General features: G+C 39.8%; 58 protein-coding genes (1 of these 58 running past the window's edge). 37 read left to right on the top strand and 21 right to left on the bottom strand.

Annotated elements, in window-relative coordinates:
- The 6 genes in view from pth to FIM66_RS00265 are tightly spaced (at most 54 nt apart) and all read right to left on the bottom strand, a layout consistent with a single transcriptional unit that may run on beyond the window.
- Window positions 1–26: the 5' portion of an aminoacyl-tRNA hydrolase gene (gene pth / locus FIM66_RS00290; RefSeq protein ID WP_140489682.1), read on the bottom strand. Its footprint begins 535 nt before the window's first position; only the first 26 of its 561 coding nucleotides appear in the window; it begins with the start codon at window positions 24–26; its stop codon lies off the left edge, out of view.
- Between the two features lie 9 nt (window positions 27–35).
- On the bottom strand, window positions 36–572 hold the full coding sequence (locus FIM66_RS00285) for a 50S ribosomal protein L25/general stress protein Ctc (protein WP_000889347.1): 537 nt from the start codon (window positions 570–572) through the stop codon (window positions 36–38).
- Between the two features lie 54 nt (window positions 573–626).
- Window positions 627–1,577: a transaldolase gene (gene tal / locus FIM66_RS00280; RefSeq protein WP_140599767.1), complete on the bottom strand. Its 951-nt coding sequence runs from the start codon at window positions 1,575–1,577 to the stop codon at window positions 627–629.
- A gap of 3 nt (window positions 1,578–1,580) precedes the next feature.
- The gene (locus FIM66_RS00275) at window positions 1,581–2,924 is read right to left on the bottom strand and encodes a UDP-N-acetylmuramoyl-L-alanyl-D-glutamate--2,6-diaminopimelate ligase (RefSeq protein WP_140547824.1); all 1,344 of its coding nucleotides are present in this window, start codon (window positions 2,922–2,924) and stop codon (window positions 1,581–1,583) included.
- A 3-nt stretch (window positions 2,925–2,927) separates the two neighbouring features.
- Window positions 2,928–3,539: a hypothetical protein gene (locus FIM66_RS00270; RefSeq protein ID WP_001168590.1), complete on the bottom strand. Its 612-nt coding sequence runs from the start codon at window positions 3,537–3,539 to the stop codon at window positions 2,928–2,930.
- A gap of 11 nt (window positions 3,540–3,550) precedes the next feature.
- The gene (locus FIM66_RS00265) at window positions 3,551–3,820 is read right to left on the bottom strand and encodes a NifU family protein (protein ID WP_000569296.1); all 270 of its coding nucleotides are present in this window, start codon (window positions 3,818–3,820) and stop codon (window positions 3,551–3,553) included.
- 140 nt (window positions 3,821–3,960) lie between these two features.
- Here FIM66_RS00265 and FIM66_RS00260 point away from each other — a divergent pair, with 140 nt between their 5' ends.
- From FIM66_RS00260 to ilvE, 24 genes are all read left to right on the top strand, one after another.
- On the top strand, window positions 3,961–5,562 hold the full coding sequence (locus FIM66_RS00260; protein WP_140599766.1) for an inorganic phosphate transporter: 1,602 nt from the start codon (window positions 3,961–3,963) through the stop codon (window positions 5,560–5,562).
- A 107-nt stretch (window positions 5,563–5,669) separates the two neighbouring features.
- Entirely contained in the window at window positions 5,670–7,007 is a 1,338-nt protein-coding gene (locus tag FIM66_RS00255) for a hemolysin family protein (protein ID WP_121037521.1), read from the top strand.
- A gap of 15 nt (window positions 7,008–7,022) precedes the next feature.
- On the top strand, window positions 7,023–8,555 hold the full coding sequence (locus tag FIM66_RS00250; protein ID WP_140477904.1) for a TolC family protein: 1,533 nt from the start codon (window positions 7,023–7,025) through the stop codon (window positions 8,553–8,555).
- A gap of 11 nt (window positions 8,556–8,566) precedes the next feature.
- A complete protein-coding gene (locus FIM66_RS00245) occupies window positions 8,567–9,556 on the top strand; it encodes an HlyD family secretion protein (protein ID WP_140501635.1) in 990 nt (329 codons plus the stop codon).
- Between the two features lie 11 nt (window positions 9,557–9,567).
- The gene (locus FIM66_RS00240) at window positions 9,568–10,665 is read left to right on the top strand and encodes an ABC transporter permease (protein ID WP_140599765.1); all 1,098 of its coding nucleotides are present in this window, start codon (window positions 9,568–9,570) and stop codon (window positions 10,663–10,665) included.
- The gene (locus FIM66_RS00235; RefSeq protein WP_140489479.1) at window positions 10,662–11,792 is read left to right on the top strand and encodes an ABC transporter permease; all 1,131 of its coding nucleotides are present in this window, start codon (window positions 10,662–10,664) and stop codon (window positions 11,790–11,792) included. Before FIM66_RS00240 ends, FIM66_RS00235 begins: the two co-directional genes overlap by 4 nt.
- On the top strand, window positions 11,779–12,348 hold the full coding sequence (locus FIM66_RS00230; RefSeq protein WP_140489477.1) for a YigZ family protein: 570 nt from the start codon (window positions 11,779–11,781) through the stop codon (window positions 12,346–12,348). The genes FIM66_RS00235 and FIM66_RS00230 overlap by 14 nt, the downstream gene beginning before the upstream one ends.
- Window positions 12,349–12,361: 13 nt before the next feature.
- Complete coding sequence (gene hemJ / locus FIM66_RS00225; RefSeq protein ID WP_140499078.1) at window positions 12,362–12,808, top strand: protoporphyrinogen oxidase HemJ; 447 nt, start codon at window positions 12,362–12,364, stop codon at window positions 12,806–12,808.
- A 26-nt stretch (window positions 12,809–12,834) separates the two neighbouring features.
- Complete coding sequence (ubiE, locus tag FIM66_RS00220) at window positions 12,835–13,575, top strand: bifunctional demethylmenaquinone methyltransferase/2-methoxy-6-polyprenyl-1,4-benzoquinol methylase UbiE (protein ID WP_000711712.1); 741 nt, start codon at window positions 12,835–12,837, stop codon at window positions 13,573–13,575.
- Window positions 13,576–13,584: 9 nt separating this feature from the next.
- Entirely contained in the window at window positions 13,585–13,845 is a 261-nt protein-coding gene (locus FIM66_RS00215; RefSeq protein WP_108539747.1) for an exodeoxyribonuclease VII small subunit, read from the top strand.
- A 3-nt stretch (window positions 13,846–13,848) separates the two neighbouring features.
- Window positions 13,849–14,646: a carbon-nitrogen hydrolase family protein gene (locus tag FIM66_RS00210; protein ID WP_140599764.1), complete on the top strand. Its 798-nt coding sequence runs from the start codon at window positions 13,849–13,851 to the stop codon at window positions 14,644–14,646.
- A complete protein-coding gene (serS, locus tag FIM66_RS00205) occupies window positions 14,647–15,894 on the top strand; it encodes a serine--tRNA ligase (RefSeq protein ID WP_140499084.1) in 1,248 nt (415 codons plus the stop codon).
- A 9-nt stretch (window positions 15,895–15,903) separates the two neighbouring features.
- Window positions 15,904–18,438, top strand: coding sequence for a tetratricopeptide repeat protein (locus tag FIM66_RS00200; RefSeq protein ID WP_140599763.1), 2,535 nt, complete (start codon window positions 15,904–15,906; stop codon window positions 18,436–18,438).
- Entirely contained in the window at window positions 18,438–20,483 is a 2,046-nt protein-coding gene (uvrD, locus tag FIM66_RS00195; RefSeq protein ID WP_194148970.1) for a DNA helicase UvrD, read from the top strand. Before FIM66_RS00200 ends, uvrD begins: the two co-directional genes overlap by 1 nt.
- Complete coding sequence (gene flgA / locus FIM66_RS00190) at window positions 20,480–21,136, top strand: flagellar basal body P-ring formation chaperone FlgA (protein ID WP_120927419.1); 657 nt, start codon at window positions 20,480–20,482, stop codon at window positions 21,134–21,136. The genes uvrD and flgA overlap by 4 nt, the downstream gene beginning before the upstream one ends.
- Window positions 21,137–21,145: 9 nt before the next feature.
- On the top strand, window positions 21,146–21,709 hold the full coding sequence (locus FIM66_RS00185) for a UbiX family flavin prenyltransferase (RefSeq protein ID WP_000780097.1): 564 nt from the start codon (window positions 21,146–21,148) through the stop codon (window positions 21,707–21,709).
- Entirely contained in the window at window positions 21,709–22,182 is a 474-nt protein-coding gene (gene coaD, locus FIM66_RS00180) for a pantetheine-phosphate adenylyltransferase (RefSeq protein WP_120927494.1), read from the top strand. Before FIM66_RS00185 ends, coaD begins: the two co-directional genes overlap by 1 nt.
- Before the next feature lies 1 nt (window position 22,183).
- Window positions 22,184–22,759, top strand: coding sequence for a dTMP kinase (tmk, locus tag FIM66_RS00175; protein WP_140547832.1), 576 nt, complete (start codon window positions 22,184–22,186; stop codon window positions 22,757–22,759).
- Window positions 22,747–23,322 (top strand): ComF family protein, encoded by a 576-nt coding sequence (locus FIM66_RS00170; RefSeq protein WP_140547833.1) that lies wholly within the window; start codon window positions 22,747–22,749, stop codon window positions 23,320–23,322. The genes tmk and FIM66_RS00170 overlap by 13 nt, the downstream gene beginning before the upstream one ends.
- Before the next feature lie 33 nt (window positions 23,323–23,355).
- A complete protein-coding gene (locus tag FIM66_RS00165; protein WP_140599762.1) occupies window positions 23,356–25,392 on the top strand; it encodes an N-6 DNA methylase in 2,037 nt (678 codons plus the stop codon).
- Window positions 25,389–26,612, top strand: a complete 1,224-nt coding sequence (locus tag FIM66_RS00160; protein ID WP_140599761.1) for a restriction endonuclease subunit S — start codon at window positions 25,389–25,391, stop codon at window positions 26,610–26,612. Before FIM66_RS00165 ends, FIM66_RS00160 begins: the two co-directional genes overlap by 4 nt.
- A gap of 66 nt (window positions 26,613–26,678) precedes the next feature.
- Window positions 26,679–29,360 carry a DNA polymerase I gene (gene polA, locus FIM66_RS00155; protein ID WP_140599760.1) on the top strand — a complete coding sequence of 894 codons (2,682 nt, stop codon included), beginning with the start codon at window positions 26,679–26,681 and terminating at the stop codon, window positions 29,358–29,360.
- A gap of 114 nt (window positions 29,361–29,474) precedes the next feature.
- Complete coding sequence (locus FIM66_RS00150) at window positions 29,475–30,221, top strand: outer membrane protein (protein WP_140477872.1); 747 nt, start codon at window positions 29,475–29,477, stop codon at window positions 30,219–30,221.
- Window positions 30,222–30,269: 48 nt separating this feature from the next.
- Entirely contained in the window at window positions 30,270–31,292 is a 1,023-nt protein-coding gene (ilvE, locus tag FIM66_RS00145; RefSeq protein ID WP_140547835.1) for a branched-chain-amino-acid transaminase, read from the top strand.
- A gap of 4 nt (window positions 31,293–31,296) precedes the next feature.
- Here the strand turns inward: ilvE and FIM66_RS00140 are convergent, their stop codons facing one another.
- Window positions 31,297–31,992: an outer membrane protein gene (locus FIM66_RS00140; protein WP_121104299.1), complete on the bottom strand. Its 696-nt coding sequence runs from the start codon at window positions 31,990–31,992 to the stop codon at window positions 31,297–31,299.
- Window positions 31,993–32,125: 133 nt separating this feature from the next.
- Between FIM66_RS00140 and FIM66_RS00135 the strand changes: the two genes are divergently transcribed.
- The 5 genes from FIM66_RS00135 to FIM66_RS00115 are packed head-to-tail and all read left to right on the top strand — an operon-like array spanning window position 32,126 to window position 36,129.
- Window positions 32,126–33,259 (top strand): ABC transporter permease, encoded by a 1,134-nt coding sequence (locus tag FIM66_RS00135; RefSeq protein WP_140477866.1) that lies wholly within the window; start codon window positions 32,126–32,128, stop codon window positions 33,257–33,259.
- Entirely contained in the window at window positions 33,259–34,044 is a 786-nt protein-coding gene (locus FIM66_RS00130; RefSeq protein WP_000991537.1) for an ABC transporter ATP-binding protein, read from the top strand. Before FIM66_RS00135 ends, FIM66_RS00130 begins: the two co-directional genes overlap by 1 nt.
- On the top strand, window positions 34,029–34,844 hold the full coding sequence (locus FIM66_RS00125; RefSeq protein ID WP_121294203.1) for an MlaD family protein: 816 nt from the start codon (window positions 34,029–34,031) through the stop codon (window positions 34,842–34,844). The genes FIM66_RS00130 and FIM66_RS00125 overlap by 16 nt, the downstream gene beginning before the upstream one ends.
- Window positions 34,845–34,846: 2 nt before the next feature.
- The gene (locus FIM66_RS00120; RefSeq protein ID WP_140547836.1) at window positions 34,847–35,524 is read left to right on the top strand and encodes a hypothetical protein; all 678 of its coding nucleotides are present in this window, start codon (window positions 34,847–34,849) and stop codon (window positions 35,522–35,524) included.
- 17 nt (window positions 35,525–35,541) lie between these two features.
- Window positions 35,542–36,129 (top strand): META domain-containing protein, encoded by a 588-nt coding sequence (locus FIM66_RS00115; protein WP_001053525.1) that lies wholly within the window; start codon window positions 35,542–35,544, stop codon window positions 36,127–36,129.
- A 176-nt stretch (window positions 36,130–36,305) separates the two neighbouring features.
- Here the strand turns inward: FIM66_RS00115 and FIM66_RS00110 are convergent, their stop codons facing one another.
- Window positions 36,306–37,358, bottom strand: coding sequence for a cytochrome-c peroxidase (locus tag FIM66_RS00110; RefSeq protein WP_140547837.1), 1,053 nt, complete (start codon window positions 37,356–37,358; stop codon window positions 36,306–36,308).
- A gap of 147 nt (window positions 37,359–37,505) precedes the next feature.
- Between FIM66_RS00110 and dnaE the strand changes: the two genes are divergently transcribed.
- The 7 genes from dnaE to FIM66_RS00075 all read left to right on the top strand — a co-directional run bounded on the left by dnaE (window position 37,506) and on the right by FIM66_RS00075 (window position 45,106).
- Window positions 37,506–41,141 (top strand): DNA polymerase III subunit alpha, encoded by a 3,636-nt coding sequence (dnaE, locus tag FIM66_RS00105; protein ID WP_140599759.1) that lies wholly within the window; start codon window positions 37,506–37,508, stop codon window positions 41,139–41,141.
- On the top strand, window positions 41,123–41,911 hold the full coding sequence (locus tag FIM66_RS00100) for a pseudouridine synthase (protein ID WP_140547839.1): 789 nt from the start codon (window positions 41,123–41,125) through the stop codon (window positions 41,909–41,911). The genes dnaE and FIM66_RS00100 overlap by 19 nt, the downstream gene beginning before the upstream one ends.
- A 53-nt stretch (window positions 41,912–41,964) precedes the next feature.
- Window positions 41,965–42,279 carry a thioredoxin family protein gene (locus FIM66_RS00095; RefSeq protein ID WP_000895155.1) on the top strand — a complete coding sequence of 105 codons (315 nt, stop codon included), beginning with the start codon at window positions 41,965–41,967 and terminating at the stop codon, window positions 42,277–42,279.
- Between the two features lie 373 nt (window positions 42,280–42,652).
- Complete coding sequence (lpoB, locus tag FIM66_RS00090) at window positions 42,653–43,285, top strand: penicillin-binding protein activator LpoB (RefSeq protein WP_140499115.1); 633 nt, start codon at window positions 42,653–42,655, stop codon at window positions 43,283–43,285.
- Window positions 43,286–43,308: 23 nt separating this feature from the next.
- The gene (locus FIM66_RS00085; RefSeq protein WP_000795976.1) at window positions 43,309–43,836 is read left to right on the top strand and encodes an LPP20 family lipoprotein; all 528 of its coding nucleotides are present in this window, start codon (window positions 43,309–43,311) and stop codon (window positions 43,834–43,836) included.
- A gap of 7 nt (window positions 43,837–43,843) precedes the next feature.
- Entirely contained in the window at window positions 43,844–44,185 is a 342-nt protein-coding gene (locus FIM66_RS00080; protein WP_140499117.1) for a hypothetical protein, read from the top strand.
- 9 nt (window positions 44,186–44,194) lie between these two features.
- On the top strand, window positions 44,195–45,106 hold the full coding sequence (locus FIM66_RS00075; RefSeq protein ID WP_001917067.1) for an LPP20 family lipoprotein: 912 nt from the start codon (window positions 44,195–44,197) through the stop codon (window positions 45,104–45,106).
- Window positions 45,107–45,684: 578 nt separating this feature from the next.
- Here FIM66_RS00075 and FIM66_RS00070 read toward each other — a convergent pair.
- The 13 genes from FIM66_RS00070 to FIM66_RS00010 all read right to left on the bottom strand — a co-directional run bounded on the left by FIM66_RS00070 (window position 45,685) and on the right by FIM66_RS00010 (window position 55,768).
- Window positions 45,685–47,925: an outer membrane beta-barrel protein gene (locus FIM66_RS00070; protein WP_140547841.1), complete on the bottom strand. Its 2,241-nt coding sequence runs from the start codon at window positions 47,923–47,925 to the stop codon at window positions 45,685–45,687.
- A gap of 211 nt (window positions 47,926–48,136) precedes the next feature.
- Window positions 48,137–49,489, bottom strand: a complete 1,353-nt coding sequence (gene mnmE, locus FIM66_RS00065) for a tRNA uridine-5-carboxymethylaminomethyl(34) synthesis GTPase MnmE (RefSeq protein WP_194149224.1) — start codon at window positions 49,487–49,489, stop codon at window positions 48,137–48,139.
- Entirely contained in the window at window positions 49,482–50,276 is a 795-nt protein-coding gene (locus FIM66_RS00060) for a Jag N-terminal domain-containing protein (protein ID WP_140599758.1), read from the bottom strand. The genes mnmE and FIM66_RS00060 overlap by 8 nt, the downstream gene beginning before the upstream one ends.
- On the bottom strand, window positions 50,276–51,910 hold the full coding sequence (yidC, locus tag FIM66_RS00055) for a membrane protein insertase YidC (RefSeq protein ID WP_140547844.1): 1,635 nt from the start codon (window positions 51,908–51,910) through the stop codon (window positions 50,276–50,278). Before yidC ends, FIM66_RS00060 begins: the two co-directional genes overlap by 1 nt.
- Before the next feature lie 5 nt (window positions 51,911–51,915).
- Window positions 51,916–52,269 carry a membrane protein insertion efficiency factor YidD gene (yidD, locus tag FIM66_RS00050; RefSeq protein WP_140547845.1) on the bottom strand — a complete coding sequence of 118 codons (354 nt, stop codon included), beginning with the start codon at window positions 52,267–52,269 and terminating at the stop codon, window positions 51,916–51,918.
- Window positions 52,256–52,741, bottom strand: coding sequence for a ribonuclease P protein component (gene rnpA, locus FIM66_RS00045; protein WP_140547846.1), 486 nt, complete (start codon window positions 52,739–52,741; stop codon window positions 52,256–52,258). Before rnpA ends, yidD begins: the two co-directional genes overlap by 14 nt.
- Window positions 52,701–52,835, bottom strand: coding sequence for a 50S ribosomal protein L34 (gene rpmH / locus FIM66_RS00040; protein ID WP_001847286.1), 135 nt, complete (start codon window positions 52,833–52,835; stop codon window positions 52,701–52,703). The genes rnpA and rpmH overlap by 41 nt, the downstream gene beginning before the upstream one ends.
- A 71-nt stretch (window positions 52,836–52,906) precedes the next feature.
- Window positions 52,907–53,308 (bottom strand): ExbD/TolR family protein, encoded by a 402-nt coding sequence (locus FIM66_RS00035; protein ID WP_000755086.1) that lies wholly within the window; start codon window positions 53,306–53,308, stop codon window positions 52,907–52,909.
- A 10-nt stretch (window positions 53,309–53,318) separates the two neighbouring features.
- Complete coding sequence (gene exbB, locus FIM66_RS00030) at window positions 53,319–53,771, bottom strand: TonB-system energizer ExbB (RefSeq protein ID WP_000659259.1); 453 nt, start codon at window positions 53,769–53,771, stop codon at window positions 53,319–53,321.
- 2 nt (window positions 53,772–53,773) lie between these two features.
- Window positions 53,774–54,232 carry an SsrA-binding protein gene (gene smpB, locus FIM66_RS00025; RefSeq protein WP_120807318.1) on the bottom strand — a complete coding sequence of 153 codons (459 nt, stop codon included), beginning with the start codon at window positions 54,230–54,232 and terminating at the stop codon, window positions 53,774–53,776.
- Window positions 54,229–55,032: a 4-(cytidine 5'-diphospho)-2-C-methyl-D-erythritol kinase gene (locus FIM66_RS00020; RefSeq protein WP_194149223.1), complete on the bottom strand. Its 804-nt coding sequence runs from the start codon at window positions 55,030–55,032 to the stop codon at window positions 54,229–54,231. Before FIM66_RS00020 ends, smpB begins: the two co-directional genes overlap by 4 nt.
- The gene (locus tag FIM66_RS00015; RefSeq protein WP_000906450.1) at window positions 55,032–55,262 is read right to left on the bottom strand and encodes a carbon storage regulator; all 231 of its coding nucleotides are present in this window, start codon (window positions 55,260–55,262) and stop codon (window positions 55,032–55,034) included. Before FIM66_RS00015 ends, FIM66_RS00020 begins: the two co-directional genes overlap by 1 nt.
- 17 nt (window positions 55,263–55,279) lie before the next feature.
- On the bottom strand, window positions 55,280–55,768 hold the full coding sequence (locus FIM66_RS00010) for a peptidylprolyl isomerase (protein ID WP_187940862.1): 489 nt from the start codon (window positions 55,766–55,768) through the stop codon (window positions 55,280–55,282).
- Between the two features lie 121 nt (window positions 55,769–55,889).
- Here FIM66_RS00010 and FIM66_RS00005 point away from each other — a divergent pair, with 121 nt between their 5' ends.
- Entirely contained in the window at window positions 55,890–56,678 is a 789-nt protein-coding gene (locus FIM66_RS00005; protein WP_140547849.1) for a hypothetical protein, read from the top strand.
- Window positions 56,679–56,801: the final 123 nt, after the last annotated feature.

The raw sequence follows: 56,801 nt of genomic DNA, 5'->3' as shown, positions 1-56,801 counted from the left end.
TTGCCTAAACCCACTAAAAGCGTCATCACCTGAAATCACTTCGCTTTAATCACACCGATCACAGCGATAGAATCATGATCTAAGATCTTAACATTCTCGTGTTTTTCTAAATCGCGCACCAAAATAGACTCATTCACATCTAAAGGGGCCACATCCACTAAATAGTGATCGGGCAAATGCTCTGGAGCGCATTCCACACTAATACGCTTTTTAGAGAGCATTAAAATCCCTTTATTTTTCAAGCCCACTGGAGTGCCTTGGTGTTTAACAGGGACTTTAAACTTAGACTTCACGCCTTTAGTAACAGCGAGTAAATCCACATGGATAAGCTCGTTAGTAACAGGGTTTTTTTGGTATTCTTGAACCACGACTTCAAAAGTCTTATCCCCTAATTTCACCGGAAAAATCAAATGCTTTTTTTCCTTAAGGTATTTAATGAAAGGGTTTAATTTGAACGCACAATTCACATTCTCAACGCCCTTTCCATAAACATTTGCGATTAGATAGCCATCTTTTTTTAAAGCTTTAGCGTTCGCTTTAGTAATACTCTCTCTAATAACGCCTTCTAACATGTCAATCCTTTAAAATAAAATAAGGGCTTATTCTATCCAAAAAACCCTTAAAAATCAAAAACTGCTTAAAAGCTTTTCAAAGGATTGTTTGAACGCTATCAAGCCTTCTTTAAGGAGTTTTTGAGCGGTGTTTTCTAAATCAATGTTGCACGCTTTTAATTCTTTTTTAAACGCTTCAATTTCTGTAACGCTTGAAGGGGTTTGATACTCGGTGTTTGGGTCAAGCAAATAAGCGTTTAAAGCCTCTAGAGGGGCTGTATTGATAGAGTTTTTAAAACACAGCGCTTTAATGTAATAATCTTTAACTAAAGCGTTGGATTTAACGCCGGTGGACGCAAAAAGGGTGCTTGTTAGCTTATTGGCATGCTGATTGATTTGATAATAGCACTCGGTAGCGTTGATAATCCCGCTTTGAGCTTGCAAATTTTGTGGTGCTAAAGGGTCTATTTCTTTGTCAAATCGTGAGACAAACACGCTAATGACCGCTCTTTTTTGCGCTTCTTTGGCTAAGATTTGAGCGATTTCACCGGCAATTTTAGGCGAAAAGACTAAAGTTACATTAACAGGAATAGAGGCTTTAGTTAAAGCGCTAATTACTTCAAGCCCGCTCTCGCTCGCCGGGACTTTAATCATCACATTAGGGCGGTTTAATGTTTTGAATAAGCGCTTGGCTTCATCAATGCTTTTAGGGGCATCATCTTCTAAAAAAGGGTCAATTTCTAGGCTAATGTAGCCATTGTTAGGGTCTTTTTCGTATAAAGGCATCAACGCGCTAGAGGCTTGTAAAATATCCTTTAGTGCTAAAGTTTCATAAATTTCTTTAGTTTTTTTGCCTTTGAGTTTAGCGATTTCATCTTTATAAAACGCGCTTTTTGTGATCGCTTCGCAAAACAAACTAGGGTTACTCGTCGCCCCGCAAATAGCCCCCTTATTAATGAGCTTTAAAAAGCTGTTTTCTAAAAAATCCCTTTCTATAAAATCGCACCACAAACTGAATTCTTGCATGTTTTATCCTTGTTTTAAATTGAGATAATAATCTCTAACGACTTCCTGGTCGCTAAAAAAAATCGTTTTGTCTTTAAAGATTTGAGTGTTTTCATCGCCCTTGCCTAAAATCAATAACACCTCATCGTCTTTTAAATTTTCTAAAGCGTTTAAAATGGCTTTTTTTCGGTCTTTTTCTACAATGACTTTAGAAGAATCATTGATGCCTTTTAAAATATCCTTGATAATGTCTTCTTCGTTTTCGCTTCTGGGGTTGTCTGAAGTTAAGATGATTTGATGCGCGTAACAACTCGCTATCGCTCCCATTCTAGGGCGCTTGGTTTTATCCCTATCGCCCCCTGCTCCAAAAAGAGCGGTGATTTTTTGATTTTTAAAGCTTTCAAAGACTTGTTGCATGCCGTCTGTGGTGTGGGCAAAATCCACGATGACCAAGGGTTTGGCATGCACCACTTCCAAACGCCCTTTCACCCCATAAAAGTTTTCTAATAACGGTGCGATCGCTTCTAGCGGTAATTGAGTGAGTAATTTGACCCCTAAAACGCCTGCTAAGATATTATAAAGGTTGTAACGCCCTAAAAGGGGGGAATGCATAAGGGCGATTTCTTTGAGATTAGGATCTCTTAAATCTTGTTGGTAGCATAAAGACGCGCTAATAGAGGGGGTGAGCGAAAAGGCTTGAATGTTCAAATGCGCTTTTTTATCCAGCGCGTAAGTGTGCGCATTAATGGGGTTAAAAAGGGCGTTTGTTTCATCTCTGTTGATCACTTTCAAGCCCTCATCTTTAAAAAAGCTGTTTTTAGCGTCCCTGTAATTTTCTATATTTTGATGGAAATCTAAATGATCGCTTGTGATATTAGTTAAGATTTTAAGGGCAAAATCAAGCCCAGCAACGCGCTTTTGGACAATCGCATGGGAACTCACTTCCATAATAAAGTATTCGCATTTTAAACGCACCGCTTCTTCTAAATCGCTATAAAGCTCTAAAAGAGTGGGCGTGGTCAAGCCCTTTTCTTTGATTCGTTTGTCGTTGATAAAAAACCCTCTTGTGCCTAAAAGAGCGGTCTTTTTATTCAAATCTAAGAGCAAGGAATACATCAAACTCGCTGTGGTCGTTTTACCATTAGTGCCAGTAATCCCTACAATTTTAATCTTAAAATCAAAGTAGTTTTTAAGCTCGTTAGAATCTAAAATAGCCAGGTTTTTTTCTGCAATTAAAGGAGAGTATTTTTCATTTAAAGGCGTTTTGACAAAAAGGATTTCTTTGGGGTTTTCTAAAACTTCATTCGTGTTATCGCTTAAAAAAGAATAGGCACGGTTGCGATAAGTCAGGGTTTTTTTAAGCTTCATTCTTTAAGCCTTATTGGATTTGAGAGCGTCTTCTAAAAGAGAACGCAAAAATTTATCGTAAATAAAAGAATCTTCATGCATGTTTTCAATGTAATTTATCGCTAATTCATAATAGCCATAATGGTTCAATTCTTTCAAAAATTCATAAAAATCCTCTTTATTGTCAAAAATCACCCTAGAGCTGAACATCAAATCTTCAAACGCTTCCTTAAAACCGCGCTCCAAGCTCAAGCGTTTGAAATCCGCATACAAAATGCCGTTCAACTCCTCGCCTTTTTGAGAAATTTGCGCATCAATCTTTTCAGTCATTTGGTTCAATCCCTCATCAAAAGAAGCGATCAAATTGATGATTTGCTCTTCAGCCTGGTTTTTCAAACTCCGTTTTTGCATAGCGATCAAGCTTTGATACAATTCATAAAAGCTATGGGCTTCTTTAGGGAAATCTTTAGCGATGTCGCTTAATAACGCCCCCACTTTGGCTTTTTGGTTGTCTTTATCCAAAAACAACACTTCAGAAAAAAGGCGTAACGCTTCAGCGTAATGGGCTTGCTTGAACGCTAAAAAGCCATCTTTAATCAACGCGCGCTTTTTAAATTCATAATCAAACTTTTGCATGCCTATAATCCTTAAAGCTTATCAAACTCCTTAGCGTTTTCTAAGCACACCACTTCTAAATTGGGGTGGATATCCATTTTAAGCTGCCTTTCAATGACATTTTTTAAAGTGATTTTACTGCTAGAGCAAGTCTTACACGCTCCCTCTAAAGCCACATAAATTTTCATGCTTTTCACCCCTAGCACTTCAATATTGCCGCCATCTTTGAGCAAGTAAGGGCGGATCTTTTCTATCACAATACGCACCGGTTTTTGTAAATCTTCATCGCTAAATTCTATCATTTTTAAAAACCTTATTTTTAAAATTTTACTTTAAGATACCATATAATGAGCCATTTTTATCAAACAACGCTTTTTAAGAGTGGCTCAAGGGCTAATTGGATAGAATAGAGCCACTATTAGAATAAGGTTTTGATGACGATATGGAAATTAAAAACATCAAAGAGTTTGAAAAAGCTTCCAAAAAACTCCAAAAAGACACTTTAAAGATCGCTCTCGCTCTTTTGTTTCTCATTGGCGCTGCTTTGCTCGCTCTCATTTTTGGGCAGGCTAATTCTAAGGGATTGTTGCTTATTTTTGCGGCTGTGATTGGGGGGTATATGGCGATGAATATTGGCGCGAACGATGTGTCTAATAATGTCGGCCCTGCCGTAGGCTCTAAAGCCATTAGCATGGGCGGGGCGATTTTGATCGCTGCAATTTGCGAAATGCTTGGAGCGATCATTGCCGGGGGGGAAGTGGTTTCTACGATTAAGGGCCGTATCGTTTCGCCTGAATTTATTAATGATGCGCATGTTTTCATTAATGTCATGTTAGCTAGCCTTTTGAGTGGGGCGTTGTGGTTGCATGTAGCGACTTTAATAGGCGCTCCCGTTTCCACTTCACACTCTGTAGTGGGGGGGATTATGGGGGCTGGAATGGCGGCAGCTGGAATGGCAGCTGTCAATTGGCATTTTTTATCAGGTATTGTGGCCAGTTGGGTGGTTTCGCCTTTAATGGGGGCTTTGATAGCCATGTTTTTTTTAATGCTCATTAAAAAGACTATCGCTTATAAAGAAGATAAAAAGAGCGCGGCTTTAAAGGTCGTGCCTTATTTGGTAGCGTTGATGAGCTTAACATTCAGCTGGTATTTGATTATTAAGGTTTTAAAACGCCTCTATGCACTGAATTTTGAAATCCAACTGGCTTGCGGCTGTATCCTTGCGCTTTTAATCTTTATCCTTTTTAAAAGATTTGTGTTAAAAAAAGCCCCACAATTAGAAAACAGCCATGAAAGCATTAATGAGCTTTTCAATGTCCCTTTGATTTTTGCCGCTGCGCTTTTAAGCTTTGCGCATGGGGCTAATGATGTGGCTAACGCTATAGGCCCCTTAGCGGCTATCAGTCAAACTTTAGAAGATGCAAATAGCCCCATAGGGAATACTTTAAGCTCTGTGCCGTTGTGGATTATGGTAGTAGGGGCAGCTGGGATTGCTTTAGGCTTGAGTTTGTATGGGCCAAAGCTCATTAAAACGGTGGGGTCAGAAATCACAGAATTAGACAAAATGCAAGCCTTTTGCATCGCGCTTTCTGCAGTCATCACCGTGCTTTTAGCCTCTCAATTAGGCTTGCCCGTAAGCTCTACGCATATTGTGGTGGGCGCGGTGTTTGGGGTGGGCTTTTTAAGAGAGCGCTTAAGAGAGCAATCAAGAAGGCGTTTTGCTAGGATCAGAGACAACATTGTAGCGGCGCACTTTGGGGAAGATTTAGAAGAAATTGAAGGCTTTTTAGAGCGCTTTGATAAAGCCAATTTGAAAGAAAAATCGCTCATGCTAGAGAGCTTGAAAAAAAGCAAAAACACCGCCATCGCTTTGGAGTTGAAAAAGAAAGAAAAAAAGTCGCTCAAAAAAGTGTATAAAGAAGAGGTGATCAAGCGTTCCATTTTAAAAAAGATTGTTACCGCTTGGCTTGTAACCGTGCCGGTTTCTGTGCTTTTGGGGGCGCTTCTGTTTGTGGCTCTTAGTTTTATAGAAAAGTATTTCTAGGGTTTTTAAAGGCTTGATTTTTAAAGTTAAGCTTAATCTTTTATGTTAAAATTCTGAGGTTTTATATTTATATTTTATCTTTATCGTTAGGTTTTAGGTTTAAAGTCATGGGGAGGAATCAAGGAGCTTATTTGGATCCGTCTGAATCGATTTTGATGTTGATGGTTGCTTTTTTATTGGTGCTGTTGAACGCTTTTTTTGTGCTTTCAGAGTTTGCCCTTGTGAAAGTGCGTAAAACCCGCTTAGAAGAGCTGGTTAAAATCGGTAATTCCAACGCTAAACTCGCTTTAAAGATGAGTCAAAGACTAGACACTTATTTGAGCGCAACGCAGTTAGGCATCACCCTTTCTTCATTAGCTTTAGGCTGGGTGGGTGAGCCCGCTATCGCAAAATTGTTAGCCGCGCTGTTTGAGTCTATGGATTTGAGAGAAAATCCTATTTTTATCCATTCAATGAGCGTGGTTATAGCGTTTTTAAGCATCACTTTTTTGCATGTCGTGCTAGGCGAGATTGTGCCAAAATCTTTAGCGATCGCTAAATCTGAAAAAGCCGCTCTTTTTGCCGCGCGCCCTTTGCATGTGTTTTGGGTGGTGTTTTACCCGGTGGTGCGCCTGTTTGATGTGATCGCTCATTTCTTTTTAAAAAAAGTGGGCATCAATCCTAAAGAACATGACGGCACGCATTCTGAAGAAGAGTTGAAAATCATTGTGGGCGAGAGTTTAAGAGAGGGCATTATTGATTCGGTGGAGGGCGAAATCATTAAAAACGCGGTGGATTTTTCTGACACGAGTGCTAAAGAAATCATGACCCCACGAAAAGACATGGTGTGTTTGGACGAAGAAAACAGCTATGAAGAAAATATAGACATTGTTTTAAAAAGCCGCTTCACGCGCTACCCTTATTGTAAGGGTTCTAAGGATAATATTATCGGCATGGTGCATATTAGAGACTTGCTTTCGCGCTCCATTTTCACCCCTAAAATGCATGATTTCAAGCAAATCGTTAGGAAAATGATCATCGTTCCTGAAAGCGCTTCCATTTCTCAAATCCTTATTAAAATGAAAAAAGAGCAGATCCATACCGCTTTGGTGATTGATGAATACGGCGGCACAGCCGGGTTGCTCACTATGGAAGACATTATTGAAGAGATCATGGGCGAGATTAGCGACGAATACGACTTAAAACAAGAGGGCGTGAACAAGCTTGAAGAGGGCGTGTTTGAATTAGAGGGCATGCTGGATTTAGAGAGCGTAGAAGAAGTGCTTCACATTGAGTTTGACAAAGAATGCGAGCAGGTAACGCTGGGGGGCTATGTTTTTAGCTTGTTAGAACGCATGCCTATGGAGGGCGATATAATCATTTCGCATGGGTATGCCTTTGAAGTTTTAAGCGTGGATGGGGCTAGGATAAAACGCTTAAAAGCGAGTAAAGAAAATAAGGATTAGGATAAAGGAATGAGCATGAAAAAAACAACCCTCTTTGTATTTAGCCTGTTATTCAATAGCTCTTTAAGTGCTGTTGATGGAGTTTCTAAAACCGATCTTTCTTCTTTGAGTATGGCTGAAGATAGCGCGCCTTTGGACCATCCTAACGCTCAAAAACTCTCTTTAAAAAACGCATGGACTAGAGTATTGTCTAACCATGAAGGCTTGCATGCGCAAGAATACGCCATTAAGCGAGCGAGCAAGATGAAATTAGCGGCTAAACTTTCTTTTTTGCCTCAAATTGATTTGAGCGCTTTTTATGTGTATCTCTCTAACCCTATTAAAATGGATTTTGCCAGCCAAAAACAACCGGGCGTTCAAAAAGCCACCAACCAGATCCATCAAGGCTTGCAAAACATTCAGCAAAATATCCCCCCTCAAGTATTAACCCCTCAAATCCAAGCAGGTATACAAGGGGTGATGCAAGGCTTTGGGGCTTTGAGCAGCACTTTAGAAGCCCCCTTATTGTTTTCTAAGCAAAATGTGGTGATTGGGGCTTTGAGCATTATTTATCCCCTTTATATGGGTGGGGCAAGATTCACGATGGTGCGCATTGCGGATTTGATGCAAAAAGACGCCAATGAAGTGTATCGTTTGAAAAAGCTTTCCACCTTTCAAGAGCTTGTGAGCGTGTATTATGGCATGGTGTTAAACGCAGAAGTGGCTGAAACTTTAGAAGAGGTGGAAAAAGGCCATTATAAGCATTTCCAAAACGCTTTGAAAATGCAAAAAGTAGGGCAAATCGCTAGGGTAGAAACCTTAGGCGCTCAAGTGGCTTATGATAAGGCCCATATCGCTAGCGTTAAGGCTAAAGATGTGTTAGAAGTTTCGCAGCTCTCGTTCAATTCCATTTTATCTAGCAAGGACGATCTAGCGCCTTCAAGCAAATTAGAGATCCACACCGAGAAAGATCTGCCCGATTTGAGCTTTTTTGTTTCTTCCACAATCAATTCCTACCCGGCTTTAAAGACTTTAGAAAATCAGGTTCAAATTTCTAAAGAAAACACGAAACTACAGATCGCTAAATTCTTGCCCCAAGTGAGTTTTTTTGGCTCTTATCTCATGAAACAAAACAATTCGGTGTTTGAAGACATGATCCCTAGTTGGTTTGTGGGCGTGGCCGGGCGTATGCCCATACTCTCCCCCACAGGGCGTATCCAAAAATACCAAGCGAGCAAATTAGCGGAGTTGCAAGCTAGTAGCGAGCAAATCCAAGCTAAAAAAAACATGGAATTGTTAGTGAATAAGACTTATAAAGAGACGCTTTCTTATTTGAAAGAATACAAAAGCTTGCTTTCTAGCGTGGAATTAGCCAAGGAAAACTTAAAACTCCAAGAGCAGGCTTTTTTACAAGGCTTAAGCACGAACGCTCAAGTCATTGATGCGAGGAACACGCTTTCTTCTATTATCGTGGAGCAAAAAAGCGTGGCTTATAAATACATTGTTTCATTAGCGAATTTAATGGCGTTAAGCGATCATATTGATTTATTTTATGAATTTGTTTATTAAAGGAAAAAACCATGTCAAATAGCATGTTGGATAAAAATAAAGCGATTCTTACAGGGGGTGGGGCTTTATTGTTAGGGCTAATCGTGCTTTTTTATTTAGCTTATCGCCCTAAAGCTGAAGTGCTGCAAGGGTTTTTGGAAGCCAGAGAATACAGCGTGAGCTCCAAAGTCCCTGGCCGCATTGAAAAGGTGTTTGTTAAAAAAGGCGATCACATTAAAAAGGGCGATTTGGTTTTTAGCATTTCTAGCCCTGAATTAGAAGCCAAGCTCGCTCAAGCTGAAGCCGGGCATAAAGCCGCTAAAGCGCTTAGCGATGAAGTCAAAAGAGGCTCAAGAGATGAAACGATTAATTCTGCAAGAGACATTTGGCAAGCGGCAAAATCTCAAGCGACTTTAGCCAAAGAGACTTATAAGCGCGTTCAAGATTTGTATGATAATGGCGTGGCGAGTTTGCAAAAGCGCGATGAAGCCTATGCGGCTTATGAAAGCACCAAATACAACGAGAGCGCGGCTTACCAAAAGTATAAAATGGCTTTAGGGGGGGCGAGCTCTGAAAGCAAGATTGCCGCTAAGGCTAAAGAGAGCGCGGCTTTAGGGCAAGTGAATGAAGTGGAGTCTTATTTAAAAGACGTCAAAGCCCTAGCCCCTATTGATGGGGAAGTGAGTAATGTGCTTTTAAGCGGTGGCGAGCTTAGCCCTAAGGGTTTTCCTGTGGTTTTAATGATAGATTTAAAGGATAGTTGGTTAAAAATCAGCGTGCCTGAAAAGTATTTGAACGAGTTTAAAGTGGGCAAGGAATTTGAAGGTTATATCCCGGCGTTGAAAAAAAGCGCGAAATTCAGGGTCAAATATTTGAGCGTGATGGGGGATTTTGCGACCTGGAAAGCGACGAATAATTCCAACACTTATGATATGAAAAGCTATGAAGTGGAAGCCATACCCTTAGAAGAGTTGGAAAATTTTAGGGTAGGGATGAGCGTGTTAGTTACCATTAAACCTTAAAAAGGATTGTTTTGTTCCGATTGATAAGCGCATGGGTTTTACAAGACAAGTTCTTGTTTGTCGTGTGTTTTATATTGCCTTTTTGTTTAGGGGTTTTAGGCACGCAAATCTTTAAGCAAGAAATTCCAAGACAGCTCCCTATCGTGGTGGTGGATTTGGATAAGACCACGACAAGCCATCAGGTAGCGTTTGAATTAGGCGCAACGAGCGCGCTTGAAATCAAATACCAAGTGGCTAGCCTTTTAGAAGCCAAACGCTTTTTAAACTCCGCTGAAGCGTATGGGGCGTTGGTTTTGCCTAGAGATTTAGAGAAAAAAATTAAAATGGGGCGAAAGGTGGATTTGCCCTTTTATTATAACGCTGAGTATGTTTTAGTGGGGAAAACGCTCAAAAACGCCTTCTTGCAAACCGCTTTAACTTTAGATGCTAAAACCTTAGCCACCAAAGCTTTAGTGCGAGATTCCAATTTGATTTCTGCTAAAGCCCAAGCGGTGCCTATTGTTTTGCAATTGCATGCTCTATATAATGAAGAAAACAATTACACGCAATACCTTTTAAGCGTGATGCTGCCTTGCATGTGGCTTATTTTGATTGCGATTGGCATGCTCAATTTCATTCAAAAAGCCTCTGACATGCACGAGCTTTTAATCAGTATTGTAGCGAATGTGTGCGTGTTTAGCTTTTGGGGGATGGGCATGGCGTTTTATTTTAATTTCATTGGCATGCAGGGGAATTATGCGCATTTGTTGTTGGTCTTTTTGGCGGTAGTTTTAATGGCGCTCGTTATGAGCGGGTTTGTGGTGCTAGTTTATGGCGTTTCAAAAAGCGTTGTTGAAACCGCTGGTGCGATTGGGGTCTATACCGCTCCAAGCTTTGCGTTTGCTGGGGTTACTTACCCGCAAAACAACATGGAAATTTTTGGGGATTTTTGGAGCCATTGCTTGCCTATTAGCCATTTTATGAAGTTTTTTTTACAAGAGGCCTATTATAAGACGGATTTTACAGAATCTTTAAATTCGTTAATGCCGCTTGCGTTCTTTTTAATCTTTCTAGTTTTAGGGCTTTTGATTTTTTATTTTTCTTTTAAAAAAGGCAAGGCTAGCGCATGAATTTTTTTAAAATCCTTTTAATGGAATTAAGGGCTATTGTTTCTCATAAGGGCGTTTTGTTAATCCTTATAGGCGCTCCTTTAATCTATGGCTTATTATACCCTTTGCCTTATTTAAGAGACATCGTAACGCAGCAAAAAATCGCCCTTGTAGATGAAGACAATTCCTTTCTTTCCAGGCAACTAGCCTTCATGGCGCAAAGCTCCAACGAGTTAGAAATCGCTTTTTTTAGCCCTTCTATGCTGGAAGCCAAAAAGCTTTTAAAAGAAGAAAAAATTTATGGGATCTTGCATATCCCTTCGCATTTTGAAGCCAATATCCATAAGCAAGTGCCTGTAACGATAGATTTTTATGCGAATTCCAATTACTTTTTGATTTATGGCGCGTTAGCGAATGCGGTGGTGGAGAGCATCAACGCTTTAAATGATGAGATAAGATTCAAACGCAACGCCCAAATAGAAGAAGCTGAATTAGGGACAGACGGGATCAAAATCAGGCCTATCGCTTTGTATAACCCTAGTGAGGGGTATTTGAATTACGCGCTCTCTAGCGTGTTTATTTTCATTTTGCACCAGGTGATGCTCATTGCAAGCAGCATGTTTGTCAGCTCCAGGCGTTTGGAATTAGCCTTTTTAGACAAGAAACAAATCGCTTTAAGGCTGTGCGCAAGACTCTTGGTGTTTATGGGAGCGTTTAGTGTTTTTGTTTTGTTGTATTTTGGGGCGCTGTTTTCTTTTTATGGGATCGAACGGCATGGAAGCGCTTTAATGGTGTTTTTGAATAGCTCCATCTTCATGCTTGCAACCTTGAGTTTGGGGTCGTTTTTAGGCGCATGGATCAAAAATGAAGCCCACACCACTCAAATCGTTTTAATTTCTTCTTTGCCCTTGATTTTTATGATGGGTTTTGTGTGGCCTTTTGAATCCTTGCCCTCTTATTTACAAGTTTTCGTTCAAATAGTGCCTGCTTATCATGGGATCAGTTTATTAGGGCGATTGAATCAAATGCATGCGGAATTTATAGATGTTTCTGTGCATTTTTATGCGCTTATTGCGATTTTTATCGTGAGTTTTATAGGGAGTGTGTTCAAACTCAGCTCTTTAAAGAAAGCTTGTGAAAACGCTTAAAAACCTCATCGCTTCCAAGCACCAGATTAAAGCGTCTCGCTTTTTAGGGTATCTTATGCCTTTTAGCGATTTTGAAAAAACCCTTTTACAATTAAAAAAAGAGCATTTTAAAGCCGCGCATTTTGTAACGGCGTTCCGCTATTCTTTAGAGGGCAAAATCACGGAGGGTTTTAGCGATGATGGCGAGCCTAAAGGGAGTTCAGGAATGCCTGTGCTTAGCGTTTTGAGGCGAGAGGATTTGATCAATATAGGATTAGTGAGCGTGCGTTATTTTGGAGGCACGCTTTTAGGGGTGGGGGGCTTGATGAAAGCTTATGCCACTAGCGCGTTATTGTGCGTAGAAAACGCTCAAAAAGAAAACGCTTTGAAGGATTTTGTGGAGTTGGAAACTTTAAGCGCTCATTATTCTTACAAAGAATTAGACGCTCTTCAGCGTGAAATTAAGAAATTTAGCTTACAATTAAGCAAAAAGAATTTTTCAAACCAAAGCGTGGAAGTGGAAATCAGCGGCGCAAGAGAAAATTTGCAAGCGTTTTTAAAGCAAAACAATATTTGATTAGGGAGAGTGAATGGAATTTTTGAGTGGGTATTTTTTATGGGTTAAGGCTTTCCATGTGATAGCGGTCATTTCGTGGATGGCAGCGTTATTTTATTTGCCGCGCCTTTTTGTCTATCATGCAGAAAACGCGTATAAAAAAGAGTTTGTAGGCGTGGTTAAAATCCAAGAGAAAAAGCTCTATTCCTTTATCGCTTCGCCGGCCATGGGTTTTACGCTTATTACAGGGATTTTAATGTTGTTGATAGAGCCAACGCTCTTTAGAAGTGGAGGGTGGTTGCATGCTAAATTGGCTTTAGTGGTTTTACTTTTAGCCTATCATTTTTATTGCAAAAAATGCATGCGCGAGCTGGAAAAAGACCCCACAAGAAGAAACGCAAGGTTCTATCGTGTGTTTAATGAAATACCCACGATTTTAATGATCCTCATTGTGATCTTAGTGGTTGTCAAGCCTTTTTAAAGACAAGCCATGAAAAAAGAAAAGTCATGAAAAAAGAAAAGCACCTCAAGCAAGAAAAAATCATCAACATGTTTGATGATATAGCCAGCTCTTACGATCAAGCCAACCGCTTGATGAGTTTTGGCTTAGACGTTAAATGGCGCCAAAGGGCTTGCGAGCATGCGTTTTTGTTTTTGGAAAACAAGAAAGCGTTAAGGCTTGTGGATGTGGCATGCGGGACGGGGGATATGCTTGTGGCTTGGCAAAAAAGCGCTCTCAATTGCGGCATAGAGTTTAAGGAATGCTTGGGGATTGACCCCTCTAATAACATGCTTGAATTGGCTATCAAAAAATGTGAAGAGCTTGAAAACAAAGCTTCTTTCATTCAGGCTCAAGCCAAAGATTTAAAAGGCGTTGAAAACAACAGCGTGGATATCCTTTCCATTGCGTATGGCTTGCGTAATGTCGTGGAAAGACAAGAGGCTTTAAAAGAGTTTTTTAGGGTGTTAAAGCCTAGGGGCGTTTTAGTGATTTTAGAATTTTTAAAAAAAGACAACCCCACATGGCTGGATAAAATCTCAGGGTTTTACACGAATAAGGTTTTGCCTTTAGTGGGAGGGGCTATCAGTAAGAATTATGGTGCTTATTCTTATTTACCGCAATCCATTGAGGGGTTTTTGAGTTTAGAGGGTTTGAAGCATGAATTAAAAAACGCAGGGTTTGAGATTTTAAGGACTGAAGATTCTATCGCTCAAATTTCAACGACCATGCTTGTTAAAAAAAGCTAAAGGAATGTTATGCAAGATGAATTATTTGAAACCGAAAAAGCCCCCCAAAAAAACACTAAAAACACTAAAAACGCCCCTAAAAAAAGCTTTGAAGAGCATGTTCATTCCCTAGAGCGAGCCATAGATCGCTTGAATGATCCTAACTTGTCCTTAAAAGACGGGATGGATTTGTATAAAACGGCCATGCAAGAGTTGGTTTTGGCTCAAAAGCTTTTAGAAAACGCTTATTTGGAGTATGAAAAACTCCAAACGCCAGACAAAAAGGCTTAAAGGATGCGAGTGTTTGCTTTACAGCTAGAGTCTTTTAAAGAAACCCTCATGCAATCCTTATTCAACTCCATACCTAAGCAAAGCGTAATCGTGTTGCCTGAATACGTGATCAACCCCTTTTTCCACCATAACATGGGATTGGATGTGAATGAAATCAGCACGCAGTCTGCACGAGCGGTTGAGTTTTTATCGCAAAAATGCGAAGAACTAGACTTGATCATTTCAGCCCCGGTGCTTTTAGAAGAACATTCTAAAATCTATAAAAAAATCGCTCTCATTTCTAAAGAAAGCGTGAAATATTACACGCAACAACGCTTAATCCCCTATCCTCACTGGGATGAAGAGAGCTTTTTTGACAACGAGAAAAGCGCTTTTAAAGAATTGCTCGTCTTTGAAAGAGACGGCTTAAGAATCGCCCCTTTGTTTGGCTTTGAAGCGCATTTTGATGAAATATGGGTTCAGGCTAAAAATCAGGGCGTGGATGTGGTGCTTTTAAGCAGCGTGGCCACCTTTGAATCCAATGAAAGGTGGCGGCTTTTGTGCCAGATGCGCGCTTTTTGCGCTTCTTGCGTGGTGGTTAGGGCTAATAGAATCGGATCGTATCGCCAAATCATTGTAGAAGAAAATCAAAAAAACGAATTTTTGTGGAAATTTTATGGGGATAGTTTTGTAGCTTTGCCTAATGGCACCATTGAGGATTCTTTAGAGGGTAAAATGGGGGCTTTGAGCGCTCAAATGGATAAAAACGATATAGATGAATGGGCTAAATTGTGGCATTTTAGAACGATTAAAGAGGGTTGAATGATTGATAAAAAACTTTTATTGCAAGATTTTGAGATGGTGGCTCTTTCTTTAAAAAAGCGTAATAATGCGATGGATGATGAATTGGAGCGTTTGCGCGAAGTCATCACGCATTATAAAAAGCAGCTCATTGAATTGGAAGGCTTGCAAGCCTTTCAAAACAAGGTTTCTAAAGAATTTGGTATCAAAATGGCTCAAAAAGTGGACACAAGCGATCTCAAAAAAGAGCTAGAAAACAATAAAATCAAACTGAATGAGCTTTCCAAAAGCGTGGGCGAATTGGAGCAACAAATTGATTTGAAGCTTTCCATAATCCCTAATTTAGTGGATGAAAAAACCCCTTTAGGCGCAAGCGAAGAAGACAATATAGAAATTAAAAAAATCTTAACTCCTAGAAATTTCACTTTCAAACCCAAAGAGCATTTTGAACTCGCCCAAAAAAATGGCTGGATTGATTTTGAAAGCGGCGTGAAACTTGCCAAAAGCCGTTTTTCTGTCATCAGGGGTTTTGGGGCTAAAATTTATCGTGCACTCATTCATTTAATGCTGGATTTTAATGAAAAAAATGGCTTTGAAATCATCTACACGCCGGCGTTAGTGAATGAAAAAATGCTTTTTGGGACCGGGCAATTACCCAAATTCAAAGAAGATGTTTTCAAAATAGAAAATGAAAATCTGTATCTGATCCCCACCGCTGAAGTAACGCTCACTAATCTATACAACGACACCATTATTAGCGTTGAAAAACTCCCTATTAAAATGACCGCGCACACGCCTTGTTTTAGGAGCGAAGCAGGGAGCGCGGGCAAGGACACAAGGGGGATGATAAGACAGCACCAGTTTGATAAAGTGGAGCTAGTGGCTATCACGCACCCTAAAGAAAGCGATGCCATGCAAGAGCATATGCTAGAGAGTGCGAGCGCGATTTTAAAGGCTTTGGAATTACCGCACCGGTTTGTGCAATTGTGCAGCGCGGATTTAGGCTTTAGCGCGAGCAACACAATAGATATTGAAGTGTGGCTGCCTGGGCAAAATTGCTACAGAGAAATCAGCTCCGTGTCTAACACGAGGGATTTTCAAGCCAGGCGCGCGAAAATCCGCTTCAAAGAAAATCAAAAAAACCAATTAGCGCACACCTTAAACGGCTCTTCTTTAGCGGTGGGCAGGACGATGGTCGCTTTAATGGAAAACCACCAGCAAGCGGATGGGAGTATCCATATTCCTAAGGCGTTAGAAAAATACCTTTAAGGCTAGTTCGTGCTGAATGAAGAGCAAAATTCATTAGAAGAAAAAGGGGGCGAAAACAGAAACGAAAAAGAAACCCCTTTAAAGGGCATTCATTCTAAAATCCCCTCTTTTAAGCAGGCTTTAGAGCAGACACTCAATAAAATCAAAAGCTCTAAAGAGTTTTTTAAACAAATTTTACACAATAAAAAAAAGCTTTATATTGCGCTTGGAATATTGCTTTTTCTCATCGCGCTCATTGTAGCTTTGAGTTTGTTGCTAGGGCATAAAAAAGAAAATAAACAAACTTCTTTACAAACTAATAGCGCCACCACCAATAACGAAACGCCTAACGACACCAACAACGCTAACAACACACAAGCCGAGGGGCAAATAGAGAATTTAGACTTACCCGATTTAATCGGCAAGGATTCTCTCAAACGAAACGATGAGAATCAGGTGGATGAGATGATGAAAAAAGCGAGCCTTCTGTATGAGCAAGGGCAAAAAGATGAAGCCTTACACCTGTTTGACAAAGCCGCTTCTTTTTCGCAAGGGATTGCGAGCCATAATTTGGGGGTGATTAAGTTTAAAGAAAAGGATTTTAATGGGGCGCTGGATCTGTTTGATTCTAGCATCGCTTCTAAAGAAAACGCGAGCGTGAGCGCGATTGATGCGTTAGTGAGCGCTTATCATTTGCAAGATGAGGATTTGTATTATCATTATCTAAAAATTGTGAGAGACACTTTGTATAAAGACTATAAAAAGTCTTTTTATTCCTACGCTTACGCGCTCAAATCCTATTACGCTGGAGAGTATTTTGAAGCCCTTTCGCCTTTAATGCACCCTAATTCCAACGCCTTTTTAAAGCCTAACGCGCGCTTAGCGTCTAAATTGTTTTTGATGTTTAAAGATGAAACGAACGCTTACAAGCAATTACAAAAAAGCGCGAACGCCCAAGATGAGCTTGCTTTAGGGCTTTTGCAAGCCCGTTTAGGCCATTACAAGCAGGCTTTGGAGCATTTGCAGCATTATTTGCACAACTACCCTAAAGATTTAAACGCTTTGATGGCTTTGGAATTGGTGAGTTTGAAAAAAGGCGACACCCTTAAAGCGAGCGAAGCCTTAAAATTAGCCAGCCACACAAAAGAAGATAGTGCGCTAGCCAACTCTTTTTACCCCATCAAGCCCACTATCAACCCTGTTTTTTTGGACAAAGAAAGAGCCAAAGAGCGTTTTTGGAACACGCGATGTTTTGAAAGCAAAAGGGATTTTATTTACCGCTTGCTATTTTATTACGCTCCTTTTAAGGTTTTAGACTCTAAAGAAACCTTAGGCGTGATTGAAGAGGGGCTGTTTCTTTTGGATTCTGAAGCGCAAAAGGATTTAGAGGGGGCAAGCCTTGCTTTTAAAAGGGGGCGTTTGATGGCGATAGCGGATAAAAACGCACTCAAAGGGTTGAAAGCGTTAGAAAACAAGCAGTTAAAAAAAGCCCTTTCTTTTTTTGATTTGTCTTTAAAAAATAGCCCCAATAACGCGCTCCTCCATTATAATACGGGCTTGATTTATGCGCAATTAGAAAATTACCACAAAGCCTATTTCCATTTTTTAAGGGCTTTTCATTTGAACTCTGCGGATTATTTGAGCGCAGTTTTTGCGATTTTAGCCTCGCATTTCACCCATGAAGACACCACGGAGTTTTTAAGAGAAATCACCGAGAATTTTTATAGTCATGATTTTTCTAGTCCCACGCAAAAAGCCTTACTATCTTCACTCATCGCTTATTTGAATTACCGCACCAATTGGGATATGGACTGGCTCAAAAACGCCCCTAAAAAGCTCCCTTTTTATTACGCGCTAGAAGCGGTGTTCGCTAAAGAGAGCAAGGATAAAAAATTGATGGTGCAATCCTTTGGGAATTTAAAAAAAATGCTCCCTAAAGATCTCATCTCTAATATTTTTTATGAAATCGTCTCGTATTACGATGCGAGTATCCGCCACACTTTAAGCATTTACACCCTTTTGGATTCGCATAAAATCAGTTGGGATCAAACCATGCAAGGACCAATTTTAGGGCGTCATTTCTACACCTACATGGGATTTATGGTCAATGATTTAGATCATCAAGAAAAATTATTAGAGCAAAAAATCGCCAGTTTAGAAGAGGGCGAAGCCCCTAACGATTGGTTAGAAAATTTAGCGCTAGTGAGTTTGTTTCAAGGCCAGTATGAAAAAGCGAGCGCGTTGTATCAAAACTTAATTAGCGATCTTAAGGACAATGAGACGCGTTTAAAAATCCTAGCGGGTTTAACCTACATCGCGCAGAATAATTACAATAACGCCGCTTTATGGCTAGAGCTTGGGAAATTAGACGATCCCAATAATGAAAATATCCGTTACGCTTTGGGGTTGTTGTATCAAAGAAAGGGGGATTTGAAATCAGCGCTAAACCATTTTTTAGCCATTAAAATCTCTGATTTTTCTTCGCCTTATTTTGATTTTGAAATTGATGCGAACCTTTTAAAAGAGCGTTTGGACCAAGAAAAAAAGGGCGAGTTTTTAGAATGATGGATTTTGAAAAAAGCATTTTAGGCAATTTGAACGGAGCGCAAAAAATCGCCGCAAGCCACATTCAAGGGCCATTGCTCATTTTAGCGGGAGCTGGGAGCGGTAAGACTAAGACTTTAACGAGCCGTTTGGCGTATTTGATTGGCGCTTGTGGCGTGCCTAGCGAGAACACTTTAACGCTCACTTTCACCAATAAAGCGAGTAAAGAAATGCAAGAAAGGGCTTTGAAATTGTTGAAAAATCAAGCCCTTATCCCCCCCTTGCTTTGCACTTTCCATCGTTTTGGTTTGCTGTTTTTAAGGCAACACATGAACCTTTTAAAAAGAGCGTGCGATTTTTCGGTGCTAGATAGCGATGAAGTCAAAACGCTGTGTAAACAGCTCAAAATTTCAAGCTTTAGAGCCAGTATTTCTCAAATCAAAAACGGCATGATAGATTTGAGCATGCAAGATAGTGAATGTTATAAAGCGTATGAGCTTTATCAAAACGCGCTTAAAAAAGACAATTTAGTGGATTTTGACGATTTGCTTTTGTTAAGCCTTAAGATTTTACAAGATAATGAAAAACTCGCCAAAGAGATTAGCGAGCGCTATTATTACATTATGGTAGATGAGTATCAAGACACCAACGCCCTGCAATTAGAATTTTTAAAACAATTGAGTTGCGCGCACCATAATTTGTGCGTGGTGGGCGATGACGATCAGAGCATTTATGGTTTTAGGGGGGCTGATATTTCTAACATTTTAAATTTTTCCAAGCATTTTAAAGGGGCTAAGGTGGTGAAATTAGAGACCAACTACCGCTCTAGCGCTGAAATTTTAGCGTGCGCTAATTCTTTGATTAGCCATAACCAACACCGCCACATTAAAACGCTTCAAAGTTTCAAAGGCTCGCATAAAAGCGTGGTTTGTAAGGAATATTTGACGCAAAAAGAAGAGAGCCTGGATGTGGCTTATCAAATCAAAGCCCTTTTAAAGAAGGGCGAAAATTTAGAAAATATCGCTATTTTGTACCGCTTAAACGGGCTTAGCCGCAGCATTGAAGAGAGCTTGAACGCTTTGAATATCCCTTATAGGCTTATTGGGGCGGTGAGTTTCTATGAAAGAGCCGAGATTAAAGACGCTTTGGCGTTCATGCATGTAGTGGCGAAAAAAGACGATCGCTTTTTTATTAAGCGCGTTTTAAACAAGCCCCCAAGAGGCCTTGGCAAGATCACTCAAGAATGGATTTTTTCTCTTTTAGATGAAGAGGGTTTGAATTTAGAAGAGGCGTTAAAACTTGGGGCGTTTAAAGACAAACTCAACCCCAAAAACGAATACGCTTTAAAGAAATTCACCGCCATGATAGGGCGTTTGAGGGAGGCTTTTGAAATTTCAGTAGAGAAGTTTTGCGAGCGGTTTTTAGAAGAAACCAACCTTTTAAAAAGCTATGAAAAAGAAGACAATTACGAAGAAAGAGAGGGCTTTGTTAAAGAGCTTTTAAGTTTAGTGAAAGAGCATTTTAAAACGAACCCCACGCATTCTTTACTGGATTTTTTGAATGAAAGCGTGTTAGATGTTCATAATACAGAAAACGCGCAAAAAGTGAGTTGCATGAGCGTACATATGAGTAAGGGGTTAGAGTTTAAGCATGTGTTTGTGATCGGATTAGAAGAAGGGTTTTTCCCGCATAGGGGATTCAATCAAGAAAGCGATTTGGAAGAAGAAAGGCGCTTGGCTTATGTGGCAATCACTAGGGCTAAAGAAGAATTACAACTTTCTTATGTCAAAGAGCGTTCGTATTTTGGGAGGAAAATTTCTTGCTCGCCCTCTGTGTTTTTAGAAGAAGCCCAGTTGCTTAAAAGCGATCAAGCCCCTAAACAAAATCACCAAAAAGATACGCCCATTAAAGTGGGGGATTTGATCAAACATAAGATTTTTGGCACCGGTAGGGTTTTAGGCGTGGAAAAAGGCTTGAGCGGTTTGTGCTTGAAAATCAATTGCGGAGGGAATGTCTATGATAAAATCTCAGAAAAATTTGTAGAAAAAGTGGATAACGAGTTTTGAAAATTTTAACCCTTTTTTTGATAGGTTTAAACGCATTGTTTGCCCTAGATTTAAATACGCTTAAAACAGGGATTAAAGAAACTTACCTCAAAGAATACCAAGACTTAAAATTGGAAATTGAAACAATTAATTTAGAAATCCCGGAGCGTTTTTCTCACACTCCCATTTTAAGCTATGAATTGAGCGCTTCTAACAAGCTTAAAAAAGATGGGGTCGTGTTTTTAAGATTGGAAAATGAGCCTAATTTACGCCTACCGGTGCGTTATAGCGTGATAGGCAGCATGCAGGCTTTTAAAAGTGCTAGCGCGATTAAAAAAGACGAGAACATCACCGCTAACAACACCAAAAAAGAGCGCGTTTTGTTTGGCGCGCTTTCTAACCCCTTATTAGAGGGCGCGATTGATAGAGTGAGTGCGAAACATTTTATCCCCCCTGACACGCTTTTAAGCATGGATAAAACCCAAGCTTTAATCATCGTGCGTAAAAACGACATCATCACTGGGGTGTATGAAGAGGGGCAAATCAGCATAGAAATAAGCCTAAAAGCCCTAGAAAATGGCGCGCTTAATCAAATCATTCAAGCCAAAAATTTAGAAAGCAATAAAATCTTAAAAGCGAAAGTGTTGAGCAGCTCTAAAGCGCAAATCTTATAAAGGATATTCATGAAATTAGTTTTAGGCATCAGCGGGGCGAGCGGGATACCTTTAGCCTTGCGGTTTTTAGAAAAATTACCCAAAGAAATTGAAGTTTTTGTCGTGGCGTCTAAAAACGCGCATGTCGTGGCGTTAGAAGAATCGAATATCAACCTTAAAAACGCCATGAAAGATTTACGGCCTGGCGCGACTTTTTTTAACGAGCAAGACATTCATGCGAGCATTGCCTCAGGGAGTTATGGTATCCATAAAATGGCGATCATTCCAGCGAGCATGGACATGGTGGCTAAAATCGCGCATGGCTTTGGGGGGGATTTGATCTCTAGGAGCGCCTCTGTGATGCTTAAAGAAAAGCGCCCCTTACTCATTGCCCCTAGAGAAATGCCTTTAAGCGCTATCATGTTAGAAAATTTACTCAAACTCGCCCATTCTAATGCAATCATCGCGCCGCCTGTGATGACTTATTACACCCAAAGCAAGACTTTAGAAGCGATGCAAGATTTTTTAGTGGGGAAGTGGTTTGACAGCTTAGGGATAGAAAATGACTTATACCCGCGATGGGGAATGAACTGATGCAAAAAATCGGCATTTACCCAGGCACTTTTGATCCGGTCACTAACGGGCATATAGATATTATCCACCGCTCTAGCGAATTGTTTGAAAAGCTCATTGTCGCTGTGGCGCATTCAAGCGCTAAAAACCCCATGTTTAGTTTAGATGAGCGTTTAAAAATGATGCAACTCGCCACTAAAAGTTTTAAAAATGTAGAATGCGTTGCGTTTGAAGGGCTGTTAGCTAATTTGGCTAAAGAATACCATTGTAAGGTGTTAGTTAGGGGTTTAAGGGTGGTGAGCGATTTTGAATACGAATTGCAAATGGGCTATGCGAACAAATCCTTAAACCACGAATTAGAGACCTTGTATTTCATGCCCACTTTACAAAACGCTTTCATAAGCTCTTCTATCGTGCGATCCATTATCGCGCATAAGGGCGATGCGAGCCATTTAGTGCCTAAAGAAATTTATCCTTTGATTTCAAGGGCTTAAAATGTATGTGGCGTTAGAAGGCGTTGATGGCGTGGGCAAAAGCACTCAAGTAGGATTATTAAAAGACCGGTTTAAAAACGCCCTTTTTACCAAAGAGCCAGGGGGGACAAAAATGGGCGAAAGTTTAAGGCGTATCGCTTTAAATGAAAACATCAGCGAATTGGCTAGAGCGTTTTTATTTTTAAGCGATAGGGCTGAGCATGTAGAAAGCGTCATCAAACCAGCATTGAAAGAAAAAAAGCTCATCATTAGCGACAGGAGTTTGATTTCTGGCATGGCTTATAGCCAATTTTCAAGCTTAGAATTAAACCTGCTCGCCACTCAAAGCATTTTGCCTGAAAAAATCATTCTTTTAGTGATAGATGAAGAGGGCTTAAAAGAGCGCTTAAGCCTTAAAAGTTTAGACAAAATAGAAAACCAAGGCGCAGAAAAATTACTCACAATCCAGCAAAAGATCAAAACCCACGCTTATGCGCTAAAAGAAAAATTCGGGTGCAAAGTTTTGGAACTAAACGCCAAAGAAAGCGCTAAAAACTTGCACGAGAAAATCGCCGCTTTTATTGAATGCGTTGTTTAACTTGTTTGAAGCTTTCTTTTAAACCCCTTTGCCCGAATTGCTTGAACGATTTGCCCTTAAGCTTAAAGGTAAGGGTTTTAGAGGGCGTGAGCGTGTATAGCTTTTACGCTTATAGCGAAATAGAAGAACTCATTAAGAGCAAATACGCGCTGATTGGCTCTCGCATTTTGCCCTTGCTTTCTCAAAAAGCCGGCGCGGAATTTGTGAAAATCCTGCAAGAAAAAGGCTTGAATACCCCCCTTTATGGCATCGCCATTGACGATAAAATCAAATCCTTTTACTCGCATTCAGCCGCGCTTTTAAAAGGCTTTTGTCAAGGCAATTTAAAAGCCACTTACGGGCGTTTAAGAGCTATTAATACTATTTCGTATGCGGGGAAAAGCCTGGAATTTCGCGCCAACAACCCACGGAATTTCACCTTCAAAGGCGATGAAAATTTAGATTATTTTTTATTAGATGATATTATCACCACCGGCACTACCCTAAAGGAAGCCCTAAAATACCTTAAAACTCTAAACATCAAAGCGCACTTTGCGATCGCGCTTTGCAGCGCGGATGAATGAGTTATAATTTTGTTTTTTAAAAAAAGGAAACCCATGAATAAAATTCAATCCATTGAGCCTTTAATCGCTGATAAGTTCAACAATGAGTTAAGAAGTTATAACCTAGACTATAAACTAGAGCAAGAAAGCCTGAATAAAAAAATTGATGAAGCTTTAAAAAATTACGCTTCTAAAAGTGGGGGTTTAGGGGGTAACCGCCCTGATGTGAAACTTTTATTAAACACACAAGACCCTAACAGAAGAGTCCCTATTTTAATAGAATACAAAGGGCTAAAAGATAAGCTCATTAAATTAGACAAAAACAAACTGGTAGAAAACTTTAAAAACCATGAGCCTCATTATAAAAACATTAGAGAATACGCCCTAAATGGGGCTTTACATTACGCTAATGCGATTTTACACCACACGAGCTACACTGAATGCATCGCCATAGGTATCACAGGCTATAAAGATGCTAAAGGCGGTATACGCTCTCAAATCGCTGTTTATTATGTGAATAAAAGCAATTTAGGCATGGGGATAGATGTTTCAAAAGGCGATCAAGGTTATAGCGATCTATCCTTTTTAAGCCGCAAGCATTTTAACGACTTTATTAAACGATTAGACACCCTTTCTTTAAGCGATGAAGATTTAGAACGCATTAGAGAAAAGAAAAACCAAGAAATAGAAGACTGCTTGACCAATCTCAACAACACTATTTACAATAAAGAAAAGACTTATTTAAGCGAAAAAGATCGCATGTATTTAATTGTTGCGAGCATTATCGCTAATTTAGGCATCCCTAATTCGGTAACTCCCCTAAACAAAGAAGATTTAAAATCCAGCGATGAGGTCCATCAAAGAGATGGCGACATTATGCTTAGAAAAATCCAATCCTTTTTAGAGCATAAGCATTTGCCCCAAGAAAAAATGCAAAGCATTATTTCTTCGTTAGAGCCTTTATTAAGAAACGAAAACAACAACAAAGCCACTAATGGCGAAAGCCGTTTGAAGCGTTGTTTTAGTGAGATTGTGGATAGTTTGGGCATTTATTATAAAATCGGTCTTAGCACGGATTTTACCGGTAAATTGTTCAATGAAATGTATCGCTGGCTGGGTTTCACGGAAGACCAATCAAACGATGTGGTGCTCACACCCCCTTATGTCGCCACGCTTTTAGCCAGACTTTCTAAAGTCAATAAGGATAGTTTCGTGTGGGATTTTGCCACCGGAAGCGCTGGGCTATTAGTCGCAAGCATGAATTTGATGATAGAAGACGCTAAAAAGTGTATCACTAGCCTAGAGGAATTAGAGCGAAAAATTATTCATATTAAAGCCAAACAACTTTTAGGGATAGAAATCATAACGGAAATTCATATTCTAGCGGTGTTAAACATGATTTTAATGGGCGATGGGAGCAGTCAAATCTTAAATCAAGACAGCTTGAGCGGTTTTGATGGCAAAGTCAATAACGAAGAGTTTAAGGCTAACGCTTTTGTTTTAAATCCGCCTTATTCCGCTAGCGGTAATGGCATGGTGTTTGTGGAGCAGGCTTTAGAAAAAATGCAAAGCGGTTATGCGAGCGTGATCATCCAATCAAGCGCCGGCAGCGGCAAAGCCAAAGAATACAATGTAAGGATTTTAGAAAAACACACGCTTTTAGCGAGCATTAAAATGCCTTTAGATTTATTCATCGGCAAAAGCAGCGTTCAAACCCACATCTATGTTTTTAGAGTCAAGGAAAAGCATGACGCTAAGCAAAGGGTGAAATTTATTAATTTCAGTAACGACGGCTACGCTAGAGCGAATCGCAAAAAAGCCAAAGCCAGCCACAATTTAAAAGACACGCATAACGCTAAAGAGCGCTACAACGAAGTCGTGGACTTAGTCCATATTGGCCAATCATGTTTGAAATTTTTAAGCGAAGATGACTACCATGAAAACACCATAGACCCCAAAAACGGGAGCGATTGGAACCAAAACAAACCCACTGACACCAAACCCGAATTAGAGGATTTTAAAAGAACGATAGCCGATTACCTTTCTTATGAAGTGGGTTTGATTTTAAAAAACCAAACGCCCCCAAAGTGATAGGCCCCCTTAGTAGCCAACTCAACGCTATTAAGTGGGGCGAGTTCAAATTAGGGGATTTGTTTGAAGCGAGTAACGGCGATTTTGACATTCAAAAACGCCACATCAATCATAAGGGCGAATTTGTCATCACTGCAGGGCTTAGTAATAATGGCGTTTTAGGGCAAAGCGATATAAAAGCAAAAGTTTTTGAAAGCCATACCATTACTCTTGACATGTTTGGTTGTGCGTTTTATCGCAGTTTTGCTTATAAAATGGTAACACACGCTAGGGTATTTTCTCTCAAACCTAAATTTGAAATCAACCATAAAATCGGCTTGTTTTTATCCACGCTATTTTTTGGTTACCCTAAAAAATTCGGCTATGAGAACATGTGTTCATGGGCAAAAATTAAAAACGATAAAATCCAACTACCCCTAAAACCCACCGCTAACGCTCAAACCCTTGAGGATATTGATTTTCATTTCATGGAAAAATTCATAGCCGAACTTGAGCAGTGTCGGCTCGCCGAACTTGAGCAGTGTCGGCTCGCCGAACTTGAGGCTTATTTAAAAGCTACAGGGCTATCCAACACCACCCTTTCTGGTGATGAAGAAAACGCCCTTAATCTTTTCAATAATTCTATGGGGGTAATACCCCCATGCGGCTTAACATGGCAAAGCTTCAAATTAGGGGATTTGTTTGAAATACGCCCTACAAAAGCCTATAAACTCACAAACTCTCACTTGTTTGATAGTAACGCAAAAAATCCAGTCGTTACTAATTCTAGTTTGAATAATGGGATAAGTGGTTATTCTTCTTTAGAACCCACCGAAAAGGGTAATCAAATCACTCATAGCGATACCACGACTTCAGAGGGGATTTTTTACCAAAAAAGACCTTTTATAGGGTATTCGCATGTGCAAGGGCTGTATCCTTTAAAATACAATGAGTTTTGGAATGAAAAAACTTTACTCTATATCGTTACTGCTTTTAAAAAAGTAGCTTGCGGGCGTTTTAATTATGGTAACAAATTTAACCGAAAAATTGCTAGTGGAATGCCAATCTTTCTCCCCACTAACCAACATGGCGAAATTGATTTTCATTTCATGCACACCCTTATAAACGCTCTAATGAAGCAAACCATTCAGGGCGTGGTTCAATACAGCAGCGCTAAAATCCATGCTACAAAAGAAGCCATCAGCCAAGAAACGCCAACCCAAAAAGACTCGTTGTTTTGAAACAGATGAGGTCAAGCTTGTGTTACAATAAACTTAAAATTTGCTTGATTGAAGAGGGTTGATACGATGGAACAGCCAGTCATTAGAGAGGGGACTTTAGCTTTAATTGATACTTTTGCGTATTTGTTTAGAAGCTATTACATGAGCGCTAAAAATAAGCCTTTGACTAATGATAAGGGCTTCCCTACAGGGCTTTTAACGGGGCTTGTGGGCATGGTTAAAAAATTTTATAAAGATAGAAAAAATATGCCTTTTATCGTGTTCGCTCTAGAAAGCCAGACTAAAACTAAAAGAGCTGAAAAATTAGGCGAATACAAACAAAATCGCAAAGACGCCCCCAAAGAGATGCTTTTACAAATCCCTATCGCCTTAGAATGGTTGCAAAAAATGGGTTTTACTTGCGTGGAAGTGAATGGGTTTGAAGCCGATGACGTGATCGCAAGCCTAGCCACGCTAAGCCCTTATAAAACCCGCATTTATTCTAAAGATAAGGATTTTAACCAGCTTTTGAGCGATAAAATCGCGCTTTTTGATGGCAAAACGGAGTTTTTGGCGAAAGATTGCGTAAAAAAATACGGGATTTTGCCGAGTCAATTCACGGATTATCAGGGCATTGTGGGGGATAGCAGCGATAATTATAAGGGGGTTAAAGGCATTGGGAGCAAGAACGCTAAGGAATTGTTACAGCAATTAGGGAGTTTGGAAAAAATCTATGAAAATTTAGACTTGGCGAAAAATTTACTCAGCCCTAAAATGTATCAAGCCCTCATACAAGACAAAGAGAGCGCGTTTTTAAGCAAAGAATTAGCCACTTTAGAAAGAGGGTGTATTAAGGAATTTGATTTTTCAAGTTGTGCTTTTCCTAGCGAAAACCCCTTATTGAAAATTAAAGATGAATTGAAAGAATATGGTTTCATTTCTACTTTAAGGGATTTAGAAAATTCCCCTACGCCTTTAATTTTAGACAACGCGCCCGCATTAGAAAACGCCCCCATACTAGACAACGCTCCTAAAAAATCACGCATGATTGTTTTGGAAAGCACCGTGTTTTTGAGTGCGTTTTTAGAAAGATTAAAAAAAACTAAGTCAAGGATTTTTGCGCGTTTGGTGCTAGATAAAGAAAAAAAAGTTCTAGCCCTAGCGTTTTTATGTGAAGATCAAGGCTATTTTTTGCCTTTAGAAGAGGCGTTATTTTCGCCCTTTTCTTTAGAGTTTTTACAAAACGCTTTTTCTCAAATGTTACAGCATGCGTGTATCGTTGGGCATGATTTAAAACCCTTGTTGAGCTTTTTAAAGGCCAAATACCAGGTACCTTTAGAAAACATTCGCATCCAAGACACTCAAATTTTAGCGTTTTTAAAAAATCCGGAAAAAGTGGGGTTTGATGAAGTTTTAAAGGAATATTTAAAAGAAGAATGGATCCCGCATGAAAAAATCAAAGATTTTAAAACAACAAGCAAGGCGGAAAAATCAGAGCAATTGGATATGGAATTAAACGCTTTAAAGCGTTTGTGCGAATATTTTGAAAAAGGGGGGCTAGAAGAGGGCTTGCTTATTTTGGCTAGAGACATTGAAGTGCCGTTCATGAAAGTTTTAATGGGCATGGAATTTCAAGGCTTTAAAATTGATGCGCCTTATTTCAAGTGCTTAGAGCAGGAGTTTAAAGATGAATTAAAAGTTTTAGAGCGCCAAATTTTGGATTTGATCGGCGTGGATTTTAACCTCAATTCGCCTAAGCAACTTGGCGAGATCCTATATGATAAATTAGGGCTTCCTAAAAATAAAGGCTATTCTACCGATGAAAAAAATTTGTTAAAAATCCTAGACAAGCACCCAAGCATCCCTTTGATTTTGGAATACAGAGAATTGAACAAGCTTTTTAACACTTACACCACCCCCCTATTGCGCTTAAAAGACAAAGACGATAAAATCCATACCACTTTCATCCAAACCGGCACAGCTACCGGGCGTTTAAGCTCGCATTCGCCTAATTTGCAAAATATCCCGGTGCGATCGCCTAAAGGCTTACTCATTCGTAAGGGCTTTATCGCTAGCTCTAAAGAATATTGTTTGCTAGGGGTGGATTATTCGCAAATTGAATTGCGCTTGTTAGCTCATTTTAGCCAGGATAAGGATTTAATGGAGGCGTTTTTAAAGGGGCGAGACATCCATTTAGAAACTTCTAAGGCGTTGTTTGGTGGAGATTTAGCCAAAGAAAAACGATCCATCGCTAAAAGTATTAATTTTGGGCTGGTGTATGGCATGGGGAGTAAGAAATTGAGCGAAACTTTAAACATCCCTTTAAGTGAGGCTAAAAGCTACATAGAAGCGTATTTCAAACGATTCCCTAGCATTAAAGATTATCTAAATGGCATGCGAGAAGAGATTTTAAAAACTTCTAAAGCTTTTACCTTGCTTGGGCGTTATCGGGTGTTTGATTTTAAAGGCGTGAATGATTATGTCAAGGGCAATTATTTGCGAGAGGGCGTGAATGCGATTTTCCAAGGGAGCGCCAGCGATTTATTGAAATTAGGCATGCTCAAAGTGAGCGAGCGTTTCAAAAATAACCCTTCGGTGAGGCTGCTTTTGCAAGTGCATGACGAATTGATTTTTGAAATTGAAGAAAAAAACGCCCCAGAGTTGCAGCAAGAAATCCAACGCATTCTTAATGATGAGGTTTATCCTTTGAGGGTGCCGTTAGAAACAAGCGCGTTTGTGGCGAATCGTTGGAATGAACTAAAAGGTTAGTTTTTTAATTGAGTTTAAGAAAAAATATATTATTATTTCTTTATAAGTAATACTTAACCATGTTAAGCTAATATAATATAAAGTGGTTATCAAAAAATAAAGGGAAAAGACTGAATGCTGAAAAGAATTATATTATTAGGGGCTTTGGGTGTTTTAGCGAGCGCTGAAGAGAGTGCGGCTTTTGTGGGAGTCAATTACCAGGTGAGCATGATACAAAATCAGACTAAAATGGTGAATGACAACGGCTTGCAAAAGCCTTTGATAAAGTTCCCGCCTTACGCAGGAGCGGGTTTTGAAGTGGGCTATAAGCAATTTTTTGGCAAGAAAAAATGGTTTGGCATGCGTTATTATGGGTTTTTTGACTACGCGCACAACCGCTTTGGCGTGATGAAAAAGGGTATCCCGGTGGGCGAGAGCGGGTTTATTTACAATAGTTTTAGTTTTGGAGAGACGACTTTAACAGAAAGGGATTCCTATCAAGGGCAATATTATGTCAATCTATTCACTTATGGCGTGGGGTTAGATACGCTGTGGAATTTTGTGAATAAAGAAAACATGGTTTTTGGTTTTGTGGTAGGAATCCAATTAGCCGGGGATAGTTGGGCAACAAGCATCAGTAAAGAGATCGCTAATTATGTAAAACACCACAGCAATTCCAGTTACAGCCCGGCTAATTTCCAGTTTTTATGGAAATTTGGGATCCGCACCCATATCGCTAAACACAATAGCTTGGAATTAGGGATTAAAGTGCCTACGATCACGCACCGGCTTTTCTCCATCACCAACGAAAAGGGATACACCTTACAGGCTGATGTGCGTAGAGTTTATGCGTTTCAAATCAGTTACTTGAGGGATTTTTAACCCCTTTTTAGATACAATCACACCTAAACTATCCTTTAAAGGTGTGAAATGGCAGATTTAGAGAATTTAGACTGGAAAAATTTAGGCTTTAGCTACATTAAAACGGATTTTCGCTTCATCGCCACTTATAAAAACGGCTCTTGGTCGCAAGGCGAATTGGTTAGCGAAAATGTGTTACAACTCAGCGAAGGCTCGCCGGTCTTACACTACGGGCAGGCTTGTTTTGAAGGCTTGAAGGCTTACCGCTCTCAAAAGGGGAAGACCTTACTCTTTCGCCCTTTAGAAAACGCCAAACGCTTGCAAACTTCATGCGAAAGACTGCTCATGCCCAAAGTGAGCGAAGAGCTGTTTTTAAGGGCATGCGCTGAAGTGGTGAAAGCGAATCAAAAATGGCTCGCTCCTTATAAAAGCGGGGCGAGTTTGTATTTGCGCCCTTTTGTCATAGGCGTAGGGGATAATTTGGGGGTGAAGCCGGCCAGCGAATACCTTTTTATCGTGTTTTGTGTGCCTGTGGGGGCGTATTTTAAGGGGGGTATAGAAAAAGGATGGGCTAGGTTTATCACTACGGCGTTTGATAGGGCCGCGCCTAAAGGCACCGGTGGGGTGAAAGTGGGGGGGAATTATGCTGCAAGCCTGTTAGCCCACAAAATAGCCACAGAGCAAGGCTATGATGATTGCATTTATTTAGACCCTACCACGCACACTAAAATTGAAGAAGTGGGGGCGGCGAATTTTTTTGGCATCACGCATGATAATGCCTTTATCACCCCGCATTCGCCAAGCATTCTGCCAAGCATTACAAAAAAAAGCTTGATGGTTTTGGCTAAAGAATATTTGAACCTCAAAGTAGAAGAGAGGGAAATCCTAATGGATGAGTTGGGCGCGTTCAAAGAAGCTGGAGCGTGTGGGACAGCTGCGATCATTACGCCCATTAAAGAAATCGTGCACAATAACAAGTCTTATTTTTTTGAAGCACCGGGCAATACCACTAAACAACTCTATGATTTGCTTTTATCCATCCAACAAGGCGAACAAGAAGCCCCCAAAGATTGGATTTTTGAAGTTTGCTAAAAGGTTAAAATTTATAGCTGTATGCCGCATAAAATAAGGGCGAAGTCTCAAAGCGTCTAGAGCTAGAAAGCAATCTGGCGGTGGGTAAGATTTTAAACCCTAATTCAATGCGGTGTCTTAAAAAAAGCGTGAGCATGACCCCCCCATTAATCGCTAAGCCCCCTGAAACCACCGAATGTTTAAAAAACTTGAAATTTTGCTTGTCCGTATAAACGACTAAAGCCCCCCTAGCTCCCCCAAACGCCCCCAAATAATGCTTATAACTCCCTAAAGGGAATTCCATAATCACATCCAAACCCACCGCAAGCATGGTAAAAAAAGAGTTGGTAGGATCTTTATGGCTTTGGTAATTCACTTTTCCTGACCCAAGATCCCATGCAAAAACCCCCCTGATCCCAATATATTTTTTAAAAAAACTTTGCACGCCGGTTTTTAAATTGAGCGTGGCGATCCAATCTTTCATTTCCTTGCCTTGATAGTCTTTAATGGCTTCTACAGCACCAAACCCTCCTAAAAAATACCACCCGCTTTTTTTGCGTGTGAGCTTTTGGCGGTTAATGATGCTTCTATAGAGTTTTTCATGGGCTTCTTGGTAATTTTTTTTGGGGGTTTTATCGTGCAGAATAGGCATGGCTTCAAGGGGCGGAATAACAAATCCCCCCATTAAGAAAACGCCAAAAAAAATGATTTTTTTAAACATTTTAAAAATAATTAATCCTTTATTAAACGGAATGCTGTTTAACTTTTTGGTTTATCATTGTGTTAAAATAATCGTTTTAACAAACAAAATTTTGTTAATAGATTTTACCTAATCTAAGAGAGAATATATTTTAATGAAGACAGAGAAACAAAAATTTTTAGAGATGCGTAAAGATGGGGCGAACTCTGTGCTGATTTTAAGAGGGGATTGGGATTTTAAAACGAGCGTGTTCCGTTTAGATGAGTTGAAAAAAAATTTATTAGATCATCAAGGGCCTTTAAAAATGGATTTTTCAGGATGCCAAAAAATGGATTTTGTTTTTGGCATGTTTTTATTTGATTTAATTAAGGAGCGTTCTTTAAACATTGAATTGTGCAACGTGAGCGAGAATAACGCATGCGCTTTGAAAGTGGTTAAAGACTGGCTTGAAAAAGAAGAGGATTTAGAGTCTGAAAAAGCGGGCAAAAAATACGAACTCATGATCACTAAATTGGGCAAGAGTATCGTAGAGACTTACAACACCTTTTTAAACGCGTTCAATTTTTGCGGCATGATTTTATTTTACTTCATTAAAAGCGTTTTCAACCCCAAACGCTTTTGTATCACCCCTTTGCTCTATCACATCAATGAATCCGGGTTTAAGGTTTTACCAGTGAGTATTTTAACGGTGTTTATCGTAGGGTTTGCCGTTGCTTTACAAGGGGCTTTACAATTACAAGACTTGGGCGCGCCTTTAATGTCGGTTGAAATGACGGCTAAACTCGCTTTAAGAGAAATCGGCCCTTTTATTTTAACCCTTGTGGTGGCCGGGAGGAGCGCGAGCAGTTTTACCGCGCAAATTGGGGTGATGAAGATCACTGAAGAATTAGACGCGATGAAAACCATGGGCTTTAACCCTTTTGAATTTTTAGTATTACCTAGGGTGTTAGCCTTAGTGATTGTTTTGCCTTTATTGGTGTTTATTGCCGATGCGTTCGCCATTCTTGGGGGCATGTTTGCGATTAAATACCAATTGGATTTAGGCTTCCCGAGTTATATAGACAGACTGCATGATACAGTGGGTTGGAATCATTTTTTGGTAGGGATTGTCAAAGCCCCTTTTTGGGGGTTTGCGATTGCGATGGTAGGGTGCATGCGCGGGTTTGAAGTCAAGGGGGATACTGAGAGCATTGGGCGCTTGACCACCATTAGCGTCGTGAACGCTTTGTTTTGGATCATTTTCTTAGACGCTATTTTTTCTATTATCTTTTCTAAGTTGAATATATGATGAACGCTATCAACAATCAAGTCTTAATTGAAGTGAAGGATCTCCATAGCGCTTTTGGGAGCACCATTATCCATAGGGGCGTGAGTTTTAGCGTGCATAAGGGCGAAGTGATGGCGATTTTAGGGGGTTCAGGGAGCGGTAAAAGCACGCTTTTAAGGTGCATGATCTTACTCAATCGCCCTACAAAAGGGGAAGTGTTGCTTTTTGGGGAAGATATATGGAAACTCAAAGAAAGAGAGCAGCAAAAGATTTTTAACCGCTGTGGGATTTGCTTCCAGTTTGGGGCGTTGTATAGCTCTTTAACCGTTTTAGAAAATGTGGGTGTCATGCTAGAGCAATACGGCGCTTATTCTAAAAAAATTGTTGAAGAAATTTCTAAAATGTGGATTGAAAGAGTGGGTTTGCCCCCTAGGGCTTACCACCTTTACCCCTATGAATTGAGCGGGGGGATGAAAAAGCGCGTGGGTATAGCTAGGGCTATGGCGACTAACCCAGAGATCTTATTTTTAGATGAGCCAACAAGCGGGCTAGATCCTTATAGCGCGGGCAAATTTGACGAACTGATTATGACGCTCAAAGAGAGCTTACAGCTTACGGTGGTGATGATTACGCATGATTTAGACTCCGTGCATGATTGCGTGGATCGATTTATCATGCTCAAAGACGGGCTATTAGAATTTAATGGGGATTTAAAAGATTTTATTAAAAAGGCTCAAACTCAAGGGCTAGATGAAGGCAATTTATTCAATTCAACACGAGGAGAGAAATTTTGGAAAGGCATGTGAATTACACTTTAATCGGCGGGCTCTTCTTTTTATGCTTGGTTTGCATGGTGGGTTTTATTTTATGGCTAGGCCATTTGGGATTAGATGACGGAAAATATTATGAATATGTGGTCTATACGGACAAAGACTTGGGAGGCATTGCGACCAACTCGCCCATAAATTACAAAGGGATTCAAGTGGGGAATGTCATTAAGGTGGGTTTTGCAAAGGATAGAGTGGGGGTGGTCCGTTTGGATTTGATGATCAAATCCAGCGTTAAGATCCGTAAAGATTCCAAAGTGGCGGTTTCTTCTAGAGGGTTTATGGGGTTAAAATTTTTAGCCTTAGAGCAAAGCCACAATGAAGAATTTTATGGTAGCGGCGATAAAGGGGAGCGGATTTTAATCTTTAAAGAAGGGCTTATGGATCGCTTGAGCGGTGATGCTAATCAAGTGGTGCAAGAAGTGATGAAAGCGATTAGGAATGTGAATAGGATTTTAGACGATGAAAATGTGGAAAAATTCAAGCACATTCTCGCTTCAGTAGATGATCTCATCGCTAACTTGGATTCAAGAAAGACTCAATTTGATTCTTTGATTAACAACGCTAACAACCTTGTCTCTAATGTCAATAATGTGGCTTTAGATGTGGATAAACGCGTCAAACAGGGGCAATACGACTTTAAAGCGATGTTCACTCCTTTAATCATGCAAGCGCAGTTGAGCCTAAGAAACATTGATAATTTTGTGGAAAAAGGCTCTGCCTTGATAGATAAATTTGACGCTAACCCCTATAAAACGATTTTTGGAGAAAGGAAATAATCATGAGAGCTACGGCGATAAAAATCTTTTCACTCTCATCAGCATTCGCCCTATTGCTTCAGGGTTGCTTGAGCATTAATTTAAAACAAATGCTGCCAGAGATCAGAACTTATGATTTGAATGCGAGTTCTTTTGAAATCATGCAATGCCCTAAACCTTTGACTGAAGTAAGGCTCATTAGCATTTTGAGCGCGGATTTATTCAACACTAAAGAGATCGTGTTTAAAGCCAAAGACGGGCAGATCACGCATGGGAAGCACCAAAAATGGATAGACTTGCCTCGCAACATGCTAAAAACCATGTTCATGCAAGAAGCGCAAAAAGCATGCTTAGGCGTGGCTTTGCCCCCTTATGGCGCGGGTGCGCCCACTTATGCGGTTCGTTTTACGATTTTGTCGTTTTCTCTTTTAGAAAAAGAAAATTCTACTTACAGGGCGGAATTCGCGCTAGGCTATGACATTAGCGTGAAAGACGATTCGCATTCTGGAGTGATCATTAAGCATGAAAATATTTCTAGCTTGGAAAATAAAACGACCAAAACGAGTAAAAATGGCAATCAAGATTTTCAAGAAAGCGCGATACAATCCCTCCAACATGTCAGCACGCAAGCGATGCAAGAAGCGGTTTCTTTGATTAAAAAAGCCATTGAAGTGCAAAGCGTAAGCCCGTTAAAAAAATAAAAAATAAGGAGAATTGTTTGAATTTACGATTGGCTGGAGCAAGCGTTTTAACGGCTTGTGTCTTTTCGGGGTGTTTTTTTTTAAAAATGTTTGATAAAAAGCTTTCTAGTAACGATTGGCATATCCAAAAAGTGGAAATGAACCATCAAGTCTATGACATTGAAACCATGCTCGCTGATAGCGCTTTTAGAGAGCATGAAGAAGAGCAAGATTCCTCTCTAAATACCGCTTTGCCTGAAGATAAAACAGCGATTGAGGCCAAAGAGCAAGAGCAAAAAGAAAAAAGAAAACACTGGTATGAGCTTTTTAAAAAGAAGCCAAAGCCCAAAAGCTCTATGGGAGAGTTTGTGTTTGATCAAAAAGAAAATCGTATTTATGGGAAAGGCTATTGCAACCGGTATTTTGCCAGCTATGTATGGCAGGGCGATAGGCACATTGGGATTGAAGATAGCGGGATTTCAAGAAAAGTGTGTAAAGATGAGCATTTAATGGCGTTTGAATTGGAATTTATGGAGAATTTTAAGGGTAATTTTACGGTAACTAAGGGCAAGGACACGCTCATTTTAGACAACCAAAAAATGAAAATTTATTTGAAAACGCCATGAGTGGGTTGTTGGTTTCAAACAATCTAAAACCACTAAATTAGGGGTTAAAAAGAAATTTTTAAGTGCGTTTTAAGAGGTTGTCGCTTGCTTTTGGCTTTTTGATTGTTGATTGTAAAAAAGGCTTTGAGCGTTTTTGGATTTAGCGCTAAAAGCCCTCCTAAAAGGACTTTTTGAAATCAAAAAGAGGGTTTAGGGGTTTTGTCTGTTATTATAGGGAGTTCTGGATAGAGTATTTTAGTTTTTTTACCCTTTAAGGCTCCAAAGAAGGTTTCAATTTTTTTCGCTTCTTCATCGCTGATTTCAATGCCTAACTGGATAGAGCCCATTTCTTTAATCGCATCCTTGACATCCCAAAATTGCCCGTTATGGAAATAAGGCATCGTTTCGGTGATATTCCTTAAAGTAGGCACTTTCACAAGCCCGTTTTTATCGCCTTTGAAATCGCCCACGTTAGCGAATTTATAAGGTTTGACCACCCCAAAAGGCTGCATCGTTCCCCCAAGATTAATGCCGTTATGGCAAGCCACACAGCCTTTAGAAATGAATAAATCTAGCCCTTCTTTTTCGGCTCTACTGAGCGCTTTAGGATTGCCTCTTAAAAAATCATCATAACGGCTTGGGGTGATAAGCGTGGCTTCAAACATAGCGATACTATCTGCGATCAATTTAAAATCAATTTTGACTTTAGTGCCATAAGCTTTTCTAAAGAGTTTGACATAGCCTGGCATGGAATTGATTTTTTCTACCACCACTTTTGGATCAGCCCCCATTTCAAAAGAAGACTGGATGGGCCCTTGCGCTTGTTCGTTTAAATGCGTAACCCTCCCATCCCAAAACTGCACATCGTTAAACACAGAGTTATACACCGTTGGGGAGCTTAAAAGGTGGGGGTTTTTCTTCCATTGAGAACCTACAGCGCTTGGGATTAAATCCACTCCGCCTAAGCCCAGATTATGGCATGTGTTGCAAGACACGAGATAGGAAGTGGAAATCCTAGGGTCAAAGTAGAGCATTTTGCCTAATTCCACTTGAGCGGGGGTCATAATTTCGCTGTTTTTGGTGCCAATACCCACATCTTTAGTTTTTTTAATCTGGTATTCTTTGAGTGCTTTGCCCATAGGCATAGGCTCTAATTGGCTTTCCCTCGCTTTTTTGATCAAATCCATATCGCTTAAAGCATGAACGCAAGAAAAAGCCAAGCAAACGCCCAATAAAATGGATTTCTTCATGATGAACTCCTAAAATGGCATTAAAAATAATAAAAACTTTCTTATTATAACCACCATTTTAAAATAATTTACCACTAAATGAACCGATAAAGAGTTTTTTAAAGAGCGATAGGTATAATGGCGTTAAATCCAAATAGGGGTTAGACAATGAAAGAGAATAAAGCTTTTACGCATTTGCACTTGCACACAGAATATTCGCTTTTGGACGGAGCGAACAAGATTAAAATCTTAGCCAAACGCATTAAAGAATTGGGCATGAAAAGCGTGAGCGTAACTGACCATGGGAACATGTTTGGAGCGATTGATTTTTATACGAGCATGAAAAAAGAAGGCATTAAGCCTATTATCGGCATGGAAGCGTATATCCATAATGACGACAACCTTTCTAGCAAAGAAACCAAGCAGCGCTTCCATTTGTGCTTATTCGCTAAAAACCAAGAGGGCTATGAAAATTTGATGTTCTTAAGCTCTATGGCGTATTTAGAAGGGTTTTATTATTTCCCGCGCATCAATAAAAAGCTTTTAAGGGAGCATTCTAAAGGCATTATCGCTTCTAGCGCATGCTTGCAAGGGGAAGTCAATTACCATTTGAATACTAATAATGAGAGAAACCGCAAGTATGGGGCTAAAGGCTATGATGAAGCCAAAAAAATCGCTTGCGAATACCAAGAGATTTTTGAAGACGACTTTTATTTGGAAATCATGCGCCATGGCATTTTAGATCAGCGATTCATTGATGAGCAAGTCATTAAAATGTCTTTAGAAACAGGGTTAAAAATCATTGCCACCAACGACATCCACTACACCATGCCTAATGACGCCAAAGCTCAAGAAGTGGCGATGTGCGTAGCGATGGGTAAAACCCTAAACGATAAGGGGCGCTTGAAACACTCCGTGCATGAGTTTTACATCAAGTCCCCTGAAGAAATGGCAAAGCTCTTTGCAGATATTCCAGAAGCTTTAGAAAACACCCAAGAAATCGCTGATAAATGCGTTTTAGAGATTGATTTAAAAGGCGACAAAAAGAACCCCCCAACCCCTCCAAGCTTCAAATTCACTAAAGCTTACGCTCAAAATGAGGGGCTGAATTTTGAAGATGACGCTTCTTATTTTGCCTATAAGGCTAGAGAGGGCTTGAAAGAGCGATTAGTTTTAGTGCCTAAAGAAAAGCATGATCAATACAAAGAACGCTTAGAAAAAGAAATTGAAGTCATTACGAACATGAAATTCCCAGGGTATATGCTGATTGTGTGGGATTTTATCCGTTACGCTAAAGAAATGGGTATTCCTGTAGGGCCTGGTAGGGGGAGCGCGGCCGGGAGTTTGGTGGCTTTTGCTTTAAAAATCACGGATATTGACCCCTTGAAATACGATTTGCTCTTTGAAAGGTTTTTAAACCCTGAAAGAGTCAGCATGCCTGATATTGATACGGATTTTTGCCAGCGCCGGCGTAAGGAAATCATAGAATACATGATTGAAAAATACGGCAAATACAATGTGGCTCAAGTCATCACTTTTAATAAGATGTTGGCTAAAGGCGTGATCAGAGATGTCGCAAGGGTTTTGGACATGCCTTATAAAGAAGCCGATGATTTTGCCAAACTCATACCCAACCGCTTAGGCATCACGCTTAAGGGCTATGAAAAAAATGGCGAGTTCATAGAGGGGGCGTGGGAATTAGAGCCTAAAATCAAGGAATTAGTAGAGAGTAATGAATTAGCCAAACAAGTGTGGGAGTATTCGCTCAATTTAGAGAATTTGAATCGTAACGCAGGCGTGCATGCCGCAGCCTTAGTGGTGGATAGCCAAAAAGAGTTGTGGCACAAAACCCCTTTATTTGCCTCTGAAAAAACCGGCGGTATCGTTACGCAATATTCCATGAAGTATTTAGAGCCGGTGGATTTGATTAAGTTTGACTTTTTGGGGCTTAAAACCTTGACCGTGATTGATGATGCGCTTAAAATCATTAAAACGCAGCACAAAATTAGCGTGGATTTTTTATCGTTGGATATGGACGATCCGAAAGTGTATAAAACGATCCAAAGCGGGGATACGGTGGGGATATTCCAGATTGAATCCGGGATGTTTCAAGGGCTTAACAAACGCTTAAGGCCTTCAAGCTTTGAAGACATTATCGCCATTATCGCGCTAGGCAGACCAGGACCCATGGAATCAGGCATGGTAGATGACTTTGTGAACAGAAAGCATGGCATTGAGCCTATCGCTTATGCGTTTAAGGAATTAGAGCCGATTTTAAAGCCCACTTACGGCACGATTGTCTATCAAGAGCAAGTGATGCAAATCGTGCAAACTATTGGCGGTTTTAGTTTGGGCGAAGCGGATTTGATCCGTCGTGCTATGGGGAAAAAAGACGCTCAAATCATGGCAGACAATAAGGCTAAGTTTGTAGAAGGCGCTAAAAATTTAGGGCATGATGGCCAAAAAGCGGCTAATTTGTGGGATTTGATCGTTAAATTTGCCGGCTATGGTTTCAACAAATCGCATTCGGCCGCTTATGCGATGATCACTTTCCAAACGGCGTATTTAAAGACTTATTACAAGCATGAGTTCATGGCAGCGATGCTCACTAGCGAATCCAATAAGATTGAATCCGTGGCACGCTATATTGATGAGGTCAGGGCTTTAGAAATTGAAGTGATGCCCCCGCACATTAATTCTTCTATGCAAGATTTCAGCGTGGCGGAGTTTAAAAATCAAAAGGGCGAGCTAGAAAAGAAAATCGTGTTTGGTTTAGGAGCGATTAAAGGGGTTGGGGGTGAGCCGATTAAAAACATTATTGAAGAAAGGGCTAAAGGGGATTATAAGAGTTTAGAAGATTTTATTTCACGGGTGGATTTTTCTAAACTCACTAAAAAATCTTTAGAGCCATTGGTGAAATCAGGGAGCTTGGATAATTTAGGCTACACTAGAAAAACCATGCTCGCTAACTTGGATCTGATCTGTGATGCTGGGCGCGCTAAAGACAAGGCTAATGAAATGATGCAAGGGGGTAACTCCCTTTTTGGAGCCATGGAAGGCGGGACAAAAGAGCAGGTTATTTTAGACATGATTGATTTGGGTGAACATGACGCTAAAACGCTTTTAGAATGCGAATACGAGACTTTAGGCATCCATGTTTCAGGCAATCCCTTAGACGAGTTTAAAGAAGAAATTAAGGGCTTTAAAAATTTAGTCAAAAGCATTGATATTGAAGAGTTAGAAATCGGCTCGCAAGCTTATTTGCTGGGTAAAATCATGGAAGTTAAAAAGAAAATTGGCAAACGAAGCGGTAAGCCTTATGGCACAGCGGATATTTTGGACAGATACGGCAAGTTTGAGCTCATGCTGTTTGAAAAGCAATTGAACGCTTTAGAAGAGTTGGATATTAATAAGCCTTTGGTGTTTAAATGCAAGATTGAAGAGCAAGAAGAAGTGGCGCGATTAAGGCTTTTTGAGATCTTGGATTTAGAGAGCGCTAGAGAGGTTAAAATCCCTAAAGCCCACTATAAAGACCCTGACAAGCAAAAAGAAGATGTGCGCGAAATCCCCCCCATGGAAATACTCGCTTCTAATTCTTGCTCTTTAGCGATCGTGTTAGAAAACGATGTGAAAAAAGGGTTTTTAAGACAAATTAAAGAGAGCGCTCTAAAACACCAGGGTAAACGCCCCTTGTATTTGATCATTAAAGATAAGGATAAGCAATTCAAAATCCAAAGCGATCTAATGGTAAATGAAAAGATTAAGGACGATTTTAAAGGGTTAGAGTGGAGGGATTTAGCTTGAGGATCAACCAGTTTTTAGCCCATTACACCAAGCATTCAAGAAGAGAGGCTGAAAAATTGGTTTTAGAGGGGCGGGTGAAAATCAACCATGAGCATGCCAAACTCGCTAGCGTGGTTAAAGAAAACGACAAGGTGTTTTTAGACAAACGACTCATCAAGCCCTTAAAAAACAAAAAATTCAGCGTGCTGGTCTATCACAAGCCAAAGGGCGAACTAGTGAGTAAGGCCGATCCCTTAAAACGGTGCGTGATTTATGAAAGCTTGGAGAAAAAATACGCCCATTTTGTGTCGGTGGGGCGTTTGGATTTTGCGAGCGAAGGGGTGCTACTCTTAAGCGATAGTAAGGCGGTGGTGAGCGCTTTAATGCATGCGAATTTAGAAAAAGAATATCTTGTTAAAATTCAAGGTTTTGTTACAAGAGAGATGGAAAACGCCATGCAAGAGGGCTTGAAATTAGAAAACGCCACTAAAGGAGCACACCAAAAAACCCCCATTAAAAGCATGGAATTTGCCCCCTTTATTGGTTATGAAATCATCAAAAACCATGCCAAATACTCTAAACTGAGAGTCATTATTAATGAGGGGAAAAACAGAGAGCTAAGGCGTTTTTTTGCGTTTTTTAACGCTGGAGTGTTGGATTTAAGGCGCGTTCGTTATGGTTTTGTGAATTTGAATGCCTTGCCGGTAGGGAAAATGCGTTTTCTAAACCGCCAAGAATACAACGAGTTGCATGCGTTTATGGCTAATAGGGCTAATGTTAAAGAGGATTAGCGTTTGTTGTGCTATACTTCGGCGGTTGGGGGAAATAAAAAATAAGGATTATCATGTTAGAAGTGATTAACGGGAAGAATTACGCAGAAAAAACCGCTCATCAAGCGGTAGTGGTCAATGTGGGGGCGAGCTGGTGCCCGGATTGCAGGAAGATTGAGCCGATTATGGAAAATTTAGCCAAAACTTACAAAGGTAAAGTGGAATTTTTTAAGGTTTCTTTTGATGAAAGCCAGGATTTAAAAGAGAGCTTAGGCATTCGTAAGATCCCTACTTTGATTTTTTACAAAAACGCCAAAGAAGTGGGTGAAAGGCTTGTAGAACCTAGCTCTCAAAAACCGATTGAAGACGCTCTAAAAGCGTTATTGTAAGGGGTATCATAAAGGGCGTTATTAAAGAGCCTTATTGTAAAAATAAGAGTTCACAGAATCTTTTTAGCCCCCTTTTTGATAGGGGGCTAATTTCAAATAGCTTTTATGTTATTTCTTTATCTCAAAAAATCGTTTTTATCGTTTTTAAATAAGCATGTTTGTTAAAAAAGTTTCTTTAATTAAGCTAAAAATGAGCGAATTTGTGGTATCAATGCTTACAGTGTGAAATTTGTAGGGCTAGAACTTGTAAAATGCGAAAAAAAAGACGCATAAAATGCTAAAATCCGCAAAAACACTGTGTGTTTAGATTAGAAGTTTAAAATTAGAAACAGATGTATCTGTTTTAAATTTTGAATAGGGAGTTTCTATCATTATGTTATTGAAAACAAAATTAAAAATTATAAGCTCGGCGATTTTGAGTGCTTTATTGTGGGTGGGTTGCTCAAGCGAAATGGCAACTTATCAAAACGTGAATGATGCCACTAAAAATACGACTGCAAGCATTAATAGCACGGATTTATTGCTAACTGCTAACGCGATGTTAGATTCCATGTTTAGCGACCCTAATTTTGAGCAACTCAAGGGCAAGCATTTGATTGAAGTTTCAGATGTTATTAACGACACCACGCAGCCCAATTTGGACATGAATCTTTTGACGACCGAAATCGCGCGGCAGTTGCGGTTGCGATCTAATGGGAGGTTCAATATCACAAGGGCGAGTGGAGGGAGCGGCATTGCAGCGGATAGCCGAATGGTGAAACAGCGCGAAAAAGAACGAGAGAGCGAAGAGTATAATCAAGACACCACTGTAGAAAAAGGCACTTTAAAAGCCGCTGATTTATCTTTAAGTGGTAAAGTATCTAGTATCGCAGCCTCTATTAGTAGTTCTAGGCAGCGCTTGGACTATGACTTCACCCTAAGCCTTACCAACAGGAAAACGGGTGAAGAGGTATGGAGCGATGTTAAGCCTATTGTGAAGAACGCTAGCAATAAGCGTATGTTTTAAATTTATATTTGAAAGGATGAACAATGAAAAATCAAGTTAAAAAAATTTTAGGGATGAGTGTGATAGCAACGATGGTGATCGTAGGTTGTAGCCATGCCCCAAAATCAGGTATCAGTAAAAGCAATAAGGCATACAAAGAAGCGACTAAGGGCGCTCCTGATTGGGTAGTAGGGGATTTAGAAAAAGTGGCGAAGTATGAAAAATATTCAGGGGTCTTTTTAGGAAGAGCTGAAGATTTGATCACTAATAACGATGTGGATTATTCTACTAACCAGGCTACAGCGAAGGCTAGGGCTAATTTAGCGGCGAATCTAAAATCCACTTTACAAAAAGATTTGGAAAATGAAAAAACTAGAACGGTAGACGCTTCTGGTAAAAGGTCCATAAGTGGCACTGACACTGAAAAAATCTCTCAATTAGTGGATAAGGAATTGATCGCTTCTAAAATGCTTGCCCGCTATGTCGGTAAAGATAGGGTTTTTGTTTTAGTGGGCTTGGATAAGCAAATTGTGGATAAAGTGCGCGAAGAGTTAGGCATGGTTAAAAAGTAGGGTTTTAATGAAACGCCTTGCTATCGTGCTTGCTTTGGTGTTGGGAGTGGCGTGGGGGAAGTCCTTGCCTAAATGGGCAAAAGATTGCTCAAAAGAAGTGCAGATTGAAAAGACCCAAACCAAAGACGAAAAAATTTTAGTGTGTGGGATGAGCGATATATTGCTTTCAGATATAGATTATAGCTTGTCCTCAGCCAGACAAAACGCCTTAGAGAAAGTGATGGAAGCTTTCAAGGGGGATAAAATAGAGATTAAGGCTAGTGAGCTAAAGGCCACTTTTATTGATACGGATAAAGTTTATGTGCTTCTAAGAATCACTAAGAAGCATGTCGCTTTAATGAATAAGTAAGGATTAATAATGAAAAAGATTATTCTTGCATGCCTTATGGCTTTTGTGGGTGCCAATTTAAGCGCAGAGCCTAAGTGGTATAGCAAGGCCTATAACAAAACAAACACCCAAAAAGGCTATCTTTATGGGAGTGGTTCAGCCACTTCTAAAGAGGCTTCTAAACAAAAAGCGTTAGCGGATTTAGTGGCGTCTATTAGCGTGGTGGTTAATTCCCAAATCCACATTCAAAAAAGTCGTGTGGATAATAAGTTAAAATCCAGTGATTCGCAAACGATTAACTTAAAAACCGATGACTTGGAATTGAACAATGTAGAAATTGTCAATCAAGAAGCGCAAAAAGGGATCTACTACACCAGAGTAAGGATTAACCAAAACTTGTTTTTGCAGGGTTTAAGGGATAAGTATAACGCTCTTTATGGGCAGTTTTCCACCTTAATGCCTAAGGTTTGTAAAGGGGTTTTTTTACAGCAATCCAAGAGCATGGGGGATTTATTGGCTAAAGCGATGCCTATAGAAAGGATTTTAAAAGCGTATTCTGTCCCGGTGGGTTCGTTAGAAAATTATGAAAAAATCTATTATCAAAACGCTTTCAAACCTAAAGTGCAAATCACTTTTGATAACAACAGCGATACAGAGATTAAAAACGCTCTCATAAGCGCTTATGCCAGAGTGCTAACCCCTAGCGATGAAGAAAAACTCTATCAAATCAAAAATGAAGTTTTCACAGACAGCGCTAATGGCATCACACGCATTAGAGTGGTTGTTAGCGCGAGCGATTGTCAAGGCACGCCCGTATTGAATAGAAGCCTTGAAGTGGATGAAAAGAATAAGAATTTTGCTATCACGCGCTTGCAATCTTTGCTTTATAAAGAATTGAAAGATTATGCCAATAAAGAAGGGCAGGGCAATACGGGGCTATAAGCAGGGTATTAATCTTGCTTTATGCTTATTCATTCAGTTTTGTAGTGTCATTATTTTGTTTAGCGTGGCGTTTTCGCACCCATTAAAATAACCCTCTAAAAGTTCATGGCTTTTGTTCTTGCCAAATAAACTAAATATCATTCAATACTTTTTATCCCATAAACCCATCTAAAACCACACCCACTAAAAACTAAAATTAACAAAAACTAAAATTTTTTTAAGAGCCTACACAAGCGAGCTTATTTGAAAAAACCAAATGACTTTGGGTTTTCAAATCCCTCTAAGCTAGGGTCTATTTTTTTGCCCCACAACTAACAAACTTTTTTAAAAGCTAACGCATTTTTAAACCAAACGACCGCCTAAAAAAGGGCGTTTGAGAATAAAAGGAGAACAAAAACATGAGACAAAACAACGAGACAGAAAAAAGCTTCAAAGAGCTTAAAGGAATCACGCAAGCGATACAAGCACAAAAAAGAGCGAACTCTAACGCTCGCTCGTAAAACAGCGTTAAACCGCCTACAAAAGAGCCTAAAAAGAGCGTTTAGAGCCAATAGAGAGTTAAAGCCAATTTTTAACCCCTAAAAAATCCACCCATAATTAAAAAACACTTTAAAATGACTGCCCCCTTCATTGAGAGTGATAGAATTGGTATAAGTGCCATTGCTAGAAACGACCCTAGATTTCAACTGGACTAAAGGAACGCTGATGCCTATAGAATATTTAGAATGCTTGTAGCGGTAATTCAACCCACCGGTCACATTTAAATTACCGCTCCCTTTGTATTGGTTCAACAAATAATAGCTGTTGTATAAGCCCCTCAACCCCCCAAACACCCCAAGAGAGGAAGTGAAAACCCTCTTGGTTAGATTGTTTTTAGGGTTCTTTTCGTTAGTGTAATTGGTGATGAAATCAAACAGCACATCCATTCCCACACCATAGCTTAATTGCTGGATTTTTTCGTTATTGGCTTGAGCGTAGTTGTATTTGATAATGCCATAAGAAGACAACCCTAAGTAATCATTAAAGTATTTTTGATAGCCCATTTTAAGATTAACGCCTAATAGGGGGGCTCCAAAGGGCCGTGAGGTTTTTGAAGCGCGATAGGTAGTGGCGCTAGATTTAGTAGATGAAAGGCTTTGACTGATCGCGCTAAGCATAGTGGTCGCAAAATCTTGCGTGTTCAAACTAGCGTTTAAATAGTTGGTTTGGCTGCTCAAATTAGTGTAATCCACCGGTAGGGCGTTTTGATCAATGAGTTGCTGCCAAACCGCGCTAGTAACCCCTATAAGCCCGGCGGGGACTTGAGAGCAATCAGTATAAATGGAATTGGGGTAACTGTTAGGGAAAGCGGGCTGATTTTGACCGCCAAAACGAGAACACACATCATAGGTAGAGCCATCGGTATCTCGCACTTCGTGCCCGTTGTCAAACACTTGCACTTCTTTCCCATCCACTTGCTCTATTTTCCCGCCCTTACAGCGCTCTTCTGGCCCATTGCCTTCTTCACACATGCGCACCCTTTGATAAGTCATGTTCCCGTTATGCGTATAGCCTAAAGTATGCCCGTATTCATGGATAATGTCTCTTAATTGCATGATGGCGACTTTATTCAATTCTTTGCCAAACAGTATTTCAGGGTCTAAGAAAGGAGACAATATCCCTAAAGCGCCAAAATTGGTGCCATCATCGCCTGGGCCATTCGGGCCGCCATATTGAGACCCTAACCCTAAATCCCCTCCTCTTGTGGGCAAGAGATTCACATAAAGATTATTCGTAACTCTATAGCTATAGATAACATCTTGCGGCGTTAATATCACTGAGCCTGTTTGCCCGTTTTCTATATTGTATTCATCTCCAGCATTTTTAGCGATCAATTTAGGATCAACAAGCCCATCGTTGTAAGGATTCACGCATGTAGAATAATCAGAATAACATGGCTTTGACAGGTTGTTGTCGCTAAACTGAAAGGGGGCGTTTTTAATGGCATCTTCCCAAGATTTAGAGTCAAACACCGCCATCATATTCAGCATTAAATTGGTCAAATTTTTAGCGTCTTGAGAGGTGAAAGGCGGCACTTTAGCCACACAATTTTCTTGATTTTCGTATGGAGGGCATGGGGGTTTAGAACCAGTGCCGTTACCGCTAGAAAATTGGTTGTAATTGATATAAGTCATTTGAAGATTGGTTGTAACCCTACTGAGCTTATCAAACAGATTCTGCGTGCTGGCATCAGAAAATTTTGTGGTGGTGGTTTGGAGTTGTTGGAAGCCATCAGTGTTAAGTTGCGGATCGTTAAACAAGCTTGCGGGCAGAATGATTTGAGATTGTTTAGGGATAGTCTCTATCACGCCCAAACTGACTACATTGCCTTGATTGTCTGTATAGCTAAGCTCAATGTTGTTTAAATTATAAGGCAAGAAGTTTTGTATCATAATCAAGCTGCTATCGCCATAGCCTGCTTCCTCAGCGCTTTCTTGGTTGTAAGCGGTTACATACACAGGGGTTTGAGAATAAAAGGTTAAGTTGGTGATATTGTCCTCTGCAAACAACTCAGTCGCGTTCTTTAAAATGGTGCTTTGGGAGATGTAGTATTTCCCATAGGTGCTTTGAGGGGTAATGGGTTTGGGCTTTGGTTTGGGTTTGGGTTTTTCTTGAGTTGTGGCTATGGTTTGTTCTTGGGTTTGTGTGCCTTGCAATAGCCCGGTTTCAAACCCGGCTTCTATAAAAAAGCCGTCTTTTTGGTGCTTTTGGTAGGCTTCTAAAGCGGTGAATGATCCGATTAGGGACAAACAAATCGTTTGGCTAGCGAGTTTTAACATAAAATCTCCTTAATGGTCTTTTTTAACATTTTTACTCAAAAGTAGTTTATAGTATGCATATATTTTAAACTAGGTTATTTTACCCTTTTTTTTTTTTTTTGAAAAATGGCAGTATTGTTTTTTGTAAATATAGATATTAAACGGTGCTAATGGGTAAAAAGTCTTAAAAAGTAGCGCTAAAAAGAGGTTTTAATCCATTCTTTAAGCGGTTTCATTTGCCTAAGCAAAATTCGCTGAACATGCTATCAAGCATTTGGCTGGTTTCATAAGGGCGGGTGAGCAAGTTCAAGTTTTCTATCGCGCTTAAAAGATGGTAAGAAAAAAGCTCTAAAGTTTCTAAATGGTTTTGAGCGTTTTGCAATTCAATAATGGCGTTTTCTAGGGCGGTTTTTTGGGCTAGGGAAGTGAGTAAGAGCTTGTTTTGAGTGTCTAATTTGGGGAAAAACTCACTGATTTTTTGGCTCAAATCTTTCAAACAAGCCTTAGAATTTAGGGTGTTGGTCTCTAGTAAAGCATAAGGGATTTTAAGGTGGGATTTTAAAACTTCAAGCTCCAATTTAGGGGCTAAATCGTTTTTATTCAAAACAACAATGCAAGGCTTTTGAGCGCGATTAAGGGTGTCAATAAGGTTAAAATCTTCTTTTTCTAGGGGTTTAGAAAGATCGAACACGCCCAAAATAAGGTCGCAATTTTCTAAACTTTTAAGGCTTTTTTCAATCCCTAAACGCTCTATTATATCCGCGCTCTCTCTAATGCCAGCCGTATCAATCAAGCGCACCTTATGCCCTTTTAGTTCAATGACTTCTTCTATAGTGTCTCTTGTTGTGCCTTTAATATCGCTCACTAAAGCCCTTTCTTCTAAAAGCATGGCGTTTAATAAAGAACTTTTGCCAGCATTGGGTTTGCCAACAATGCTTAAGGCATGCCCTTTGTTTTTTTGTTTTTGCGTGTTAGAAAAATCCAATAAGTCTTTAAAAGAGGCGATTTGTTTTTCTAAATTAAGAGACACTTCATTTAAAAAATCGCTAGGAATGTCTTCTTCGCTATAATCAATCAAAACTTCTGAACTGGCTAAAAGCTTTAAAAGATCGTTCCTAGCTTCTTCAATAAAAATTTTTAACTCGCCCTTAAGTTGCCTGGCTAGAGCGTTTAAAACGCTTTCATCTTCACAAAGGATGAGCTGAACGCTCGCTTCAATCTCGCTCAAATCCATTTTATGGTTTAAAAAGGCTTTTTTACTAAATTCCCCTGCTTTAGCAAGCCTAGCCCCTAAATTCAAACAAGCTTGTAAGATATTTTGCGCTAAAAGGGGGCTTCCATGGCATTGGATTTCGCACACATCTTCACCGGTGAAACTATAAGGGGCTTTGAAATAAATGACTAACGCTTTGTCCAATAAAACACCATTAGAAAAAATATCGCGCACATAAGCGTATCTGGGGGTGAAGTCTTGTTTTTGGGTGAGTTGTTTGAGAATGTTTAGAGCGTTATTGCCGCTGATTTTAATAATGCTAATCGCTCCCTTGCCTAAAGGGGTAGCGATAGCGGCGATGGTGTCATTCATTATTAAAGTCGTTGATGACGATGTATTTTTCATCGTTTAGATTGGTTTTGATGGAAACATATTTGTTAGGGAACGCTTTTCGTAATTTCTTTAAAGCGATATAGGTCCAGACGCCATCAGGGGCTTTCATCTGTCCTTTACCCACTTCATGCACGGTCATGATCGTGCTTTGGAGTTGCGCTTCCATAACCTTTTCTTGGTTTTGTAAAAAAGTGGAGATTTCTAAGCGGATATTATAGCCATAAGCAGGGTGGATCCAATTAAAGAGCAAGTAAGAAAGGGCTTTGTAACGATAGCCTTTCTCGCCAATTAAAAGAGCGGAATCTTCGCCATCAATATCAATCAATAACACCCCCGGTTCATAAAGACTCACTTCCACTTTGTTGATTTTATAAGGCAAATGAGAAAATAAGTCTTTCAATTCTTGTTTAATCTCATGGAGTTTGTCTTCATTGTGAGATTCTTCTTTAAGGTTTTTTTTAGGGGGTTTAGGGGTAATGATTTCTTCTTGCGGTGTTTTTGTTTCTAATTTTTGTTTTTTTTCTTCTGCACTTTGATGGATTTCTTTCGTGTTGGTTTCTTTAACGCTCTCTTCTTTAACCGCTTTAACGCTTTCTTTAACGCCAGCTAAGATAATGGCTTCTTTTTTACCAATGCTTAAAAACCCTTTATAGGGTGTTTGAATGACTTCGTATTGCAAATTAATAATGGGGCAATTCAAGGCGATAGAAGCTTGAATGAGGGCTTCTTCTAAGGTTTTGGCTTTGATTTCAATAAAATTTTGCATCAACTTTCCTTTTTGTTTTGCGCATGCATGCGTTTTTTATTCTCTAAAACTTTATTAATGATGAGTTGTTGCAACACCGAAAGGATGTTGTTCGTGGTCCAATACAAGACTAACCCTGCAGGGAAAGTGATTAAAAAGATTGTGAATAATAGGGGTAAGAGTTTAAAAATCTTCGCTTGCATGGGATCGGTCATGGTGTTTGGCGTAACGCTTTGGTGCCAATACATAGACGCTCCCATAAGAAGCGGTAAAATAAAATACGGATCCATGATGGATAAGTCATGAATCCATAAGATCCACTCTGAGCTTTTCAATTCCACCGCATTATAAAGCACTCTATAAATCGCAAAAAACACCGGGATTTGTAAGATTAAGGGCAGACAGCCCCCTAGCGGGTTGGCCCCATGTTTTTTGTAAAGCTGCATCATGTGGGCTTGCAACTTTTGGGGTTCGCCCTTGTATTTTTCTTGGAGTTCTTTCATTTTGGGGGCTAATTCCTTGAGCTTTTGCATGCTCACCATGCCCTTATAGCTTAAAGGATAAAGGATTAGGCGCACGATAATCGTTAAAAGGATGATAGCCCAACCCCAATTGCCCACAAGTTGATACAAATAATCTAGTAAAACAAACACGCCTTTAGCGAAGAAAGTGATTAGGCCATACTCTATCACATCAGTGAGCATGGGTGAAATCGCTTTCAAAGAGCGGTAATCTTTAGGGCCAATATAGCCATGCAAATCCGCTTCATTTTTAAGGGAAATGAACCCTAAGGGGTTTTTAGTCCCGATTTCTGAATCGATTAAGGCTTCAAAACCTTGAGGATCTTTAGTGAAAAGCAAAGTGGTGAAATACCTATCCACGCTGGATAAAAAAAGGGTGTTAGAAAAGCGTTTGATTTCTTTAGCGTCTTTATCTTCAATTTTTTCAATTTTTTTGTCGTTGTTTTCTAAAAGCACGCCTGAAAAAGTGTAGCTGTCTAAATCAGCCACCGGCCTGTAACCATTGGTGATGACATAGCTAGGGATAAGGTTATTGGGCGATTTGAATGCGATTTTTAAATCATAATGCAAATCATCATAGAAAGTCAGGGTTTTAATGATGCTAAGAGCGCCTAAATCTTGGGTTAAAACAAGCTGTTCGTTAGGCCCAAGGGTGGTTTTTGAAGCGCTATAAGGGGTGTTGAACGCTTTATTGTTGAGCGTGGGGTCTAAAAAACGCACTTCTAAAGGCTTGAGTTTATCGGCCGCTAAAAGAGGGAGCTCTTTTAGGGGGGGTTGCGAGTTTTCTTTGGAGCTAAAAAGATGGCTCACATGCTCTAAAAAGCCCTTTTGTTTGGGGGTTAGGTATTTTTTATTCTTGAGATAAACCTGTTTGATGCGCCCTAAAGAATCAATTTCAATTCTGGCATGCTCAAAAGAAATCGTGCTTAACAAACTCTCTTGGGGGATGGTTTGAGTGGCGTTAAAAGCGTTGGGCGTGTTAGGACTTGTTGTTGCGTGGTTGTTGGTTGTTTCTTGCTTTGTGGTTTGGGTTGTTGTTTTGTTTGGTTTTTGGAAAAAATAGCTATAAAGAGCGATAAACAAGAAAGACAGAGCGATCGCTAAAATAAGATTAGTGTTGTTGTTTTTATTCATTGTGATTAAACCTTAATGATGTAGTAAGTTGTGCGGCTTTTTGTGGGAACGAGCCAAAAAGTGATGGTTTTAAAATTGCGATTAGAATCTTTATGAGATTGGAGCAAGCTAGGGCGTTTCAAGCGAGTGGTAGGATAAGCAATGCCCCCAGAGCAAAAAGGGTTGCATGAGAGTATCCTTATAGCGATTTTACCCATAGCAACCAGGGGGCTTTCAAAACAGAGTAACCACAGAGCGTAGTTGGAGCAAGTGGGGTAAAACCGGCAGCTTGAAGGGGTGAAAGCCGAAAAAAAGCGTTGGTAACCCCTAATTGATGCCGTAAAAATCGCGCTCAAAAAAGGCGTTTTATTGTTTCGCATAGGTATGAGTCATTCCTTTTTTCAAGTCTTTTAAGGCTTTGTTCATATAGTTTTTAATGGAAGTTAGCATTTCTAAAAAATGTTTTTCTAAAGCCCAAAAATCCAAATGGCAACAATCGCTTCTAGGCACAAACACCAAAGCAAGCCCTTGACAAAGAGCGGCATGCTTTAATGTAAGCGAACGCAAACGGCGTTTGATAAGGTTTCGTTTCACGGCGTTGCCGACTTTTTTGGACACGCTCAAGCCTAATAAATAAAGCGTTTTTTTGTCTTTAAGCCTACAAGAGAGCGGATCTTTAAAGCCTTCTTTTCCTTTTGGCGGCTCTTTTGACAAATCCAAAACAAAGAGCGAAAAAAAAGGGTTGTGTTTTTTAAACCCCTTTTGATAAACCCTATCAAACTCACTCTTGTTTTTTAAAGAGTCATAAGGTTTAGACGGAAAGCTTTTTTCTGCCCTTAGCTCGTCTGGCATTAATCACCTTGCGCCCGTTTTTGGTTTTCATCCTCACAAGAAAGCCATGGGTTCGCTTTCTTGGTGTGTTGTGTGGTTGGTAAGTGCGTTTCATTTAAAACTCCCTTGATAAAAATTAAACATAAACACAGATTCTAGCTAAAGAATGCTAAAAATTGACTAAAACTAATTTTTTTGATTCTTTTTGTCTTCAACAAGAATGTAAAGCTGCTTCAGATTGTTAGTTTGCAACAAATCCACTACTTTGATAAAGTTATCCAAATTGCTTTTCTTATCGCCTTGCAAGACAATAGGGGTGTCTTTAGCCAAAGTGGAAACCTTGTGTTTTAAATTTTCAAAGCTGATTTCTTTATCGTCTAAATAGAAAGAGCCTTTATTAGAAATGGAGATCGTAACTTGTTTTTTGTCCAACACATCTTTAGAATCAGTGCTGTCTTTATCCACTTGGGGAATGCTAATAGGGAGCTTTGAAGTTTGCACAAAAGACGCTGTTGTAAGCACGATTACCAACAACACAAGCATGATGTCAATGAAAGGCACCACATTCATGGATTCTACTTTTTTCACCGCTTAATCCTTAGGCTTTGTTATAAATCTCATGGGATTGCGTGTCAACCGGGTGGTGGAAAATATCCCATTTAGTGACTAAAATCTCGCTTTTTCTCACTAGCAAGTTATAAATCACAATCGCAGGGATCGCTACCAATAACCCCATGCCAGTCGCTTTCAAAGCAAGGGCTAAATTAGTCATGATCGCTTTAGTGTCAATGCCAGAAGCGGAGCCTAAATCCATAAAAGTGAGCATGATCCCCATAACCGTTCCTAAAAGACCGATATAAGGGGCGTTAGAGCCAATCGTGGCCACTAAAGTCAGTCGTTTGTGTAGGGCTAGTTCTAATTTACGCCTGTCTGTGTAGTCATCTACACGAAGAGTGGCAAAAAACCACAACCTTTCTATTGCGATCGCTATAACGATGACTGATAAAAAGATCAAAAACCCTATAATCCCATAATCTACTATTTCTTTCATTATTATCCTTTAAAGTGGTGTTTTAAATCAGCAAGAATTTCTTTATTGAGTGCTTTTTCTTTGAGACTTTGTCTTTTGTCGTGCAATCTTTTTCCTTTCACTAAAGCAATTTGGATTTTAGCTCTATTCCTTTGGTTAAAATACAATTTCAATCCTACGATACTCAAGTGCTCTTTAGACGCTTCAATTTGCCATTTCAATAATTGCTTTTTGTGTAAAAGCAACTTACGCTCTCGCCTTTCATTGGGCTTGTAATACGCATGGATTGTATCTAAATATGATATATGAACACCAAATAAAAAAGCTTCTCCTTTGATTATTTTAACAAAATTATCTTTTAAATTCACCCTAGTTTGCCTCAAAGCCTTCACTTCAGAGCCTAAAAGCGCTAATCCCGCTTCTAAAGTTTCCAAAATTTCATAGTCAAAATAGGCTTTTTTATTGCTGGCAATGAGTTTCATTCGCTCCCTTTTAACGCAGGCTTTAGCCTAAAAAACGCGCTCCCGCTCCCGCTAAAAAACCACTCCTTGCCTAATTCGCTTTCTATACCTCTTAAAGCTTGGTTAGTGAGTAAAGCCGGTTTTAAAAGATCGTTTAATCCGTTTCTATCATAAGTCTTTAGGCATTCTAAACTCGGCTTTTTAAGCCACTCATTAGCTTGAGAAAAACAAGTTTTAGGCTTATAAGCTTGATAAACGGCTTTGGTGCTGCAAAAAACATGAGTTGGAGCATAGATTTCTAGGCGATTTTCTAAAGGCTCTTCTTCAAAATTTTCAATGACTTCGCCATAAGAAGTAGCGTTAGCGCTTTTGTATTGTGAGATGAAAAAGTTGGTGTCCGCACCCACTAAAGATCCCATGCTATAAAGCTCTTTTAAACTCAAACGCCAGTCAAAAATCTGATTTAAATGATACAACAGCCCCCCAGCATCAGCACTCCCACCGCCTAAACCGGCTTGAGTGGGGATGTTTTTTTCCACTTCAATCGCTAGGGTGTCTAGGGATTTGATGACAGAATGAGAGAAATTTTTTGATTTTAAGAAATTTTTTAAAACTTGGAGGGCTTTAAAGAGCGAGTTTTCTTCTAAAGGGCAGTCAAAATCCCCTTTTAGTGAAAAGGAAAGTGCGCTTTTGACGCTGATAATGTCTTTGAGCTTGTCTTTGACCAAACACATGCGAGAAATAAGCTTGTGGTAAGCCCCTTCTTTGTGAAGGATTTTTAAAAAAATATTGACTTTAGGATAAACCTCAAAAGCATGCATCAAGGCTTAATGACCTTTTTGATGTTCTCTAACAAGCTTTCATCTACGGAGACGGAAGCTTTTTGGTTTTCGCTCACAATGGCCTCTTTGAGTTCAGCACGCAAAATAAGGGTGCTTTCAGGCGCTTCAAACCCTAAACGCACACTCCCTCTATCTATGGAAATGACTTTAATGTGGATGTTATCATCAATGACAATCCCTTCATTAACTTTGCGGCTGAGTATGAGCATGTCTAATTTCTTGTTCCTTATAGAGAAGAGCTAAACACAACGCTCTCTATAATATCGCCTTGTTTGATTTTATCCAAGACATTAAGGCTTTCTGCGTTTTTGATTTTGCCAAACACGGTGTGCTCGCCATCTAGATGGGGCAAATCCACAAAACACAAGAAAAATTGACTCCCCCCTGTGTCTCTTCCGGCATGCGCCATAGAAATAGAGCCTCTTTTGTGCTTGTTGGGGTTATGGGCCACTTCGCATTTAATGCGGTGTCCTGGCCCGCCTGTGCCTGTGCCATAAGGGCAACCTCCTTGAGCCACAAAGCCTGCGATCACACGATGGAAATTAAGCCCATCATAAAAACCCTCTTTAGCCAGAGCTACAAAGTTACTCACCGCTTGGGGCGCATCTTTATAAAAAAGCTCTAGAGCGATATTGCCTTTATTGGTTTTGATCGTAGCGTAAGCGGTTTTTGCAAGCTCTTCTTCTTTAATATCATAAGTTTTAATTGGATCCATCATAAACCTTTGCGATAAGCTTTTGTCATTCAAATGATCTATTATAGCAATAAATTAAAACAATTGGTATTTTGGCCGATAGTGTTGTAGGATACTTTTGAAATAAGCGGTAAGTTGGATAATGGCGTTTTGGCATAAAAGATTAGCGGTTGGTTGTTGTATCGTTTTATTTTCATGCATGATAAACGCTAATAACGCTAATAATATCCAAATCGTTAGAAGCGATCCGCCCCTTGATCCAACGCTCCCTGCATGGGTTTATTCTGTTGCATTATTGAAAGTGTATTTTAGCGATGGGACTTATAAAGAAGGCTATGCGACTTTGCTCAAAAACGGGCGTTATATCGCTTCTTCTGAAACGCTTTATTCTAACGGCTTATACCCTAAAACGATTTTAGCCAAAATGCAAGACAGCAGCGCTAAAGAGCTGATTTGTATAGCCAGCTTGCACCTTGAAGCGATGGATAGGAATCAAGGGCTTTCGCTTTTAAAAACCGCCGATTTTAGAGACGATTATTGCCATAAAAGAGAAGAGAGCTATTATCATGCAAGGATTTATGCCAAATACGCTCAAACTTTCCATTCAAATCCTTATACCAATCAAAAAACACCCAGTTCTGATCTCTACTACCCAGCGTTGAATGAGGGGAATTCTTTTTCTATACAGATAACGGACATTTCTGTGGCTGAACTTTTGAAATCTAAAAAGTTTCTTTCGCTTGATAGTTCTTTTAAAAAGGGGAGCGTGTTGTGGGGAGGGAGGCCTTATTTTAGCGAAGTGGGGGAGTTTATGGGGATGGCTAGCAGCACTTTAGAAAACCACGAAAGTTTGGTGATTATCCCTAAAGAAAAGATCGTGCAATTTTTAAGCGCTCTAAAAAATCAAAATATTTTTCAAAACATTCCATAGTTTAAGCAAACCTTAAGCTTTCTATGACTATAATTTCATTTCCTTGTTTCAGCAAGGGCTTTTAAAAAGCCGCTTGATACCTTACAAGGATAGCTGATAAAGCAAACGATCTTTGAAAACTAA

Source organism: Helicobacter pylori (assembly GCF_006439795.1).
GTDB classification, from domain to species: Bacteria; Campylobacterota; Campylobacteria; order Campylobacterales; family Helicobacteraceae; genus Helicobacter; species Helicobacter pylori_CR.
Note: the sequence above shows the minus strand (reverse complement) of the source record. Positions and strands in the feature narration are given on the sequence as shown.

What these genes read in the sequence shown, in the direction of transcription:
- serS (WP_140499084.1), top strand. Translation starts at nt 14,647, where the DNA reads ATGATTGATAAAAAACTTTTATTGCAAGATTTTGAGATGGTGGCTCTT.
- FIM66_RS00250 (WP_140477904.1), top strand. Translation starts at nt 7,023, where the DNA reads ATGAAAAAAACAACCCTCTTTGTATTTAGCCTGTTATTCAATAGCTCT.
- ilvE (WP_140547835.1), top strand. Translation starts at nt 30,270, where the DNA reads ATGGCAGATTTAGAGAATTTAGACTGGAAAAATTTAGGCTTTAGCTAC.
- FIM66_RS00235 (WP_140489479.1), top strand. Translation starts at nt 10,662, where the DNA reads ATGAATTTTTTTAAAATCCTTTTAATGGAATTAAGGGCTATTGTTTCT.
- FIM66_RS00070 (WP_140547841.1), bottom strand. Translation starts at nt 47,925, where the DNA reads ATGTTAAAACTCGCTAGCCAAACGATTTGTTTGTCCCTAATCGGATCA.
- yidD (WP_140547845.1), bottom strand. Translation starts at nt 52,269, where the DNA reads ATGCGAAACAATAAAACGCCTTTTTTGAGCGCGATTTTTACGGCATCA.
- ubiE (WP_000711712.1), top strand. Translation starts at nt 12,835, where the DNA reads ATGAAAAAAGAAAAGCACCTCAAGCAAGAAAAAATCATCAACATGTTT.
- FIM66_RS00080 (WP_140499117.1), top strand. Translation starts at nt 43,844, where the DNA reads ATGAAACGCCTTGCTATCGTGCTTGCTTTGGTGTTGGGAGTGGCGTGG.
- uvrD (WP_194148970.1), top strand. Translation starts at nt 18,438, where the DNA reads ATGGATTTTGAAAAAAGCATTTTAGGCAATTTGAACGGAGCGCAAAAA.
- FIM66_RS00165 (WP_140599762.1), top strand. Translation starts at nt 23,356, where the DNA reads ATGAATAAAATTCAATCCATTGAGCCTTTAATCGCTGATAAGTTCAAC.
- mnmE (WP_194149224.1), bottom strand. Translation starts at nt 49,489, where the DNA reads ATGAATGACACCATCGCCGCTATCGCTACCCCTTTAGGCAAGGGAGCG.
- FIM66_RS00170 (WP_140547833.1), top strand. Translation starts at nt 22,747, where the DNA reads ATGCGTTGTTTAACTTGTTTGAAGCTTTCTTTTAAACCCCTTTGCCCG.
- tal (WP_140599767.1), bottom strand. Translation starts at nt 1,577, where the DNA reads ATGCAAGAATTCAGTTTGTGGTGCGATTTTATAGAAAGGGATTTTTTA.
- FIM66_RS00215 (WP_108539747.1), top strand. Translation starts at nt 13,585, where the DNA reads ATGCAAGATGAATTATTTGAAACCGAAAAAGCCCCCCAAAAAAACACT.
- rpmH (WP_001847286.1), bottom strand. Translation starts at nt 52,835, where the DNA reads ATGAAACGCACTTACCAACCACACAACACACCAAGAAAGCGAACCCAT.
- coaD (WP_120927494.1), top strand. Translation starts at nt 21,709, where the DNA reads ATGCAAAAAATCGGCATTTACCCAGGCACTTTTGATCCGGTCACTAAC.
- FIM66_RS00135 (WP_140477866.1), top strand. Translation starts at nt 32,126, where the DNA reads ATGAAGACAGAGAAACAAAAATTTTTAGAGATGCGTAAAGATGGGGCG.
- FIM66_RS00285 (WP_000889347.1), bottom strand. Translation starts at nt 572, where the DNA reads ATGTTAGAAGGCGTTATTAGAGAGAGTATTACTAAAGCGAACGCTAAA.
- FIM66_RS00150 (WP_140477872.1), top strand. Translation starts at nt 29,475, where the DNA reads ATGCTGAAAAGAATTATATTATTAGGGGCTTTGGGTGTTTTAGCGAGC.
- FIM66_RS00015 (WP_000906450.1), bottom strand. Translation starts at nt 55,262, where the DNA reads ATGCTCATACTCAGCCGCAAAGTTAATGAAGGGATTGTCATTGATGAT.
- FIM66_RS00110 (WP_140547837.1), bottom strand. Translation starts at nt 37,358, where the DNA reads ATGAAGAAATCCATTTTATTGGGCGTTTGCTTGGCTTTTTCTTGCGTT.
- tmk (WP_140547832.1), top strand. Translation starts at nt 22,184, where the DNA reads ATGTATGTGGCGTTAGAAGGCGTTGATGGCGTGGGCAAAAGCACTCAA.
- FIM66_RS00245 (WP_140501635.1), top strand. Translation starts at nt 8,567, where the DNA reads ATGTCAAATAGCATGTTGGATAAAAATAAAGCGATTCTTACAGGGGGT.
- FIM66_RS00075 (WP_001917067.1), top strand. Translation starts at nt 44,195, where the DNA reads ATGAAAAAGATTATTCTTGCATGCCTTATGGCTTTTGTGGGTGCCAAT.
- FIM66_RS00120 (WP_140547836.1), top strand. Translation starts at nt 34,847, where the DNA reads ATGAGAGCTACGGCGATAAAAATCTTTTCACTCTCATCAGCATTCGCC.
- FIM66_RS00020 (WP_194149223.1), bottom strand. Translation starts at nt 55,032, where the DNA reads ATGCATGCTTTTGAGGTTTATCCTAAAGTCAATATTTTTTTAAAAATC.
- FIM66_RS00060 (WP_140599758.1), bottom strand. Translation starts at nt 50,276, where the DNA reads ATGCAAAATTTTATTGAAATCAAAGCCAAAACCTTAGAAGAAGCCCTC.
- FIM66_RS00260 (WP_140599766.1), top strand. Translation starts at nt 3,961, where the DNA reads ATGGAAATTAAAAACATCAAAGAGTTTGAAAAAGCTTCCAAAAAACTC.
- FIM66_RS00085 (WP_000795976.1), top strand. Translation starts at nt 43,309, where the DNA reads ATGAAAAATCAAGTTAAAAAAATTTTAGGGATGAGTGTGATAGCAACG.
- FIM66_RS00275 (WP_140547824.1), bottom strand. Translation starts at nt 2,924, where the DNA reads ATGAAGCTTAAAAAAACCCTGACTTATCGCAACCGTGCCTATTCTTTT.
- FIM66_RS00210 (WP_140599764.1), top strand. Translation starts at nt 13,849, where the DNA reads ATGCGAGTGTTTGCTTTACAGCTAGAGTCTTTTAAAGAAACCCTCATG.
- FIM66_RS00140 (WP_121104299.1), bottom strand. Translation starts at nt 31,992, where the DNA reads ATGTTTAAAAAAATCATTTTTTTTGGCGTTTTCTTAATGGGGGGATTT.
- exbB (WP_000659259.1), bottom strand. Translation starts at nt 53,771, where the DNA reads ATGAAAGAAATAGTAGATTATGGGATTATAGGGTTTTTGATCTTTTTA.
- smpB (WP_120807318.1), bottom strand. Translation starts at nt 54,232, where the DNA reads ATGAAACTCATTGCCAGCAATAAAAAAGCCTATTTTGACTATGAAATT.
- FIM66_RS00255 (WP_121037521.1), top strand. Translation starts at nt 5,670, where the DNA reads ATGGGGAGGAATCAAGGAGCTTATTTGGATCCGTCTGAATCGATTTTG.
- FIM66_RS00185 (WP_000780097.1), top strand. Translation starts at nt 21,146, where the DNA reads ATGAAATTAGTTTTAGGCATCAGCGGGGCGAGCGGGATACCTTTAGCC.
- lpoB (WP_140499115.1), top strand. Translation starts at nt 42,653, where the DNA reads ATGTTATTGAAAACAAAATTAAAAATTATAAGCTCGGCGATTTTGAGT.
- dnaE (WP_140599759.1), top strand. Translation starts at nt 37,506, where the DNA reads ATGAAAGAGAATAAAGCTTTTACGCATTTGCACTTGCACACAGAATAT.
- FIM66_RS00095 (WP_000895155.1), top strand. Translation starts at nt 41,965, where the DNA reads ATGTTAGAAGTGATTAACGGGAAGAATTACGCAGAAAAAACCGCTCAT.
- hemJ (WP_140499078.1), top strand. Translation starts at nt 12,362, where the DNA reads ATGGAATTTTTGAGTGGGTATTTTTTATGGGTTAAGGCTTTCCATGTG.
- FIM66_RS00265 (WP_000569296.1), bottom strand. Translation starts at nt 3,820, where the DNA reads ATGATAGAATTTAGCGATGAAGATTTACAAAAACCGGTGCGTATTGTG.
- FIM66_RS00130 (WP_000991537.1), top strand. Translation starts at nt 33,259, where the DNA reads ATGAACGCTATCAACAATCAAGTCTTAATTGAAGTGAAGGATCTCCAT.
- polA (WP_140599760.1), top strand. Translation starts at nt 26,679, where the DNA reads ATGGAACAGCCAGTCATTAGAGAGGGGACTTTAGCTTTAATTGATACT.
- rnpA (WP_140547846.1), bottom strand. Translation starts at nt 52,741, where the DNA reads ATGCCAGACGAGCTAAGGGCAGAAAAAAGCTTTCCGTCTAAACCTTAT.
- FIM66_RS00270 (WP_001168590.1), bottom strand. Translation starts at nt 3,539, where the DNA reads ATGCAAAAGTTTGATTATGAATTTAAAAAGCGCGCGTTGATTAAAGAT.
- FIM66_RS00005 (WP_140547849.1), top strand. Translation starts at nt 55,890, where the DNA reads ATGGCGTTTTGGCATAAAAGATTAGCGGTTGGTTGTTGTATCGTTTTA.
- FIM66_RS00010 (WP_187940862.1), bottom strand. Translation starts at nt 55,768, where the DNA reads ATGGATCCAATTAAAACTTATGATATTAAAGAAGAAGAGCTTGCAAAA.
- yidC (WP_140547844.1), bottom strand. Translation starts at nt 51,910, where the DNA reads ATGAATAAAAACAACAACACTAATCTTATTTTAGCGATCGCTCTGTCT.